Origin of the sequence: Geobacillus sp. CX412 (assembly GCF_027942335.1) — a bacterium.
Taxonomy (GTDB): domain Bacteria; phylum Bacillota; class Bacilli; order Bacillales; family Anoxybacillaceae; genus Parageobacillus_B; species Parageobacillus_B toebii.
This window is the reverse complement of record NZ_CP103461.1, coordinates 1,326,442-1,383,370: the sequence shown is the minus strand read 5'-3', so window position 1 is coordinate 1,383,370 and position 56,929 is coordinate 1,326,442. Positions and strand designations below refer to the sequence as shown.

The window sequence follows — 56,929 nt, the reverse complement described above, 5'->3', positions numbered from 1 at the left end:
AAGAAGTATTATTCGAATTGGTATAGATAAGAAGGGAGGAAGATACAATGAGCGAACGCGATTATTACTTTGACAATGCAAAATGCGCACTGATGCTTCTCGTCGTGTTCGGTCATTTTCTCCGCCCGTATATCGATAATGTGCTCTGGGTGCATAGCTTATATATTTGGATTTTCTTTTTCCACATGCCGGCGTTTATCTTTATCTCAGGTTATTTTGCTAAAAAATTTCATGAACAAGGATATTTAAAAAAGATAACAAAAAAATTATTGCTTCCCTACCTTATTTTTCAACTGTTGTATTCGGTTTACTATTACTTTTTATATCAAAAAGATTCCATTGAATTCGATTTGCTCACTCCCCAATGGAGTCTATGGTTTTTAATTAGCTTATTTAGTTGGAATTTGTTATTATGGATCTTTGCCAAAATCCCAAAACACGTTTCACTATTGCTTGCCCTTCTTTTGGGAGTAGGAGCAGGCATGATCGAAGCAGAGAAATGGCTAAGTATATCGCGTACGTTTACGTTTTTCCCATTCTTTTTATTAGGATTTTTCCTTCAAAAAAAGAATATTGAACGATTATTTACATGGCGCGTACGTTTATTTTCACTATTTGCACTAGTCGGGATGTTTATCATGATTCATTTCGGTTTTCCTGATTTGCCGCAAGAATGGCTATACGGTTCCAAATCATACGATACGCTCGGCGTACCAGAGGAAAAAGGAGTTTTCGTGCGCCTGGTTATTTATGGCGCAAGCACTCTGATGATGGTCAGTTTTCTCTCGCTTATTCCAAACCGTCGTTTTTCTTTCTCGGTGTTAGGCGCAAGAACATTTTATATTTATATTTTGCACGGGTTTATTTTAAAATACTTGCATGAAACAAAACTTCCAGATTTTATTATGAGCATTCACGGTTACCCGCTATTACTAGGATTGTCCGTCATCGTTGTGCTTGTTCTTGGAAGCAAACCGATTGTACGCATTATGCGCCCACTTTTGGAATGGCAATTTCCGAAAAAGAAACAGGCTGTTTCTTAAATGGCAAAAAAGAAGGTGCCCCCAACACATTGATATGATCCCCTTATAGTAGACAGAAAAAATAAAGCCAATTAATCTGTCTACTATGGAGGGGATTTTCTATGGGGAAAATACGAAAAACATATGATGCAAAGTTTAAAAAGAAGGCTGTGGATTTATATTGGAAAGAGGGCATGGGATACAAAACGGTGTCTAAAGAATTAGGGATTGATGAATCCATGGTACGTCGACGGGTGAAACGCTATGAACAGGAAGGAATGAAAGGGCTAGAGGAAAAACGAGGAAAGGCAAAAGGACCAGGCAAAGGAAGACCAAGAACTCGCCCAGAAGATCCTGAAACGAAAATCAAGCGCCTTGAGGCGGAAGTAAAGATGCTAAAAAAGCTCTTAAAGAGGTGAAAGGGGGAATGGAAGCAGTACCAGCTCATAAGAAGTTCGCGATCATTCAAGAAATGGCCGGGTGTTATGGTTCGATTCAACCATTATGTGAGATAGCAGGCGTGTCTCGAAGCGGATATTATAAGTGGGTAAAACGACAGGAACGCCCTTCTCAGAAGCAATTGGAAGACGAGCAGCTAAAGGAAAAAATCAAAGAGTGTCATGAAGAAGTGAAAGGAATCTATGGGTATCGGAGAGTCAAAGTTTGGCTGAAACGGAAATACAAACTGGATATCAACCATAAACGAGTACAAAGGCTGATGAGGGAGATGGGAATCCGGGCGGTGATTCGGAAGAAACGACCTTATTTCGGAAAGAAAGAGCCTTATGTGATTTCGGATAACTATCTAAACCGAGATTTCCACACGTCCAAGCCAAATGAGAAGTGGGTTACAGATATTACCTATTTAATTTTTAATGGGCAAAAGCTCTATTTTTGCCGAGAAGCCCCCCACCTCTAAGCGAAGCGTAGGTGGGGGATGAAATCGGCATTTTTTGTTTTTTGATCATCGTGATAGTTGAAAAATGTTCTTCTTTTGTCATAAAATATAAATAAATATACCGAACTTATGTTCTGTTATAGGTGAAGAAAAGATGAAAAAAGCGTATTTTTCAAGAAGATTGTATAAATCAAAAATGGATATTCTTCATGTGACGGAAACATCTTATGCATTAGAGTTATTCCATCGCGCAAAGCGTTTCGCTTTTCAGACACTGGTCCGGGAAAAGCGATGGGGACGAAAATTACATCAAGAAAGTCTGCATATCGTTGTGAAGAAAAAATACGGAATGAATGACTATTTTGTCAACAGTGCAGTCCGAGAAGCAAATGCTCTTTTCTCCTCTCGAATGGAATTAAATAAAATGTACATTCAACAGACAGAAGAAAAAATAAAAGATGTGAAGAAAAAACTGAAAACAGAACGAACCAAACTGACAACATTACGCAAAATCAAAGAAAATTGCATCAAAGGAAACTTACGGTTTCCAAAAAATACAAACTTTGTTTTGCAGAAGAGCGGAATCATCTCTCTTGAAGTAAAGAACAGATCTTTGATTTGGATGAATTCCTATTTGTTTGAACATCGTTATTTAGATGTGAAAATGAAACGGACGAAAGCAAAAATCGGCTGTTTAAAACATCGTTTAGATCGATTAGAACAAAAGAAAATGAAATTAAAAGAACACATCCCAAGTGCCGTGTTCGGAGGAAAGAAGTTGTTTAAACAGCAATTTACGAAAGAAGAGTTTATCAAGGATCACGAAGCTTGGAGAAAGCTCTTGTTTTGGAAAAATTGGATACTACTTTATCCAAAGTGGGAAATAAATACGGCAACAAAAAAGCAAATCGGATGAAGAGTATGTTCGCCTATCGAAAAATGATACAAGCAATCAAAAGCCGCGCCGACAAAATGGGAGTTGCTGTTATAGAAGTAAATCCAGCCTACACTTCGATCTCTGGAAAGCTAAAGTATATGCGTAAATTCGGTATCTCCATCCACCAAGCCGCTGCATTTACGATCGGCCGTCGAGGATTGGGATATAAAGAAAAAGCGCCAAAGGTGCTTAAAAAGTATGTCCCGAAAGAGGTTTCTCATCATTGGAAGCATTGGTCTATTTTAGATAAGAAGTTTTCTGTTCGTACACATACATTGTATCATCTTTTCAATGTGAATCAGCCGCATCAAGGGATAGATGTATTTCATCCATCGTTGTTAGAAGAAGAAAAACATCAATTAATAAAAGCTTTAGCTTCATAACCATTCACTCTTGATCGTGAAGTTTTAGAATAAAAGAACGCATTGTACCAGTATCTTACTCTCGTCACCGGAGCAGATGGCGATTCTAGGAGCTGGGTGCATTGCAATGCGTTCTTCGGATGCCATACGAATGGAAGATGGTGTACCTTCTATATGTACTTTCACAGGCATATAGCTGGTCGTCCCAAAAGGATACTTCGGACATCTTGTATGGCTACTCCTCTCGTTGAACGGAGGGGGTTCTTGGGACCTTTGAGCAACTACGGCCAAAGGAAACAAGAATCCCCCACTTCCACCGGCTTTAGCCGGTAAGTGGGGGTAGTTCAATCGTTGTTGAACACCGTTTGAACGAGTTGTTTTGCTGCCAGAAACGGAGATGCAGCCGAAGCAATCGCGCTAATGACGGAAACACCGTCCGCTCCGGCGTTCATCACTTCACCAGCATTTTCCGCGGTAATGCCTCCAATGGCCACAAGCGGAATATCGACTCCTTGACCACGAAGAAAGCGAATAATCTCAGGGCCTTGCGCTTTCTTCGCATCCTCTTTCGATTTCGTTGGATAAATTGGTCCAACTCCGATATAATCGGCACCAGCAGCGATCGCCGCTTGCGCTTCTTTCAAATTATGTGCCGACACTCCAAGAATTTTATCGCCGATTTTTTCGCGGACGATGCGCGCATCTTCATCATCCTGCCCGATATGCACACCATCGGCATCAAGAGCTAACGCTAGTTCGACATCGTCATTGACGATAAACGGTATGCCGCGCTTTTTGCAAATATTTTGCAGCTGTCTGGCGAACTCGTATTTTTGTTCACCGACAAGCGCACCGCTCCCTTTTTCGCGAAATTGAAACAGCGTAATTCCGCCATCAATCGCTTCTGTTAATACTTCTAATGGCTGTTTTTTACAATTTGTACTTCCCATAATAAAATATACTTTCAATCGTTCTCTCATTACTTCGCTTGCAATTCGGGCCACTTTCCACTCACCTACCGCGCTTGTTTCTCCCGGTACGCCCAATGATTTGTCGGGCCGTGACCGTGGCCGATGCCTAATTCATGACTAATGGCGGCTTGAATAAACGATTTCGCTGTCTGCACTGCTTCTTGCACTGTTTTTCCTTTTGCGAGCTCTGCCGTTATCGCCGCGGCAAACGTGCATCCTGTTCCATGCGTATGTTTTGTATCGATTCGCTTGCTTGTGAAATAGAAAAATTCACTTCCGTCATATAATACATCGACCGTTTCTTCTCCATCATCGTCGTGGCCGCCTTTGATCACGACGTATTTCACTCCTAGTTCATGCAGACGTTTCGCCGCCTCCTTACGGTCCTCAATCGTTCGAATCGTAAGGCCGGTTAATGCTTCTGCTTCTGGAATGTTCGGGGTAACCACCATCGAAAGCGGAAGCAAATGCGTTTTTAATGCGCTGACCGCCTCTTCTTGCAATAGCGGAGCACCGCCTTTGGCAATCATGACCGGATCGACGACGAGGCGTTCCCACCCGAATTGTTTCACTTTCGAAGCAACCACTTCAATAATTTCCGCACTAAACAGCATCCCGGTTTTTACAGCATCCGCTCCTAAATCGGTTCCGACGGATTCAATTTGTTGCGCGACCGCTTCCGGCGACAATGGGTATACTCCTTGCACGCCGAGTGTATTTTGCGCCGTTACCGCTGTTAATGCGGACATCCCAAATACACGCAATTCTTGAAATGTCTTTAAATCCGCTTGAATCCCAGCACCGCCGCCGCTGTCCGAACCGGCAATCGTTAACGCTTTATATACCATGATTTTCTCTCCCTTCATTCTCCTCGTTCAATGCGACCGTATCGGCTAATCTCATCCGCTCCTACGCGGAAAAGCGCGTCCAAAAAGGCGATTTGAAAGCTGCCCGGTCCTTCGTCTCCTGCATTTTTCGCAGCGATTTCCGCGGCAACTCCATAGATGACAAGCGCCGCCGCCGCCGCTTTTAACACATCCCGCTCTACAGCCGCAAATGCGCCAATAACAGATGTCAATAAGCAGCCAGTTCCGGTCACTTTCGTTAACAACGGATGCCCGTTACGAATGATATACGTCGTATTTCCATCTGTTACAACATCCTCTTTTCCTGTAATGGCGACTACTGTTTTCAGCTGCTTGGCCGCTTTTTTCGCAAGCGATACGACATCCCCGCTGCCTTCTCCCGCATCGACGCCTTTAATGGTCCACGATTCGCCGATAGTATTCGCGATTTCCGCCGCATTGCCGCGAATGACAGACAGTTGGACCGCGCTCGCAATGTTTCGCGCCGTCTCCGTGCGATACGGCGTCGCCCCGGCGCCAACCGGATCGAAAATAACAGGAACGCCAGCTTCGTTTGCCGCTTTTCCGGCAATGATCATCGCTTCCACTTCTGTTGGATTTAATGTTCCGATATTTAAGACGAGCGCCCCCGCAATTTTTGCCATATCCGCAACTTCCTCTTTCGCATACGCCATGACCGGTGAAGCACCTAACGCAAGCAGGCCGTTTGCCGTAAAATTCGTTACGACCACATTCGTAATGTTATGTACAAGCGGATTGGCTTGTCTAACCATTTGCAATGCGTTTATCGCTTCCTGGTTGTTCATTTCCCATCCTCTCCTTTTTTGCGAATAAAAAAACACTTTGCGCGCAAGCAAAGTGTATACGAATCCCACAGTCACTTTCCCTGCGCTGGCATTACCCCAACAGGTTCGAACGGTCAACGGCGGAATTAGCCGTACTCTCAGCCTGCTTCCGCAAGCTCCCGCAAAACAATATATAGTTTTTCACAAAAGAGTCTACTCCTTCTTTTCACATATTGCAAGTAAAAATATCACATTATGAACGGTGTTTTGAAATTTCCGGCATCGTTGATCCTTCACTTAGTGAAGAAGATTGGTGCCACGGCTGCGGCATCGGCAAATTAAATAAATCAAGATCGACAATGTATCGGGGGCGCCGTTTTGTTTCTTTATAAATTTTCCCAATATATTCTCCGATCAACCCAAACGCAATAAGCTGCAAGCCGCCGAGAAACCAAATGGATGTAATGAGCGATGTCCAGCCTGTTTGCGTATGGCCGGTAAATTTTAAAAGAAGAAAATATACTCCAAACAATAAGCTGACGAAAAAGGAAACAAATCCAATGAGCGAAATAATGCGAATCGGCGTAATGCTAAACGAAGTGATCCCATCAAGGGCAAACGCGATCATTTTTTTGAGCGGATATTTCGTTTTTCCTGCAAACCGCTCTTTCCGATCATAATAGATGGTTGTGGAGCGAAACCCTAGCAGCGGCACAATTCCGCGCAAAAATAAATTCACTTCCTCGAACCGTTCGAGTTCCTCTACCGCCCGCCGGCTCATTAACCGATAATCGGCATGGTTATAAACGAGATCGACTCCCATTGCTCTCATCAGTTTATAAAACCATTGAGCAGTATGGCGTTTAAAAAACGTATCCGTATCGCGCTTATTGCGCACCCCATACACAATTTCATATCCTTCATGAAACTTTTGGACAAAATCGCGAATGACGGAAATATCATCTTGCAAATCTGCATCGATCGAAACGATGCAATCAGAACGCGTTTTCGCAGCAAACAGCCCCGCTAACAGCGCGTTTTGATGCCCCGCATTGCGCGCAAGTTTCACCCCTTTTACTTCCGGATAACGCAAGCTTGCTTTATAAATAATGTCCCATGTCGCATCACCGCTTCCGTCATCGACAAATAATAACGTGCTTTCAGGAGAAACAAGGCGCTCGGCAATCAGCTCCTCCCGCAGATTGCGGAGCTGGCGAATCGTTTCCGGCAATACTTCCTCTTCGTTATAACACGGCACAACAATCGTAAGCATTGGTTCGTTCATGTTAACCCCTCCTTACGGTATCACCTTGTACAAATAAATCGTCCATGCCGATTCTTTGGAATGAAACACTTTTTCAAGCGTCAGCTGATTTTGTTTTGCGTTTTCAATCGGCAATGCCGAGAAAATATAACGGCCGCCCATTTCGCGAAATACATTCGTATTTAGCTGTAAATGTTTAATCGTTCGTTTTGAATTCTTGTTAAACATATAATGTTTTCCTAACTCGTCGACAAAAATATAGCAACGTCCGCCCCATTCGTCGAAGTATTCGCGCAGCTTTTTGTTTTTCGCCAGCTCTTTTGCGATAATTTGGCGAAACTTATGTTTATATGACAGGGGATAAAAATTGTTATACGTATCTAATGTGTAAAATCCGTTATATTGCGCGATTGCCGGGTGAATGCCGATGCTGGCGACACGATATTTGTGAACCGGCAGTCCGATGTGCTCTTTTATTTCTTGGAATTGCTTTTCCGCATAAAACTCGCGAAACGACGGCTTATTGCGATGCGCAATTTCCTCGTTAAAAGCGGTGAGAACGACTAACTGAGCGGCAATCGCTGCAAAACATGCCTTTTTCCACGAATGGCCTTGCTGCCATAAAATTTTAAGGGAAATGGCAAACAGCACGTAAATGACCATCGGCCGCAAAAAGTGATAGCGGGCAAAATTAAATTTATCCAGAAGATCAAAACGTTCTGTTAACGGGACCCAGCCTTTATAAAACCAAAACGCGTACCACGTCGACAGCGCAAAATTCAATACGTGTAAAAATACAAATAGCTTTTCCCGCTTCCATAACTTTTTCTTCCAAACGATATACAACGCCACCAACGTCACCGGCAAAATAATCAGTCCGTGTACCGTCATCACATGCGTATGGCCGAGAATATAGTTTTTAAAAATTAGACGTATGACACGCCAAAGCGGCAAGCGGGCATGAAAATACTCATCACGGCTTGTCGGTTCATCAGAAAATAACAGCGAATGAACAAGGCGTTAATCCATCGCCAAATAAATGGCCGTCATGTACACAATGGCAAAGAAAAAGCGCCAATTCCATCCTTTCCCGCGAATGACGTCGACAAGCCACCATATTCCCATCGCACTAAGGAAAAAGAAGAAACCGAGCACGAGACTCGAATAAAACGGCAATAGCGTAAGCACAAGATAGTTTACCCATGAACGCTCGCCAGCGCGGATGTTCAGAAGCGCCCACAGCGCAAGCGGCATTCCAAGCGTGCTAAGCATCCCTGATGGCCAAAACGGTGTCAGCGCAAAAGCAAGCGACGCTCCAATGCGAATCCATACCCATTTTTCATCTGGAACAACATATTTCCTTAACAGCAAGTACATCCCGATAAACGCAAACACGCGAGTAATCGCCTGACTAAGTCCATATGCGTAAATGGATGGAAATAGCGCGTGAAGCCAAACGATTCCGCTAAATTCCGTACCGAACGCATTTCGAGGCAACCCGTTAATAATTTGCGGGATGACCGCATGAACCGAACCAAATAACTCTCCGCTTTTTGTGACGACTTTATACCATGCAATATTGGAATCTAAATTATCATGCACACGCATATGCGCATCTTCGCCAAGCAGAAAATACGGCGATACAAACAAGGCGATTGCAAGGAATGAGAAAAACAGGAGTTGCTTTTCTATTGTCGGCACCTCATCCCCCTCCATTTTTAAAATGTCTTCCTTTATTTTCTAACGGAAAAGGAAAAATATGCATCTTTTCTATCATAGAAAAAAGACCGCTCCAAAAAGCAGCTTTTGCTTTTTGGAAGCGGCCTTATGTTGCTGATTATGCAAACACTTTCATGTTTTTGCCCCTTTTTCTAATTTTTGATACTCTTCTTCTTGCAATTTCCGCCACAATAATTTTCCGCTTGATGTCATCGGCAGCGACGAACGGAATTCGACGATGCGCGGATATTTATAGGCGGCCATTTGCGTTTTCGCCCATTCGATAATTTCTTCTTCTGTGATTTTGCCGACGTACTCATCTTGAAGCACAATAAATGCTTTCACCGTTTCTCCTCGGCGCGGATCAGGAACACCAATGACGCACGCTTGTTGCACGGCCGGATGCTTATAGAGCAACGATTCAACTTCGGTCGGCCATACCTTATACCCAGACGCATTGATCATCCGCTTGACGCGGTCGACAATGAAGAAATATCCGTCTTCGTCCATCCGCCCAATGTCGCCGGTGCGGAAAAACCGTTTTCCATCGATTTCAATAAACGCTTCTTCCGTTTCTTTTTCACGGCGATAATATCCCTTAAACACTTGTGGGCCGTGCACGACGATTTCCCCGATTTCCCCGACGCCAAGCTCTTTTCTGGTCTCCAGGTCAATGATGCGGGCGTCGACGTCAAACGATGGAATGCCCAAGCATTGCAATTTCGGACGATCCGGCGGGTTGAAATGGGTATGCGAAATCGTTTCGGAAAGCCCATATCCTTCCATATATTGCACTCCTGTCAGCTTAAACAATTTTTCTCCGACCGCTTCTGGAAGCGGCGCGCCCCCGCCAGCGATGCTAGCAAGAGAAGAAATATCATATTTTGACAATGACGGATTGGCCAAAAAGTCAATAAGCATCGTGCTAATATTGACCCAATGTGTACAGCGATGCATTTCAATCAAACGCGCGGCACTATCGCGATTCCAACGGGTCAACAGCACCATCGCCGCGCCCGCAAAAATTGGAAGATGCATGCTGTGGACCATTCCGGTAACGTGAAAGAGCGGCAAGGTGACGAGGCAAACCGTATCACTTGTCACGTTTGCCCAATGATAGGCGCTGACAATGTTGGCGTTTACCGTCCGGTGCGAATGAACGCACCCTTTTGGCACCCCCGTTGTTCCCGATGTATACGGCAGCACAGCAATATCATCGACATGGCCTTGATATGGGTTCGGCGCAAGATTTGCTTCTAAACAATTGACCCAATAGCATACATGTCCGCGGTCATACGATTGCCGCGGCAGTGCGACTTCATCTGGCAGCGCGATTGGCGTAGATTCGGAAATATAGTCCGAATAAGCGGCGACGATGAATGTTCAGACGGGTGTAGATAATAGCGGTTCACTTTAGCAAACAGTTCCTGCCCGATAATGCCACTTTCGTTTCGCAGTCTTGAATATAGAACGAAAGCTCTTCGGTTGTATTCATCGGATTAATCGGAACAACAATCGCTTCGGCACGTAAAATCGCATAGTAGGAAATGATAAATTGCGGGGAATTTTGCATGTATAAAAGCACTCTGTCGCCTGGCTGGACGGAAAGTTTTTGTTGCAGGTAGCCGGCAAGCGCGTTGACTTGCTCCCATAATTGTTTGTAAGAGTAAGAGGCGCCGTAGTAGTGGATAGCGGTTTTTTGAGGGTAGCGCTTGCTGTCGTTTCTAAATGATCGACGATCGTCGTTTCCGGAACAGTCAGCGTTTTGCTCAACCGTTTTGGCCAATACGGAAAATGGCGATTATTCATTCGCCTCTCCCCCCTCAACAACAAATTTAGAAAGCGTTTACAAAAAATACGCTTCTGTTATTCTTCCTATTACTCCTTGTTATACATTATCTATTGACCAACCAGTTAGTATGTATATGTTTTCTTTTATCATACTACGCTCTACTGATAATTTCAATAATTTTCGAATGAATATTATTTGAAATAAATTCCCCGCCGCCCGCTCCCCGTAAAAGCTATTCTAACCAAGGCGCCAAAATAAAAGGACATCGCAATGCCGGCATTATAGGAAGCGGCGCAGGACAGGGACGCATTCCGACATCGAAGCGACAATGATATCGGCATCGCCGTGCTTAGCCAGTCTATACACATCGATAAAAATGGTGCGGCAGCCAAGCTGGCGTGCCGGGAGGATATCATTTTCCAAATTGTCGCCGATGCTAAATAAGCGGTCAAGATCGATTTTCACCTGCCCGGGGTAGATCGTTTTTACTTCGGCAGCGCCAGCTTATCGCCATTCTAGCGGTACGCTTCGCTAACGATGCCGTTTTGCAAAAACAAAATAAGATCTTTCTCCGCGTCATACACGCTGCCGATGCGAAGCGGATGGCGGCCGGAAAGAACCGCGCGGTAATCTTCCCAAAAACGATGTTGATCTTCTTTGCGCAGCCGCTTGGCGACCTGCGCGGCGTAATATTCAAAATGATGGGTTTCTTCATACAATGTACCGTCTAAATCAAAGACAATCGCTTTTACGTTTCTGTTGTTCATGCTGCTTCCCCTTTCTTGATCGCTGCGGCCGCTTCATATGTTTGTTTTCCAGCCGCAAGCGTGCGGCAACCTGATCGCGGCACGCCGATCAGGTGCCGTCTGAATGGCGAAAAACGGGATTTTGCTCATTGGATCTTCTTCTTTGCTGGATGATATCTTTCTTTATTTTCTAATCTGGAAAGGTAAATTATTTATTCATCAGTGAATTTTTGGCCATTGATTCGTTTTATGGAGGAATCCACACTTTGGAACAATCTATAAATCCGTAGCTGCCTTATTTAAGCCCGATATCTATCTCTCCTATGATCATTAATGCCTGAATGGATAAAAGGAGTTGATAATGAATCATAGGATTTCGCAGTTCTTGTTGAAGGATGCTTTCAATTTTGCTCACCCTGTACCGCAATCCGCTGATGGACAACGCCAAGTCTGTTGCTGTCTGTTCTAAGTTGCCGCCGTTGATTAAAAAGATATACAACGTACGAATAAGCTCTACGTTTTTTGGATCATCCAAGTTTAAGTTTCCAAGGCAAGCTTTGGCCATTTTTTTCACTTCTTGTTCATTATTTTCATTAATAAGAGCACCAACGACTCCTAAAGATTCGAATGAAATGATTTGTTGGTGTTTTGATGCGACTCTGACGGATATAAGCGCTTCTTTATAAGCGTCCCCAGCATGCGATACATTGTTTGCTTTGGAACTGATCCCTCCGTAAAATGTAACAGAAGAAAATTGAGACGATAGCAAATCAACAAGTTTTGCCAGCCATGTTTGTATTCCTTCTTTTTCGACTTGATCTTCTGTAATTAACAGAATAAGATGTTTTGCACGCTTGCCAATCAGCATGTTTTGTTTTTGATCATTCCCATAGGCGGTGAGAAAACTTAAAATTTCTTTTTGCATTTCTAACTCTTTCGATAAATCATCTTCTTGAAACCGGCAATCCAGCACACAGATATAAAAAGGCTTGGATAAATCCACACCTATTAAACTAGCCTTCATGATTAAGTCGTGATAGTTGCTTTGTTGTCTCGTATTAATGATTTCCTCCAAAAAGAACCCTTTGATCCGTTCATATGATTCAAGTTTCGTTTTTTCGTTGAGCAAACATACCGAACTGACAGAGGCCAACCGCTCCAAAATCATGGGAGAAATCGAGGCGTTGAATTGGTTCAAGTCGTGATAAACAAACGAACAATATCCTACTATTTTATTTTGCAAAAAAATTGGTGTCATTAAGCGATAATGATAGCGCAGATGAAGAAGATGGGTCGATGTTACAATGGCTTGGGGCTTGCAAAAAGGATTTTTTTCTAAATAGTCAATGAGTTCGTTTTTATATTGTTCTAATTCATTGGAAGTGATTCCAGCATAGGCCATCGGATGAAGGTGCAAGTTCTCGATCAAAACTGGAATATTCATCGATTGAAACATTTGACAAACAACGGAGTCTAAATTGTTTCCTTTAATGACTTCCTCGGTGAGCTTCTTATGAATAGCTGTTACAAATTTCAAATTATTTCGTTCTTCCAACAGTTTTTCATATGTTGCAGCCAGTTCTTCTACGATTGGGGACTCATCAAGATACCGCAGCTCTTGTTCCGCTTCTTTTCCCCATTGGTCCACCGTTTTGCCGATCCAATGGCATGCTTCTTTTCCCATCCCCTCACATGTCATTTCTTTGAAAATAGTTTTTTCTCCGGCAATTTCCGAAACAAAACCGCTTGCATATCCGGAAAGAGTAAAGCAAACCGGGATGGATGATGTTCCAAAATGGCGTACGTGTTCTTCTGCTTCATAGGAATGAGACCAATATCCTTCCATTGTAACTTGGCGTTTTCCATTTTCGCTTTTGACTTCCAAAAAAGTACATCTCGCTTTCACATGGCCTTTCATCGTGTGCAGCTTTGGTCCATATTGGATGTACTCCTCCATCGAACAGTTTGCATGATTTAACAGTTCTTTCGCGTCTTGTCTTCCTAGATTCCATCCATACCGAAACAAAAAGCCTTTCATTCGCTCAAAACCCATATCGCGAATTAAATCCCTGCGCAATAATCCGAGCGCATCTGCTGCCACTATAATCGAGCGGGACTCCCCCATATAAATGTAACCGTTATCAAATTTCAATTCAAATTGATCCAGTACCGATTTTGGTTTGTTCATACATGATCACCTTAATATTCAATGAGTTCCCCAATTAAGTGACTGAGCGGATACGTTTTACAGGCTAAGACATATCCTTGCCGCCGTTCCTCATCGGAAAGAGCTCCTTTGGAACACAATCCAATTTTGTATTCTCCTTCTTTAATTTTGACTTTGCACATCCCGCATCCTCCATTTGCACACCCATAAGGAATTTTTACTTGCTGAGATTTCGCCGCTTTTAATAAATCCATATTCTCTCCACAAGAAAATACTTTTCCACCTATATTAATTTGATATATCATTGGCTGTTCCTCCTTTGAATTTAAGCATGCGCTCGGCAGCACATTATGCGCCATGCTTTGAAGATTTTTCAGACTTCGAAGGAGAACTTGTTTTTATTGGCAGGCGAAATGAAACACTCTAAAAAGTGAAAAGATATAGTGAAAAAGAAGCCGCCGGATTGTATCGTTGATGAACATAACGTCATCCGGCGGCATATGAATTATTTCAAAGCAATACAAATATTTTTTGCTTCTGTGAAAAATTCTAAGCTATGTCTTCCTCCTTCACGACCAATGCCGCTTTTCTTGAAACCGCCGAATGGAGCTCTCAAGTCACGCACGAACCAGCAATTGACCCAAATGGTACCGGCACGAACTTGATGGGAAATACGGTGGGCGCGCTGCAAATTCTCAGTCCAAATCACTCCGTTTAATCCATATTGCGTGTTATTGGCGATTTGCACAGCTTCTTCTTCTGTATCAAAAGGAATTAGCGTAACGACAGGCCCGAATATTTCTTCTTGGCAAATACGAGCTTCTGGATTTTCATGTACATAAACCGTTGGCTCCAAATAGTACCCATTTTTCAAATAGTCCGGCAGGTTAGAAGGACGCTTTCCTCCTGTAATCAAGGTAGCATTTTCTTGTTTAGCAATTTCTAAATAGCTTGTCACCTTTTTATAATGTTCTTCGCTGACAAGAGGACCCATATTTGTCCGTGGATCTTGCGGATCTCCTACAACTAATTCTTCCGCTGCTTTTTTGAAGCGAGTGACAAACTCATCAAAAATCGAGCGTTGTACAAGAATTCGGGAGCCGGCAAGGCAAACTTGCCCTGAGTTTAAGAATGCCGCTTGAATGGAAACAGGAATCGCTTTGTTAAGATCGGCGTCTTCAAAAATAATATTTGCTGCTTTTCCTCCCAACTCAAACGACACTCTTTTTAGCGTATCGGCGCCTGTTTTCATAATTGCTTTTCCCGTTGTTGTTTCTCCCGTAAACGAAATTAAGTCTACTTCCGGATGGGCAGTCAAAAACTCGCCAGTTGAATTCGGACCAAACCCATGGACGACATTGACCACTCCATCTGGAATGCCAGCTTCTTTCGCAATTTCACCGAGAAGTGAAACCGTTAATGGAGTGGCTTCCGCCGGTTTAATGACTGCCGTATTTCCCGCGGCCAAGCACGGTCCTAATTTCCATGTTGTGAGCATAAACGGAAGATTCCATGGTGTGATTAAAGCGGCTACACCGACAGGTTCGTAACGGGTATAGTTCAAGTATTCTTCTTCCATCGGGTATACTTCGCCGCCTAATTGTTCGACAAAATCTGCGAAAAACTTCAAATTATGAGCCGATCTCGGAATTTCTTTTTCAAACGCTACAGAATATGGCTTCCCGACATCCGTTGCTTCAAGGCGTGCAAGTTCTTCTCTTCTTTCCATTATAATTTCTGCCATTCTTCGAATTTTTTCGCACCGCTCTTTGACGGTCATCGTCCGCCATGGCCCTTCTTCAAACGCTCTTCTTGCCGCTTTGCACGCCCGATCGACATCTTCTTTTGTCGCTTCATGTACTTTCGCAATGACTTCCTGTGTTGCAGGGTTTTTCACTTCAAATAACGAATTGCTGCTTGAAGTTACATATTCCCCATCAATAAATAATTTAATTTCTCGTACTTTTGTATCTACCGATTTCATCACTTCATTCACTCCTTTTCATGTTCTCTTCGTTTTTTCACGGATTCTCCAGCAATTCCCCAATGTTCCAAAGGCATTTCCTGAATCATTACTCGAACACTTTCTTTCGGCGCATCCAACACTTTGCACACCGTCTCCGTCAGCTCGTAGATGAGTGCCTCTTTTTTTTCAAGAGAACGCCCTTCTAATAAATAAACTTGAATGAAAGGCATATCTATTTACTCTCCTTTCCAAAGGTGAAAGAGGCTTCAACCGAACCAAAACGGTCCAAGCTCATCGAGAATACGTCTCCTTCTTTTATTTCCACCGCGCCGGTTAACGCCCCGCTTAGAACGACTTCTCCCGGTTTCACCGATTGATCGTAACGGGAAAGTTTGTTCACCATCCAGGCAATGGCCCTTGCCGGATGTCCCATCACGCTTGCGCCGGCGCTCGTAGAAACAATGGCCCCGTTCTTTTTAAAAACCATACCAATTAAGCTTAAATCTTCCCATCATATTTCGTAAAACGTTCTCCTAAAATGAAGCGGGAAGAAGAAGAATTATCGGCAATAACATCCGCTAAAGTAAAAGAAAAATTTTGATAACGGCTGTCAATAATTTCAAGAGCCGGCGCGATGTAGGCCGTCTTTTGCAAAACTTCCGCCACGGTGACGCCCGGTCCTTTTAGTTCTTCTTTAAAAATAAAGGCAATCTCTGGTTCAATTTTCGGGTGTATTAATGTTTTCAAAGAAATGGAGCCATCGCTTTTCAGCTGCATATTCTCCAACAAAACTCCGTAAGTCGGCTCGTGGACCCCCATCATTTCCTGTTTGGCTTTACTTGTCAATCCTAATTTCCAGCCAACAATTTTCGTCCCTTCGTCTCGGCATTTTCGTTCAATTAACCGGTTTTGTACTTCGTAAGCAAGATGAACATCCAATTCGGGATAACGATCCACCAGTTTAGGAATCGCCTTACCATGCTTTTCGGCAAGGAACAATTCATCGACAATGGAATCGATAACTTCCGTTTTTAACATCCAATCACCTCCTTAACTAATGGTTTCTACGGTTTTTTTCTTTGCCAGCTGGGCGGCGATATCGTAAATGAAATCTTCTTGTCCCCCGACGGCTTTTCTCTTGCCTAGTTCTACTAAAATATCCCGTTCATCAACGCCGAATTTCTTGGCTGCATCTTGTGTGTGAAGAAGAAAGCTGGAATAAACCCCCGAATATCCCATAATCAGGCTTGAACCAGTGATTTCTTGAGGCCGTGGCATAAATTTGGCCACCACTTCATTGGCGACATCCATAATCGGATATAACTTTACACCTGTTTCATATCCGAGACGTTCAAACACAGCAACCATCACTTCTGTTTGTGTATTGCCGCTTCCTGCCCCTAAACAGCGCAGGCTGCCGTCAATATAAGTGGCTCCTGCTTCCACCGCGGCAATAGAGTTCGCCATCGCTAGAGATAGGTTGTTATGGCCATGGAAGCCGATCTCGCATGATAACGCCTCCCTTAATGCGGACACTCGTTCCTTCACTTCATGTGGAAGCAATGCGCCTGCCGAATCTGTCACATACACAATTTCCGCTCCGTAACTTTCAAACAATTTTGCTTGTTCGACCAGCTTTTCCACTGGAGCCATATGTGCCATCATTAAAAATCCTACTGTTTTTAATCCGAGCTTTCTTCCAAGCTCAATGTGCTGTTTCGCAACGTCCGCTTCCGTTACATGGGTTGCCACCCGCACCATTTTCGCTCCCGCTTTTACTGCTTCTTCTAAATCTTCCTTTACACCGATTCCTGGAAGAAGAAGAACAGAAATTTTAGCGTTTTTGCAGACTTCAGCAGCCGCTGCAATCAGTTCCATCTCATTCACTTTGGAAAAACCATATTGCAACGAAGAGCCGCCTAATCCATCGCCATGGGAGACTTCAAAATATTCAATTCCTGCTTTGTCTAATCCTTTTGCCACTTCTTTTACTTGTTCAATGGTGAAAGCATGTTTCATCGCATGACTTCCATCCCGCAACGTTACATCGACTAAATGAATTTTGGATGGTGTTGCCATAATCCCCTCTCCTTTCGTTTCGACTATGAAACTACCGAATTTTTCATTTTTGCCAATTCTTCTCCTACTTTTACTGCAGACGCGGTCATAATATCGAGATTTCCAGAATACGGAGGAAAATAATCACCTGCTCCTTCTACTTCGAGAAATACCGATATTCTTTTTCCGTCAAACATCGGTTCGCTCCGCAAACGGTAACCAGGCACATACGTTTGAACTTCCTTGATCATCGATTCGATGGAACGAACGATCTCTTCTTCTTTTCCATTTTCTTCCACAAGTGCATGAATCGTGTTTCTCATAATAATCGGCGGTTCAGCAGGATTTAAAATGATAATCGCCTTTCCTTTCTTGGCTCCTCCCACTTTTTCAATGGCTCTCGCCGTCGTCCGGGTGAATTCATCGATGTTTGCTCTTGTACCTGGACCAGCGCTCTTGCTCGCAACCGTTGCTACGATTTCCGCATATTCCACTGGTACAACCCGATGAATAGCGTGAACAATTGGAATCGTTGCCTGACCGCCGCAAGTGACCATATTAACATCAGGAGCATCCAGTTCCTCTTTTAAGTTGACCGGCGGCACGACAAAAGGACCGATGGCGGCAGGGGTTAAATCAACAATTTTTTTATTTAGTTTTGTTAATACTTCATGATGTTTATAGTGAGCTTTCGCTGTCGTTGCATCAAAAAGAATATCCGCCAAGTCAGGATTTTTTAAAAACCCCTCTATTCCGTTATCAATCACCGTAACTCCCCGATCTTTTGCTCTTTTTAATCCGTCCGAATGAGGATCAATCCCGATCATAACACTCATTTCCAAATATTTGCTTCTTTCTATTTTGTACATTAAGTCCGTGCCGATATTGCCGGATCCAATAATCCCTGCTTTTAATTTCATGCTCATTCCCCTTCCCATGTAACGTGTTTTTATTTTCCAACTTGCAAGCGGCATTCCCGCTATGTGCAGCGAATTTTTATATGAAGGAAACAGATACTTCACCCATATGAGCAAATTTTACGGTAAATGCATCCCCGCGAGATACAGGCACAGCGGCGGTCAATGCTCCTGATAAAATGATTTCCCCTTTATGTAAAGAAATATGATAACGGCTAAGAGCATTGGCGAGCCAGATGACGGCATGGATCGGATTTCCCATGACAGCCGCTCCGGCAGCGGTATCGATCAATTGACCATTTCGATAAGCAGCCATACCGATATGAGAAAGATCGACGTTTTCGATCGGCGTCGGTTTTCCCCCGATAATGGCTCTGGCAGAAGAACCGTTATCGGCAACCGTATCTTCAAAACGAATCTTCCAATCTCTGATTCTACTGTCGATAATTTCAATGGCTGGGGCCACATATTCCGTCGCATGGATCACATCCATCATCGTGACATTGGGACCCTTTAAATCTTTCTTTAAAATGAAGGCGATCTCAAATTCTACTTTTGGCTGGATGAACTCATCAAGAAAAACATTTTCTCCATCCAACACAATCATATCGTCAAGAAGATGGCCATAATCCGGTTCCGATACTTGAAGCAAATTTTGCATTGCCTTGCTCGTCAAACCGATTTTCTTGCCAACGATGGTTCGTCCGTTTTCCAACTTATATTCCACTTGCTTCAATTGGATTTGATAAGCCTCATCTGCCGTCAAATGAGGAAAAAGATTGGTAAGCGGGTCAATAGGTTTTTTCTTCTTTTCCGCTTCCAATAATAAAGCGGCGATTTCTGTAATGTTCATCATTTCCCTCCTCAAAAACGAAACTGTCGCCTTGTACTTGGCTTATTCGCGATGCAACTTAGCATTGTAAGCACAAGCGGTGCAGCCAAAGAATGAATCGTAACTCCTAATTTTGACATAAATATAAAAATATTCTTAAATTTTATCCTTGAAAAAGCTTAAAAGCAAAGAATGAAAGCTATCTCTGTGCTCTACTTGCGTCCAATGGCTGCACTGTCCGTAAATCATCATTTTCACCCGCGGAAGATGTTGGGCAAGATAATAACTTGTTTCGACAGGGACGATCGGATCATTCAGACCGTGAACGAGTAAAACTTGTTGTTGAATGCGGCGCAGCGTGGCGCTTGGCAGAACGAGATCATCCACAATCTGCTGGCGAGGTGGAGGAAACATTGCTTCATATGAACGCCGCACTGCAGGATTCATCGCAGCCTCAAAGCGCATTTTGCTAATGTTGTCAAGCTGGTCTTCGATAAAACTTTCATCATAAGCAAACCAGCGAATCATTTGCGCCATTGCCTCTTTAGAAGGATCCTCATAAAATCCCCAAATGCGGTCAAGCTCTCGAGTCAATCGAAACGGAGCACCAGCCGGGCCCATCAACACAACGCGGTCAATTCGTTCAGGTGCCTCGGCCAATAAGTGAAGAGCAATAGCCCCGCCTAAAGAATTTCCTACCAAATGGGTGCGTTTGATCTCCAATGAATCAAGAAGAAGTTTTATTTGGTCTACCCATAGCCTCATCCAAGACCGTATGCCTTTCGGAGGTGAAGACGGATGTTCCGACATTCCGAAACCGATTAAGTCTGGCGCTATACAATCAAACTCTTTTTCGCTGAAAAAAGGGAGCGCATATTGCCAATTAGACCAAGCGGTTGCTCCCGGGCCGGATCCATGGATAAAAAGAATCGCTTCACTGCTCCCGATACCGGCACGATAAAAATATGTCTCATAGGCTCCGGTTTTGATACGGGTACTCGTCACTTCCTGCAAACCAAACTACCTCCTATCGAACGCTGACAGCGAATTTTTGAAACCGCACTGTTATCATTCAGTGATAGCGATGACCATTCCCATTCCTTCCTGAGCATTGTTAGTTCAAAAAGGGGCCAGTGGACACAAGCCCCTTTATCGCATCACATCTTCTTTTTTTTACGTTAATGCTTTAGAGAATGATTCAACCAGTTCTCTTCGGTGATAGAAGATGCCTGCGCCAATCTTATCTTCCGTCCATGTAATGGTCGGGAAGTCAGCATAGCTCATATAACCGCTTGCGAATGCCTCGTTTCTATTTCCAGATGGGTCAAAGAAGTAAACGGTTTGACCGCGTGTGATTCCATGTCGGGTCGGTGTAATTTCGACTTGAACATCATTTTTTGTTAAAATATCCGCTGCTTTTAATACTTCATACCAGTTATCTACATAAAATCCTGCGTGGTGGAATTTGCCATCCGGTCCTTTCACGAAAGCAACGTCATGGGCTTTATTAGTCGCTGACAAAAAGCTGCCTACTAAATCTTCCCCATCTACAGTAATGATTCTCTCCGTTTGTTTAAAACCGAGCACTTCCGTAAAGAAACGTGTTGCCGTTTTCAAATCATCGCCCGTTAAAAGAGCGTGATCCAAGCGATGTGGAGCAATTCCTTTTAACCCATCCGGCCATGGATGAGGGTTGAGAGTTCCTGTCTTTGTCCCCACTTGTTCGATGTCAGTATATAATTCCATGTAATGACCTGTAGGAATCTGGAAACGAATCGCTTCTCCTTCTGCTAATCTAGCACCTTTGGAAATCCGAGAAATTGTGCATCCAAATTGTTCAATTTTATATTCTAATTTTTCCAACTCGTAAATATCTTTTACCTTAAATGCCATATGATCCATTCCAGCCGTATCGGCTTTTTGTAAAATGATGCTGTGATGGTCGTATTCGTCCCAAGCTTTTAAATATACTCGATTTTCCTCGCGTCCTGTCACTTCAAGTCCAATGACATCTGTATAATATTTAACAGATTCCTCCAAATCTAGCACACGAAGTTCCAATCGACCTAATCTTAAAATTGCACCCATTTCAATCCTCCCTTTCTTTCAACATTTTTATGAAAAGAACACAATAACCAACGCTTTCCATTAAACCGTTTCCAATAAAGATAACGCTGCTTCGCAACACATCCGGTCTTCTTCTTCTGAACCGCCGCTGACTCCAATTCCTCCGGCTAAATCTTTTCCGTCATAAATCGGGTAACCGCCTCCGAAAATGACAAGCTTTTCTGTATGGACAATCCCAAGGCGCAAACTCGGCTCATCTTTGATCATGTCATACCATTGATGGGTCGGAATCCCGAAAGCTGCTGCCGTATAAGCTTTATTTTGCGCAATTTGTATGCTTAAAAGAGGAGCCCCGTCCATACGGCAAAAAGCTTTCAAGTTTCCTCCTTGGTCCACAATGGCGATGTTCACTTTAATTCCAAGTTCCGTAGCCTTTTGTACTGCTTTATCAATCATTTTTTGCGCTAAGTCACTGCTGATGCTTTTTTGCTTCAGGAATGCCAACGTTGCTCCCTCCTTCTATATCAACATCGCTATCCATGCACGGATACTAAATTTTTTGTTTGCTTTTCTTCTATTTCTGGGATGAAATGGATGTTTCTAGAAATCCATTTCACTTTCACTCGAAAAATATTCCATACAGAAGGGATGGGTGGACCAAGCCAATAGATTTTTTTCTGCTCTGTTACAAGCACGCGTCCATCGAACCATCCTTTTCCTCTATCAATCGCCACATCGTAGCATCCTTTTGGCGGAATCATATAGTACCGATCCAAAATCAACTCGTCTTTTCCATCTGTACGTATCATTTTTCCTTTTGTTTCGTAAAATTCTCCCAAGTAGTCAGGAAGTTCTTCCATCAATCCTAATTGAATCTTGTTTCTAATAAGCGTGGAACTAATTTTTTCATCATTTCGTTCCACATTTTCTACTTTAGTGACAGTGATAGAGTATCCGCTGTCTTCTTCCATCGTGTCTAAACTTCCTTTTCCTTTTCGACCGTACGTAAAGTCATATCCAGCTACTGCATGTTTGATTTGCAGAGGAACTAAATATTTCCAGACAAATTCTTTCGGTTCAAGTCTTGCAAATTCAGGTGTAAATCGTATTAAATAAAAGTAGTCAACCCCTAAGCGAGAAAACTTTTTCGCTTTTTCGGCAGGCGGGAGCAAATAATGGACACGTTCTCCCGTTTTGCCGATAATTTCTTTTGGATGCGGAAAAAAGCTAATTACCGCTGTTTTTAACCCCTTTTTGTCCGCCAATTTTTTCGCGGTCTGAATAACTTTTTGATGTCCGAGATGAACGCCGTCAAAAAACCCTAGTGCAGCTACGGCAGGGCAAGAGGCAATAAGATGCAGATCATTTTTATGATCAATGGTGATCGTTTTCAATAGAATGCCTCCTCTTTTTAGCTCGACGTTTCCACTTTTTCGTTTTGGGCAAGCTGATGATATTTTCCGCTAAAAAACAGAAGCGGATCTTGCTCTGTAATTTTTATATCTGTCACTTCCCCAATGAAAAGGGTATGATCGCCTGCTTGAACTTCGTTAACAACTTGGCAGGAAATTTGTGCAAGAGCATCTTTAATGACCGGCAGTCCCCCCAGCTCTTCGAATTGCACATCTACTGGTTTTTCCAGCTGTCCGGCAAAATTCATCGAAAGCACTTTTTGATCCTGTGACAAAATGTTAACTGCATATTTTTTCGATTGTTGAATTTTTTCCAGCATTTTCGCTTTTTCTCCAATGGAAACCAACACAAGTTTCGGATTTAAGGAAACGGACATAAAGGCGTTTGCTGTCATTCCATGGACAGCCCCATTAAGCTCCGTCGTAATTACCGTAACCCCTGTTGCAAATTTCCCCATCGCATTACGAAATAAGCGATCGTCCATGTTTACAACCTCCTTTGCTGTTATTTCTGAATAAGTTCTTTTTGCGGAGACACCCAGGTATCATTGACCCAACCATGAAGGTCATAATCATCCAAAGCGGAATCGACAAACGCTTTAAATCGTTCGGAATCTCCAGTTACATCGGCAATTTTTAACGTCTCTAGACGGATGTTTTCATGGTTGCCCGCATAGTTGATTTCATAAAGTTCATGGCGTCCGCCAAATTCCGTTCCGATCGCATCCCAAATCATTTTCATCAATTTCACCCGTTCTTCTGCACCAATGCCTGAACCGCGGTAATAACGATCCAAATACGGACGCAATTCCGGATTTAAGAAGTCGTTGGCGCTTGAAGGCAATTGAATGAGTCCCCCCGCTACGACTTGTTCAAAAATTTGTTTGACGCGCGGCCATACCATCGGAGCGAGCACCCGGTAAGCAGCACCGTACTGAAGATTCGGAAGCGCGACATCATTTCTCATTTCACAATTTGCTGCCATTGCTGTAGAAAGCGCCCAGAACATATTGCGGAAGGCTACGACCTCGCCGATGTTCGCCTGAACACCCCGAAATTGTTTCGTACCTGCTGCCTCCGTCGCTTTCATTAATAAGCCAACCATAAAGTCAAGCTTGACGGCAAAACGTGTACACCCTTGGAATGTAAAGCGGTTAGCGAATCCCGTTTCGACAAAAAATCCGTTTACCACTTTTACATTTTTATAGGCAAGAACGTTTTCCCAAGGAATAAATACATTGTCTAATACAATTACTGCATCGTTTTCATCAAAACGGCTGGAAAGCGGATAATCAAATGGAGAACCTAACGTTTTTGCAATTTGTTCATACGATTGGCGGCTGATCATTTTTACACCAGGCGCATTCATCGGTACAAAGAAGATGAGTGCATGGCTTTGATCACCGTCTCCTAAATCTTGGGCTCCATAGTTGGAAACGAAGTTGTAATGAGTTAGCGCTGCTGCCGTTCCCACCATTTTGGCACCGCTTACAATGATGCCGTCATCCCTCTCTTTTACAGCGCGGACAAATACATCTTTATTTTCATGAAGAGGCTTGGAACGGTCGACTTGCGGATTAATAATCGTATGGTTAATAAACGGAATTTCTTTTGTCGTTTTTTTGTACCAATTTCGCGCGTTGTCCTCAAAACCTTCGTAATAATCAGCAAACGCTTTCAAATGCGCTGTGAAAGAGGCTTTATAATCAGGAGTGCGCCCCATAAAGCCATAGCTCAGCTTGGCCCATTGTGCAATCGCATCTCTTGCTTCTAAAAGATCTTGAGCATTTTTAGGCTCTTTGAAAAATTTGTGAGTTCGATAACCTTCTTCAGTAGTGGTCGTTAAAATTTTTCCCATCTGTTCATCATGAAGAGCATCGTACATTCTAGCAATCGAACGAGCAGCATTTTCATAGGCAGGGTGTTTTGTTACATCATCAATCTTTTCTCCATTTAAATAAACAACCCGATGATCCCTTAAACTTTCCAAATACTCCTTTCCATTCATCATATCTTCCATCACCTTCCTAAATGAAAATTAAATTAACTACTATTTTCACTACGCTTATATGATATACTTAGTTAGAATTTTCAGACAACGACAATATTTGTCTAAAAATTCTGCAAAAATAAACAAATGTTGTTGAAAACGATAACAAAAAAAGACTGTCTCTTTGTCAAACGCCAGCGCTAGGTAGACATCAAAAAGCTGGCTATTTGAGTGCGAGACAGTCTTCCCTTCATCATATATATTTTTGTTCAACACATCGTTTTGAACTTCTATGCTTTGTTCACCATTTCCACCCATACCGAACCAATCTCTGAAAACTGATGTATAATCACATCCGCCCCGCGCAGCTCTTCATCGTTGGCAAATCCAAACCGGCATCCAATCGACCAAATCCCATTATCCTTCGCCGCTTGAATATCGGAACGCCGGTCTCCGACCATCACCGCTTTTTCAATCCCGTAATCATTCAACAGCTGTTTGACTAACGCAGACTTCGACATCAGAGAAAACCGATCGAGGCTGTAAAAATCGATAAAATAGCGCTCGAGCAAAAAGGCGGTCCGAATCGCGGCGAGATAGCGCTGACGCCCGTTGCTTGCGACAAAAAGCGGAATTCCTTGATCAGCGAGGGCCGCAAGCGTCGTGAGCACGTCTGGGTATAACCGCCCGTTTCCATGCTCGATTTCATCAATGATATCATCCAAAAACCATGCGGCTGCTCGGTCGCGCACCGCTTCACTCGCTTCCGGTATCAATTGGCGCCATACTTCTGAAACTGGGACGCCAAGAATCCGCAAATATTCCTTGACTGGGGTGTCCCCTTGCCACAGCCCTTCGCGGCGCAGCCGATCAAACGTCTTATGCAGGGCTGGAACAAGAACGGTTTCCGTTTGAAACAGCGTGCCATCCATATCGAAAATGACGGCAAAAGGGATTTTGCTCATTGGGTTTCCTCCTTTTGAAACAGCAACAACATCGAATCCATCACCGGCTCATAGCCGATTTCCATATAAATTTTATTCGAAGTCGGGTTGTCTAAATCGGTATAAAGGGAAGCGGTTTTATATCCCGAATCTAATAGCTGCTGCGTCAGTGCCGCCACACAATCAGAAGCGTATCCATTTTTTCGTTTTTCCGGCGGCTTATACACCCAGCCGATCTACACCTAGCGGCAAATTGTTTTCCGCTCTACCAAACCTGTTCAAATATGATTGAATATGATCCTTTGAACAGATTTGGCTCGAAAGGTATCCCCCTTTCAATTTAATTTCTCTGCTCCTAAATCATAGGAAGCAGTGCATGTGGTACGGCTTGCGCCTTCCACATGGTCCGAGCCAGACAAATACACTTTTTTTAAACGAATTGGATATTGGATTGGAATACATTCCATTTCATGAAATGGGTGATGTGGGAAAGATTCTTCAATATCATGCTATTTGGTTGCAACATGTTTGCTTTTTTGGCGATATTCATGGCAGAGTTAATATCTCTTCCAATTTCATTTTTACAATTTGGACAAGTAAACATCCGGATCGAAGGGTCTTTTTTCTCTTTGTGGCCACAAACACAACAAGTTTTGGTCGTATCTTTTTCATGGATGACTTTGCATTCTTTTCCGCTTCGTTTCATCACCCAAGATAAAACGTGTCGAAATCGACCGATGACTTCTTGGTTTAACATGCTTCGGTGCATGTTATCGTATTTAGCGGTTTCTAAACTTGGAGAATAATCTCCAATCACAACGACATCGTAATGTTTCGCCATCCAGTTAGCAATCGCATACAAGGCAGACTTAATCTGTTCTCGTCTGCGGTGGTAAACTCTATCCAATGCTTGATTCAATCTTTCCCATCTTTTTGATGGAAGGGAATACGTGTTTCCGTATTGCGTTTTTACTTGTTTTTCTTTTCTTTGGCATTTGTCTCGTTTCGATTTCATTTTATCAATTTGACGATCCCAATATTTCATCATAGCCAGTTTTGCAAATTCAAACGTTTCTCCACGAAAATCAACTGCCGTAAAAAAGTTTTTATGATTCGGATCAATGGAAATCCATTTTTCTTGATTCTCTTTTGGCTTTATATCGTTTCGCTCAATGCAAAAAATTGCATAAAACCGATTCCCCTGTTGTTTGCACAAACGGAAATTTTTGATTTTGTCGTCTTTTTGAAGGCTCAAACTTTCTTTCAATGTTCCGGTGACATACAATTGTTTATTGTCTTTATTTTTCCCTAGTGTAATTTGTAAGGTTTTGGAATCTAAAAATTTAACCCCTTTGTTTGGTTCATCGTAATACAAAGAAAACCATTTTTTCTTCCAAGAGCGAAATTTGGGAGGTTGATTGTTTTGCTTAAACACTCTAGAGTAGGCATCTTTTAATCGTAATGCCGTATTTTTCAGTGGCGAGGAATGAACGGTTTTTAAAAAAGGATAAATTTTTTTCCATTTTGGAACTTGATCCCGTAAGTTTCTTCCTTTTAAATATTCGTTTTTATTTCCATTTTTATAATCTTCTTTCACCATTTCCAAAAGATGATTGTAAAGCCAGTTGCAAATTTTCGATTGACCATCTAAAACAGCTTCATCTTCTTTGGAAAAAATAATTTCCATTTTACGGTTGAAGATCAATGGTATCACCTTCAAAAATCACTTTTTTAAAATTTTCTTCGGCATGTTTTATTTACCTTCTTTTTCTACTTTCTTCACATAGGAATAGAAATTCCTAAAAAACCAACAGCTTCTTAGATGGATCCATACATTTTTACCATCTCGTCTTTCATGTGATAATAAAAAAACTTATTAAAAACAATACGTTTTGATAAGAGTTAATCAAAATTTTTTTAACTGTTATTTAACCCCTTCATGTTGCTCAAGAAACGTCAGCACATCCCGTTTGAACAGAGAAAAATCGCTATATCGCCGCAATTCAAGCATCGTTTTCCCCTCCCTCCATGTATCTATTTGAATTTTCAAAAATATTATCATAGTATTATAGCTATAGAAACAAAAGGAACGCTGATGACGAGCATCCATCAACTTTCCGCTCTCATTATATGGGCGGTGGCAATGTATCTGATCATAAATTTATGGAAAAATTAATCTCTCCCTACTTACATTAGTTGAAGTAGGGGACTCCTTCCCTTTTAGTTTATCGAACAGATGTCCACCCCTTCTTTTCGCAAAGCTTCATATAAACGTTTGGCAAACAGCACCGCTTTCTTACCGTCCCCGTGAATGCAAATCGTCTCCGCTTCAATCGGAACATCGATGCCTTGCAAAGAGCGGACGCGTTTTTCTTTCACCATGGCAAGCACCTGAAGAACCGCTTCCTGTTCATCGACAATCAACGCGCGCGGGTCGCTTCTTGGTGTCAATGAACCATCTTGTTGGTACGTTCGATCGGCAAATACCTCACTTGCCGTCCGCAATCCGATTTTCTTTCCGGCGCGAATCAGCTCGCTTCCAGCAAGTCCGTACAGAATTAAGGTTGGATCGACATCGTACACCGCTTTGGCGATCGCCTCCGCCAGCGCTGCGTCTTTCGCCGCCATGTTATAAAGCGCGCCGTGCGGCTTGACGTGCGTCATCGTCCCTCCTTCCGCTTTCACAAACGCAGCGAGCGCCCCGATTTGATAAACAACATACGCATACACTTCCTCTGGAGTGACCGCGATGTTGCGCCGGCCAAATCCAAGCAAGTCCGGAAACCCCGGATGCGCGCCGATCGCGACTTTTTGCTCTAATGCCATCTGCACCGTTTTCCGCATCACAAGCGGATCGCCGGCATGAAAGCCGCAAGCGACATTGACCGATGTGACATACTTCAAAATCTCTTTTTCCTCGCCGAGGCGATATATTCCAAAGCTTTCGCCAAAATCGCAATTCAAATCAACGCGCATAGCCGATTTCCCTCCATTTTTGACGAATGATCAATTTCCACTTTTTGATTTCCTGCTCCCGTTCGATATATAACCGCTGCGCTTCTTGCCACGATATTTTTTGAAATTGAATGAGATCGCCTGGACGCGCCTGCGCCAAAATCGGAAGGTCTACGCTAATTACTTGAGCGATGCGCGGATATCCACCTGTCGGCTGGCAATCGGCCATCAATACAATCGGCTGGCCGGAAGCAGGCACTTGCACCGTTCCAAACGCGACCGCTTCCGAAATCATTTCTTGATTCGTCTTGCGCTCAAGAGCTTGTCCTTGCAAGCGATAGCCCATGCGGTCTGATTGCGTCGTCACTTCATACGTGGAAGAAAAAAATCGCTCTAGGCTTTGCTCGGTAAACATGTTATATTCCGGGCCTTTCACGACACGTATCATTTTTCTTTTCCCTTTTATGTAATTTCTCGCAGAAAACGCAATCCCCCAACGAATAGGATTTTTTGGAATCGTTATCGTCTTGGATCTCAGGGACAATACATCCCCCGGCTGCAGCGCTCTTCCATGAAAACCGCCGATGTGCGCTTGTACATGGGTAGAACGGCTGTTCATCACAATCGGAATGTTAAGCCCGCCCGCAAACGCGATATATGCGCGATAGCCGCCTTGACACGCCCCGATCGATAACACATCATCGCGTCGGATGACAAGCGGCTTCCACATCGATATTGGTTTGCCGTTTAATGCACAGCGAAACACGCCGCCGCAAATTGCAACGAGCGCATCCGTTTCAAAGCGAAGCGTCGGGCCGTTCATCGTAATTTCTAATGTCGCCTCATTCGCGTCATTTTCGACAAGCAAATTCGCAATCCGGCTCGCAAATGAATCCATCACTCCTCCAACGGATACACCGGCTTTTTGATATCCGAAGCGTCCTCCGTCCTGCACGGTTGTGAAAAATCCGCTATGTATTACTTGAATCGTGCTCATTCTCCCACATCCTATACTGTTCTTCGGTAATTGGACGAAATTGTACGATATCTCCCGCACGAAGCAAGCTTGGTTCCGGATCATACGGCCGGAATAAGGCAAGCGGCGTTCTTCCGATAATTTGCCATCCGCCCGGAGTCGCCAGCGGATAAATCCCTGTCTGGCTGCCGGCAATGCCGACCGAACCGGCTGGCACAAGCGTTCTTGGCGTGGCGCGGCGCGGTGTCGCGATTTTAGGCGACAGTCCTCCCAAATAGGCAAAACCTGGAGCGAAACCAATCATATAAACGCGATAACGCCCTTGCGTATGAATGGCAATGACCTCGTCTTCCGTCATCCCGTGAAAGCGGGCGACCTCTTCTAAATCCGGACCAAACTCTCCACCGTAACAGACGGGAATGACAACGGTTCGTGATGGCGGCGCTTTCACCTGTTCAACCCGCTCAAGCTCTGTTCGCAGCCACTCGCATACTTCCTCACAGCTTCCAACGACAAGCGGATCGTAATACACCGTCACCGATGAAAACGTTGGGACAATATCAAAAATCCCGTCTTTGTTCTGTTGTTCCAAAAAAGCAGCGACACGATGAACGTAGTCATTCACCGCTTCATCTACTTTCGTTGAAAAACGAATCGTCACCGCATATTCACTTAATGGAAACATCGTATAATCCATTGCCATCCCTTCCTTGAAAAAACAATGCTGGGCGGCCTGCTTTCGCTTTTCGGCCGCTTCCGGTGAAAACCGATGCTCCCGAACCAGCGTACTGAATCCCGCCACTACATTGAAAATCGGCACCGCCATTGCGGCCGACTAGCTGACCGTATATTGCCGCCTTCGTTCTTGTTCGATCATATCCCGCTGAAGGCAACTATTTTATTTATCATGCTTCCCCTTGTTTTAAATGAAACGTATATTCATTATAATAACAATAAACGAAATTTTCTATCTATTTGTAATCAAAAAACCCTGCCGATATCATCCCGCACAGTTCGTCCTTTATAAAACTTTCGCTCTTTCTCTAACGGTTTTTCTTTCGCAGTAATAAGGTCAGGAACGATTTTGATGACAACAGTCGCGCTTCCTGCCGATGAGCGATAAGATGATACATGCTTCTCGGAAAGCGGTCGGTCAAAATAGCCCGGCACATATTTGCCAAGCAACTGGTCGAGCGCTTGCGTCGCCTCCTTTAGATCAGAAACGATCTCCGCTGTTCCAAATATCATCACACTCATATAAGCGGTGCTCGTTTTTGCTGGAACGGGATGCACCATTGTCCCGATATGCTCGCTGACGGTAAAACAAACGCGCGGATTGCGCCGGATTATATCGATTTTTCTCCCTTCTTCCGCTCCATGCACGTAGATGCAGCCGTTCCACCATACGAAATTAAGCGGTACGACATATGGATCACCACCGTCTGCCAAACCTAAAAATCCGGTCAACGCTTCCTGCAAAAACCGGTTGATTTTTTGTTCATCTTTGCATTCCAACATATCCCTTCTCATCTATTTTCCCCCTTCCTAGTTTATAATGGAATCATAGAAAAAAACTGACCTTATGAACAGGGACAGAATTAAATAAAAAAGAAGGGTCAGAGGAGGAAAACGCAGTGGAATTGCAGCCCATTCTCGATCCAACAAACGGCACACCGCTTTACATGCAGCTGTATACGTACATAAAAGAGGAAATCACAAACGGCCATCTCCAAAAAGGAAGCAAGCTCCCATCGATTCGCGTGCTTTCCCAACACCTAGGCATCAGCAAAAATACCGTCGAAACCGCCTACCAGTAGCTTCTTGCCGAAGGATATATTGAAAGCAAACCTCGCGTAGGATTTATGGTGCAAGAACTAGAAGAACCTCTCGCACCGCAGGTTTCCCAAATCGATGTTCTGCCGGAGGCTCCGAAAAGCACGCCAATTCGCTACAATTTTCGCTACGGTCATATTGACCTTGACCATTTTCCGATGAAAACATGGCGAAAATGTCTTCTCGCGGCGATCGATGCGGAGCGAAGCGAATTATTATGGTATGGCGACCGCCAAGGAGATATCGGCTTGCGCAAAGAAATCCAACGCTACTTGTATCACGCGCGCGGCATTCGCTGTTCGGCCGAACAAATTATTATCGGCTCTGGCACGCCGCAACTGATTGGCGTCTTATGCCAGCTGTTTGACCTTCGGCACGATGCGGTCGCTTTAGAAAACCCTTGTTATAATGTCATTCGCACCATGTTTCAAAACCACCATTTTTCCATTATCCCGATCGATCTGGAAGAAGATGGTCTGAATATCGACCAGCTGCAAACAACCAACGCGAAAGTCGTTTATGTCACTCCTTCGCATCAATTGCCGCTTGGGATGGTGCTGCCGATCGGCAAGCGGCAAAAGCTCCTGAAATGGGCGCAGCAAGCAAACGGATTTATTATCGAAGACGATTATGACAGCGAATTCCGCTACGGAAGCAAACCGATCCCTGCGTTAAAAGCGCTCGATACAGAAGACCGCGTCGTTTATATCGGCACGTTTTCAAAAGTGTTCACCCCTGCCATCCGCACAAGTTATATGGTGCTGCCGAACATTTGCTAGAGCGGTTTCATGAACGCTGCTCCAATTACCATCAGACCGTCGCTACGGTCGTCCAAAAAGCGCTCGCTCACTTTATGCGTGAAGGCCATTTTGAACGCCATGTCCGCCGCATGCGCACCATCTACGCAAAAAAGCGGCAGGCGCTTATCGAAGCGATTCGCGAATACTTCGGTGATCAAGCAACGATCATCGGCGACAAAGCGGGGCTTCATCTTCTTGTAAAAATAAAAGGCAAGGACACCATCGAACTTGTGCAAAAAGCAGAACAAGCGGGCATTCTCGTCTATTCGGCAGCGAAATATTGGTTTGGAAACAATGGAACGCCGCCTCCGTATCTTTTGCTAGGCTTTGGAGGAATGAGCGAGGCGGACATCCGAGCTGGAATTCGCGAACTAAAACGAGTATGGGAGATTTGAACTACTCCCAAAAAGAAAAACGATGCGCTTCTATACTCTAGCGCATCGCTTCTTTACGCAGAAACCATATGCCGATAGCGAATAAAATCGCGCCCGCCCATCGATACATACGAATCGCTTCGGATAAGATAATATGATAAGTATCCGTGTCTGCATGTCCCCTGCTTTTGCGAAGCCAATGATTGGCGTATGCTTCACCAAGGTCCACGCTTTTCCAAAGCAAAAAAGCGCCGATTCCAACCATTGCAATGTCCAGCCACCATTTCCAATTTTTCAATCCATATCCCCCTATTGTTTTTCCTGCACATACGAAAGCACCGCTGGAATTGCTTCAATCAAATCGCCAGCAAGCACGTCCCATTGTGAATGGCCGCGTTCTACAAGCATATCGGCGGCTTTTCCATGAACCCAGACGGCGTTGCTAATGGCTTCTTGCGCAGAATGATGCTGCAGGAGAAACGCGGAAACGATCCCTGTCAACACATCGCCGCTTCCGCCTTTTGCCAAGGCGGGATTCCCGGTTGTGTTGACGTATTGCGAGCCGTCTGGCGTTGTCACAATCGTAAATGGCCCTTTCAACACGACATAGATGCCGTACTCGGTTGCCAGCCGTTTTGAAACGCCAAACCGATCGCTTTCGACTTCATTGATAGACAGATCAAGCATGCGCGCCATTTCCCCGGGATGCGGGGTGACCACTGTTGCCGCTTTTCGTTCACGAATTAGCGCGGCGTACTCGTTCCAGAAAAAGAGGGCGTCGGCATCGATAACAATCGGCACTTCCTGCTGCACGATGGAGGAAACAAGGTCGCGAATGCCGTCCGTACGGCCAAGCCCCGGGCCAATCGCGATCGCGTCGATATCGAGCGCCGATACATCCACGGCGCCGGAAAACGCTCCGTCTCGCGCCGGGCACGGATAGTACATCGCTTCCGGAACGCAATTGGCGACAACGGAATAAATGTCATCCGGCACCGCCATTGTCAATAATCCCGCACCGCTTCGCAGCGCCGCTTTGGCCGTTAACGTAATCGCACCTGTCATCGGACGGGAGCCACCAACAACCAACAACTTTCCATGCGTTCCTTTATGGGACGACCGGTTTCGTTTTGGCAATGTCCGTATGACATCGTCCTTTTTCCAGACGAAGCGAGGAGCAGCATTCCGCTTCACGGCAATCGGTGGAATGCCGATATCGACAAGGAGCAGTTCGCCGTAATAGTCTGCTGTAGGGAACGTATACGCCCCTAGTTTTGGACATTGAATCGTAATCGTGACATCAGCGCGAACGGCAGTTTCGACCTCTCCTCCGTCCGCTGGAGTTCCACTCGGAATATCAACGGCATAGACGATTGCGTTAGAACGATTGACAAGTTCGATAATCTCTTTGTACGGAGAACGGACGGCCCCCTGAATGCCGATCCCAAGAAGCGCATCAATGATTACATCATAATGACGAACCTGTTCGGCAAAGTATTGTTCATTTCCGATATATTCTTTGATGTCATATCCCGAACGCTCATAAGTAGTTAGCGCTGTCTTTGCTGCACCTTTGATCTTTTCTTTCGGCGGAATAAGCCATAAATCCACGTTATAACCACAGCTTTTCAACATTCTTGCAACAACAAATCCGTCACCGCCGTTATTGCCTGTTCCCGCTAGCACCGCCACAAGCGCCGAATGCGGAATGCGTTCGCGCAGCACATGAAACAGCGCCTGCCCGGCATTTTCCATCAAGGAATCGGCGCTGATGCCGATTTGTTCAATTGTATCACGGTCGATTTCGTACATTTCTGCGGCTGTAACGATATGCATCGTGCTCACCTCATCTATAAATATGTATTTATTAACTTGTTCTCCATGAAAGAGAAAAACACCTGTAAAAATGTTTTCATAGATGCTGGAAAGAAAACCGCAGCAATGATGCAAACATACCGTCTGATTGCGGCGTGTTTGTTTTCGCAATTTTAAATCCTCTATCTCTTTGGCATTTCAGAATATCTTCCTTATATTATATAAAAGAGTTATAGTAAAAATATAGCAATACACGAAACAAAAGAGGCGAGAAACATTGACGTACATCCAAAAAGGCACCACCGAATACATAAAAGCAAGTTTGGCACTATTTTTCGGGGGATTTGTCACCTTTGCGATTTTATACACGACGCAGCCGCTGTTGCCGATTTTCTCAAAAGAGTTTCATGTTTCTGCGGCGTCCGCCAGCTTAACGGTTTCCGCGTCTACCGGAACGTTGGCGGTAATGATGCTCATAGCGGCCAGTTTATCCGACCGCATCGGCAAAAAGAATGTGATGATGATGTCCATGCTGTTGACATCGATATTAGCGATGGCCATGGCGTTTAGCCCTAATTTTCTTTCCCTTGTCCTTGCACGCACGTTTCTTGGCATGACGGCCGCGGGCATCCCGTCACTGGCCATGGCTTACGTCGCTGAGGAATTTCATCCGGCTGGGATTGGAAAAGTGATGGGTCTCTATATTAGTGGAACGAGCATCGGCGGTATGGCTGGACGTATTGTAACAGGCGTGCTGACCGATTTGTTTTCGTGGCGGACGGCGCTATTTTCCATTGGAGCAATTTCTCTTCTATTAAGCATGATTTTTGCTTTCATTCTCCCAACGCCTCGACATTCAATAAAAAAACCGCTCAATGGCAAAACCGCACTGCAGGCGTATGCCGTTCATTTGCGCAATAAACCGCTAATGGCTCTCATTGCACTTGGCTTTTTATTTATGGGCGGATTTGTGACGCTGTATAACTATATCGGCTTTTTATTGAGCGAACCGCCATATTCGTTCAGCCAGTCCGTTCTCGGGTTCCTTTTTATCGTATACATATTTGGCAGTTTCAGTTCGGTTTATATGGGAAGAAAAGCCGATTTACACGGCCATGCGCTGGTGTTAAGCATTTCGGTGGCATTGACCGTGCTTGGTGCGGTCGTTACACTCGTTCCGTCTATCATTGTCAACATCATCGGGCTTTCGTTATTTACCTTTGGCTTTTTCGGCTGCCATTCCATCGCGAGCGCCTGGATTGGCGAGCGTGCAAACGTAAATAAAGCGCAAGCCTCTTCTCTTTATCTCTTATTCTATTATTTAGGCTCCAGCCTCGCTGGCACAGCCGGCGGCTATTTTTGGACCCATTTTCATTGGCTTGGCGTCATCACATTTATCGTGGCTTTATTGCTATTAAGTTTTCCACTTATTGGCTATGCTCAAAAGCAGCTCGAGTAATTCCCACGATTACCACATAAGAGAGAGGAGACGCAATTTCCTTCTCTCTTTTCTTGATTAGGACTTTCCTAAAACGCGATGAAAATAGATTTTCAGATTAGCGGCTGTTTCGGCAAGCCGCTGCTTCGCTCCTGTATCGAACTGCGACTCGCTCCATGTAAATCCGTCCCCGATAAATCGAGGAATAACATGCATATGATAATGCCCCAAATCGTTAAACACACCGCCATTTTGGCAAATGGTAATGCCGTCCGCCCCATACCGTTGTTTTAGCACGTTTGCACATAATTGCGATGTTTTCATCACATGCAGCGACAGCTCCTCATCCATTTCCTCCAATTCCCGAATATGTTGCTTAGGTAAAATAAGCATATGCCCTTCGTTGAATGGATCAATATCGAGCACACAAGTGACTAGCTCATCATCATATATGATATATGTTGGTTCTAATCCATGCGCAATCCGGCATCCTAAACAATCCACCATTATCCCCTCTTTACTAGCGTGATGACGCCCCTGACAAGGAAGTGCACGACAAACTGGCCAAGTGTATACACAATCGCTGTAAACACCATAGCTACATTTCTCGTAACAGGCTTAAACCAATGCAGATCATTCGGGATCGCAAGCGACGCAAGGCACAATGTCAAAACCGCAGCGATTCCGTTCATCAGGAAAAACGTTTTCCAGTTCGCTTGTGTGGATAGGCCTCCTACAATGATAATAGCGACACATAATACAATCACAGGAGATGCAGACGAACGCATCGAAATATATTGATTATAGTCGAAAAAATGAAAGAGAAATGGGACAGGGATCCATGACAGTGCCAAATATACCGTTTTATATGAAAGCTTTTTTTATAAAGCTGATACAGTGGATGCAGAATGAAGAACATTCCTGATGCAATACAAAGGTAGGAAAGCGGGCATGTCTTTAACGAGATGAGAAAAACATTGATGGGGTAAATATCGCTGCAATATTCCACATCTTTCGGAGTAAAAATAAATTTTGGTCGGCAATCCGTCTGGGATTCATAGGCAATTTTGCTGGCAAGAAAGAATGAATACACATACGTCACTAAAAAGACAGGAAGGCTGAACCCCCAAATCCACCATCCGTACTTCAAAACCACCATCCCTTTTATACCAAATTTCCCTTTTAGTGTAATTTTACACTATTTGCTCTTATAATATGAGGATTTTCCCTCGATTGTCAACATTTTTTGCAAAAAAAGAGAGAGGGCAGTCCTATTTTATTGTGTCTGTTTGTGCCAAGCTAATTCTCTTACAAATGCGTCATTCAACAATCGCGCTTGTCATCAATCATCATCGAGAAACCGCGCGCGGATGTCGGGAGTGGGCATCAGGCAATGATCGCGCTTTCCGAACCATTCATACCGATGCTTGGCGACAAAATCATATACATAATCGCGCAGCGGCTTCGGAACAAGCCAAAATATATAAAACAGTTTCCAAACGCCGGCAAGCCGCCGGCAAATGCGGAGAGCGGCACTTGATTTCATATAATAGCGGCCATCTTCGAGCAACACGAGACTGTCCACCTCGGGAACACCAAACTTTTCCCGCAGCGCCGCTCCTGTTTCACTTTGCAAAGAAGCAAAGCGAAATACGGCATGTGGATCACGCACGATAATAAACTGCACGCTTGCATTGCACAGCGAGCAAATGTCATCAAACAATACAATCGGATTCATGTTTCTCCCCCATTTACTGGCTTTATGCAATCAGCGACATCGTTTTTCGGAGAATTAACGATCGTTGACACTTCATACATTTTCATCTCTTCGGCAGGATACGGCTGCAATAGCGATTTGATATAATCAGTATCCTCTAACTTCGTGTCTAGCCATGCGTCATGCCACTCTTGCGGTAAAATCGCGGGCATGCGATCATGAATCGTACCTACCAATTCGTTCGCTTTTGTTGTAATAATCGTACACGTATACAGCGTTTCACCATGTTTGTCCCATGTTTCCCACAAACCTGCAAACGCAAATGGCTGCTCGTTTTGCAATGTAAAGCGATATGGAATTTTTTTCTCTCCTTCTTTTTTCCATTCATAAAATCCGTCCGCTAAAATCAAACAGCGCCGCCGCTTGAGCGCACGGCGAAAGCTCGCTTTTTCATCAACGGTTTCCGCCCTGGCGTTGATCATCTTCCAGCCGATTTTCGGATCGTTCGCCCAAGACGGCACGAGCCCCCACTTCATCATCTTCCCAATTCGCACTCCATCCTCTTCCATAACGGTTAGCACCTGTTGGCTTGGAGCAATGTTAAAACGAGGAGCGATGTTTTCGCTATAGCCAAAACCAAAAAGCGATTGCAATTGCTCGATTCCAACTGTTAATGAAAATCGTCCACACATGAAAAATCTCCTCCTATCCTTAGACGGATAAAAAAGGAATTTCCTTCATATAAGTAGAATTATAATCTAAAAAAGGAGTTATATGCATGGAACTCGTTGCACTTGGGTACTTTGGTGTTGTGATGCTTTTGTTGCGAGGGGCAACATCGACGCAAAGACGATGGATTGGCGGCACGTTTGCTGTTTTGGTCGCTATATTTATTATCGGTTCGTTATGGATTCGCTATCAAACTGGCTTTTTCCACCTCAGCCGCTTGGAATGGCGAAACGCTGGTGGTTCAATTTCGTTAGGAAAATGGGCTGTTCCGTCATATCTCATGTTCGCCCTTTCTTTGCTTCTACTTATTTTGTTTCGCTTTATCCAGAAAACAATGACATCACCTTCTGAAGCGCGAGTATGGCTGTTTGTTTTCGCCTTCTTCTTTACGCTCATTTACATCGCCGCAGTTTACATCATGTTATTTTTTGTCGCTTTCTTCTTTTTCCCGTTTGCACCGTAGTGTTTTATGTTGATATGAAAGGGATTCAGTATAATGTTTACTTTTTTCAAAACGGCGGAATGGACACAAGCAATTCTTTCATTTAAAACAGTTCCTTATTTCATTTTAGCCTCTGTTGCTATAACGATTCTACAAAAGATATAAAAACCGGAGACATTTTTCGATGGCTGAAAAATGTCTCCAGTTCATCACCACCAAATCGTTATTTCCGCAGCTCTTCCTCTAAATTCTCGTTTAATAAAAAAACAATCACTCGCTCCCCGGTACGGGTGCTGATGTCGGTGTGCATGCTGATGATGTCTTTTCCGGTAATTTCTGAAATCATTTTTTTTAGCTGGTCGCTGCCCGATTCAATTAAATCCGCGCGAATGCGCTTGATTGACAATAATCCATCCTTCGTGCTTGCTAAGTTTTTTTCCGCCGGCGTTAAAATTCCTTTTAATTGAATGAGAATAATGTTACGAACGATATCGGTCTTAACAGCAACGGACCCCCGTCCTAAATATTCTTTTTCCCATTGCGTAAGCGCGCGGCTAATTTGATCTTCCATTTCTCCTTTTGATACTGGCATGTCTTAGTTCCCCCTTTTCCATAAAAAAACGGCATGCCCACTATTTTTAGTGAAACATCCCGATCGGCTATAACCAAACTGCACTGTCATTCTAGCAATTTGGCTATCTATCAATGAACGGCATAATTTATTCACTATTATAATCATCCATATATTTTTCATGTCAAGAAAAAATTTTATTCAACTTATTTTACTTACCGTTGAATCGTATATTGTGCACCGCTTGTTGGCCGGAGAAAAGCGCGAATCCCATTTGGATGATACGGCATCCGTTGTTCTGCTGTTTCGATGTCCACCCATTGAACGTCTATGATGTTTTCATCCTTACTTATTACCACAGGCGCATGAACAATCGTTCCACGAAACGTAATAAAAAAGACATGATTACCGTCCATAAACGCTTCATTAAGGGCAATGATATCATGAACATCCACGTCATATCCCGTTTCCTCTTTTACCTCGCGAATCGCCGCTTCCCGCAACGTTTCTCCTTTCTCCACTCCCCCGCCAGGAAGCGACCATGTTCCTCGTTTGTTGTACACCATTAATACCTTTTGTTCCACTTCATCGTATAGAAGCACATACACCACATCAACTCGCTTCATTGTCGTTCTCCTTCCGCAATTGCTGCAAAAATGCCAATACTTTCTCCGCATATTCACCGGATACATTCAAAACTTTTTATCAGTGCCGAAAGCCGCCATTTCCACGTCCGTCTGCGCGGTTCTAGCTGTAGTTCCATTCCTCTTCCCGCCTTATTATATTTTAAGAATAGTAAAAATTCAACCTGCAAATAAATCCCCGCTCCACCATATTGGCTAAGCGAGGAACATTGTATTCATTTTCTATATCTCATTGTCAGTCGATCTCTCGTAACAGATGCGCTACTATTCCAACAGCTCCCTAAGCTCGGCAACATACTCATTGGATCCGGTGACAATTAGGCGATCTCCCTTATGCAGCTTTGTATCCCCATGTGGGACAATCGATTCATTTTCACGGAAGATCCGTACGATAATGCAATCTCCCATAAACGGAAAGCGGCGAAGCGGGATTCCATCATATTCATTGTTATTCATCGTAATTTCATGCAATGTCGCATCCTTGTTTATAAACATCCGCGCCACTCTTGGTGATTCGATGAACGCTTGCAGCATCGCCGTTGTCGATAATAAGGCGGACATGATTTCGATTCCTTCTGCTTTCAGCCGTTCGACCTGCTTCGGTGTTTCCGCCAAAGCAATCACCCGCTCGATTCCACGTTCTTTCGCGGCTAATGCGACACTTGCGTTAATCTCTTCGTTTCCTGTCAGCGCAACTAAAATATCCGCCGTAAACGCTCCGTGTTTTTCAAGCGTTTCTAGCGAATAGTCTTCGATATCGACAATCGGAAAAACGTGATCGGAAACAGGCAGCTCTATTTTTTCTTGCCGAATATGATATAGCGTTACATCGTAGCGCTGTTTGTTTAATACCTTTGCGACTGACAGCGTAAATTGGTTGGTGCCAACAAACGAAATGTTTATTTTTTCCTCATTATCATCCGGCTTTGCATACAGCTTTTTGAAGACAATAGGTGAAACGATACTGGATATAACAGCCACTAAAATCAGCGCGCCTTTCATATTCTCGTCGATAACGTTAATACGCTCTGCGATCGTTGCTGCCGCGATGACAAGCGACAACGTAGACACAAGCAAAAATCCCGACGCGACTGTTGTTTTCGTATCATACCAAATTTTTAAAATTGAAACAGGTATCAGTTTCGAAACAACGAGCGCAAGCAGTAAAAGTGGAAGAAGCGTTAAAATTTTCGGCTCTGCCAACAATGCGCGTAAGTCTAAATTCACCCCAACCATCACGAAAAAGATAGGAATGAAAAACCCATATCCAAATGAATCTAATTTATGCACTAAATCTTTATTCGGCGATAATAGCGAAACGAGCACGCCTGCTAAAAACGCTCCTAAAATATTTTCCGCTCCAAACGTTTCCGATAAAGCGACGAGCACAATGATGAGCGTAAATACCGCACGTGTGCCGATTTGTACTGTTCCTTTTGCCATTGTTTCAACAAATGAACGTTTTTTGAAATATTTACCAACAAAATAAAAAAGAACACCGAATGCAAACAATCCAAGAATCAGCCATGTACTTCCATGTTCTGGCTCATTCATGGAAACAAATACGGCCAACAAAATCATCGTCACCAAATCAGCAATGACCGCGACTAACAAAATCGTTTGCCCAATCGTCGTTTTCATTAAATTGGCATCTTTTAACGTTGGAACAACGACGCCGAGAGAAATCGTCGAAATAATCAATGTCATTAAAAACGCGTTATCCATAAATCCGGTTAAAACAAACAAATAAGAAAGTCCATACGATAAAACGAATATCGCCATAAAGATGATCGACGCGGCGACAAATGGATTCGGCTCCTTCTCTTTCTTGCTCGCTTTCGGTTTGCGCGCAAACACGGAAAAGTCAATCTCCAAGCCGCTTAAAAACATTAAAAACAAAAATCCTAATGTCGATAATGTTTCAATCCACATATCAGGTTTTACAATATCAAACCCTGTCTTACCAATCATAATACCTGCGATAATTTCCGCCACAACAACCGGGATCGCCTGCAGCCGTAAACGATGCAATAAAATTGGCGTCAAAAATGCGACGACTACTACAATTAATAAAGAAGTGATGGATGAATGTTCCGCCATGAAATTCCCCTTTCTAAAACTTCTTCTTTAGACTTTAGATATTATCCGATACGGGTGGATTTGGCAACTAAAAAATCTTGAGGTCGTAGATTTGCCTTGGTTCCCATCGATTGCACCGATCACTTTTCGATACCATGGTGCAATCACACCGCCTCTATATTGCAGTTCAACACGTTTTTTTGGATGAGAATCAATTCTTGTTAGTCAAACATGTTTCCATACGCGGCAATATAACTTGATGATAACAATAAAAAATAAAACAGAGCCATAATAAACAGCTCTGTTTTCAGACTGTTGACAAAAAGGGTTACAGACGAATGTCTGTAACCCTTTTTTACTTGCTGTCAATCTAAACGGAGGGCTTCCCTCCTTAACTGCTCGCGCTCGTATAAAAGCGAAGCGCAAAACGCCAAAAACGGCGTGACAGCCATAAAAAGACACCGGCGAGCACAACGGATATCAGCGCGGTAACAATGTTCCACTTTCCTAACAGCGACAATGCAGGCATGTTCGTGATCACTGCGGCAGGCAGTACATATGTCAGCACGATGCGCACCCAGCCGCGGTACATGCCGATCGGAAATCTTGCTGTTTCAAAAAACGAATCAAAAATAAACGATAAATCATCAATGCGGATGACCCAAAACGATGTCGTCATCAACATCATCCATAACGAATAAATTAACACAAATGAAGCAGCGATCGTCATGATAAAAACGGCCACATCCACTAGTGACGGAATATAATGCTTTTCTACTAATCCGTAGCCGATGACTCCAAGACCAAGCAAAACATCAATCAGCCGCCAAAACACTAAATGACGAAAGCTGACATAAAACATGCTGTCGACTGGTTTTGTTAAAATATAGTCCAACGTCCCTCTTCGGACATGTTCTAATAAGCGCGGCATATTCGGGCGAAGCGCAAAATCAATCAGCCCTCTGAGCGTATTAAAGACGCCAAGCAAGACAAGCACATCAGCATATGTCCAGCCCGCTAATTGATCAGTTTGGTAAAAAAAGATATTTACCGTTAAAATCGCAATCCCTATTCCAAAAAAGCTGGACAGCAAATTGCCGAGAAACTCGCTTCGATATTCCAGTTCTTCGACGAAACACGTTCGGAAAAATTCGCGAAAAATCCGCGCATATCTCCGCATTTTCACCCACCTACCGCTTGATTTTTCTTTAATCCCGCTTTCCATAACCATTGCACGGCAATAATAAACAAAACAACCCAAATGAACGCAATCCAAAAACCGTTCATTATTTCTTTTTGATTTATCGCTCCTGTAATAATGTCAATCGGAAAGCCAATCATATAGCGAAACGGCAAAAAGACGCTCCACTGCTGCAATAGAGGCGGCAACATCGACAACGGCGCAATCCGCCCTGACAAAAACAAAGAAATCACTTCGAGCAAACTATATACTGCCGTTACTTTCGTAATCCAAAAACCAAGCAGGCCGCAAGCATAACTGAGCAAAAAGCGAAGCGCCGCGCCAACTAGCACCGCCGTCAAAAACAGAAGCGCCTGTCCGCCTGTCATGTCAAAGCGAAGCGCGGGCACAAACAGCGCTGCCACCGTCCATATCGGCACTAATATGACGAGAAACAACACTTTATAAACGATGTTTTCCGCAATGGCCCAATGAATCGGATGGAGCGGGCGAATAATATAGTTGGAAAATGTCCCATCGCGAATCTCATGGTCGAGTTCCCAAACGTCCCACGCGCTCGTCATGCGTTCTACGAAAATAACGGCCATAAAATAAAAAATGAACGTGTCCGATTGGGACGGGTCGATATTCATCCAGACGACCATCGTAATGAGCGGCTGGACAATCGCTCCTGTCATCCAAACAATCGTTGCGAGGCGATAAGCTAACATTTCGACATATTTCATGCGCAGAAGGGCGATGTATTTACGAATCATGCATTCAATCCCTCCTGAAACGCCCGCGTAATTACTTCTTCCATCGGCGGGTCTTGAATGTTAATATCATGCACGTGGAAATGCTGCAAAAAGTGGGCCGACACCTCTGCTACTTTCTCCCTCGCCACCCGCAATGCCACATTTCCGTCTTCGATTTCCACAACCTCTCCGTAATCTTCCCAGCGCACGTCAGGAACCTTGGCAAAGCGAACTTCAAGCCGCTTGTATGGTGCGAGTTTCTCCGTCAGCACCGTCAGCTCCCCATCATAAATCAGCTTTCCGTAATTGATAATCATGACGCGGTCGCACAGTGCCGTCACATCCCCCATATAATGCGACGTCAGCAAAATCGTTGTTTCATGCTCGCGATTGTAATCAACGATAAAACGGCGCACCTTTTCCTGTGTATGGACATCGAGTCCAATGGTCGGCTCGTCTAAAAACAATACTTGCGGGCGATGCAGCAGCGCCGCCGCAAGTTCACAGCGCATCCGTTGCCCGAGCGACAAATTGCGGGTCGGTTTGTCTAGCAGCGGCTCTAACTCCAACAATTCCACTAATTCGTCTAATGTTTGCCGAAATGTTCGATCGTCAATCTCATAAATCGCTTTGTTCACCAAAAATGTTTCCATCGGCGGGATATCCCAAATAAGCTGGCTTTTTTGCCCCATCACTAAACTCATCATCTTTTTAAATTCCGCTTTTTGTTCAAATGGCACAAAGCCGCCAACCGTAATTTCTCCCGATGTAGGGTGAAGGAGTCCCGCAAGCATTTTCATCGTCGTCGTCTTTCCCGCCCCATTCGGACCTAGAAACCCAACAATCTCTCCTTTTTGAATCGTAAACGAAATATCTTTGACCGCTTCTACAATCCGATATTTGCGGTTCCACAAGCTGCGGACCGACTCAAGCCAGCCCGCTTGCCGGACATGCACGCGAAATGATTTATGTAAATGCTTAACGTGAATCATCGTTTTTTCCTCCAACTGATGCCAAGAAAGTTTTGTCCTTACATTATTTTTATATATATTAAGCAATTAGAAATACGCAAACAAAAAAGCAGGCTTCGTTTTGAAGCCTGCCTTTAACGTGCAGAACGCGCCAATACATATAAAAAATATGGCGCCCCAATGATGGCGACAACGATGCCTGCATGAATTTCCGATGGCTGCAAAATTGCTCGTCCGACCGTATCCGCCCCCAGCAGCAAACAAGCGCCAAGCAATGCGGACGCCGGCAGTACATAGACATGATGTACGCCGATTAATCTTCGTGCCAAATGTGGGGCAATTAACCCGATAAAACCGATGCCTCCGCTGATAGATACGGAAGCGGCCGCTAATGCGACAGCTGCCGCCAATAATTGAATTTGTTCTTTTGCCACTGAAACGCCGAGTCCTGTTGCGGTGGCTTCGTCAAATGATAACGCGTCAAGCACGCGCGCTTTGTAATAAACGAAGGCAAACAACACGAGAATCCACGGCAAAAGCGCCCATACATATTCCCATGCCGCTCCCCAAATGCTTCCCGTCAGCCAAACTGCCGCAAATTGATACAGTTCCCTGCTGAGCCGAAGCGACAGCACCGTCATGAGCGCACTTAATCCAGCGGCGACCGCCACTCCTGTTAAAACGAGACGTCCGGGAAGCAGCCCTTCTTGTTTTTCATAGGACAAGCCAAACACAAGCGCCGCCGCCAACGCACCTCCAATAAAAGCAAGAAAAGGAAGAAATAATGCAGGGGCATCCGTACCCGTTGGGAACAACGAAAGATATAATACGACCATTACACCCGCTCCGGTCGAAATGCCTAAAAGACCAGGGTCGGCAAGCGGATTGCGCGATATCGTCTGTATAATGCATCCGGACAGCGCCAGCCCAGCCCCTGCTAGTATCGCAATCAACATGCGGGGAAGACGAAATTCAAATAAAATTAACTCCTGCTTCGCTGTCCCCATGCCAGCAAGCGTTTTTGCCACTTCTAATGGAGACATTTTGCTTGCTCCGGTATTCAGACTGATGATAACCAACAAAAGCAAAAGAAAAAAAAGGGCAGTAATAACAATAGCGCGGCGTTTCATGCAAATTCCCCCTTCCGCTTGCGGGAGACATAAAGGAAAAACGGCACACCAATTAAAGCGAACAACACGCCAATCGGCGTTTCATATGGCGGATGAATCATTCTAGCACCGATGTCCGCCCAAAGCATCAACAAACTGCCGAGCACCGCGGAACATGGAATAACCAAACGATAATCGACGCCAACAAAAAAGCGGGCCAGATGCGGAACGACAAGACCGACAAACCCGATTGGGCCGACTGCGGACACTGCGCCGCCGGCAAGCACAAGCACGATCATCGCTCCCATTAGTTTGACGATCTTTGTTTTCTGACCTAATCCGGTCGCAACTTCCTCCCCGAAACTCAATATAGTAATGGACCGAGACAATAATAATGCCGCGACTAAGGCCGCAACAATCCACGGCGCCAAAAGCTTCAGCTGGCTCCACTTCACCCCGGCGACACCGCCGGCATACCAAAACGCCAATTCTTGACTAAGCTGAAAATGAATGGCGATTCCTTCACTAAGCGAGGTAAACAATGCGCTTACCGCCGCGCCCGCCAACACGAGGCGAATCGGAGTAACGCCGCCTCTTGAGAGCGCACTGACTCCATACACCATCCCGGCTGCCGCCGCCGCTCCGAAAAACGACCATATGATGAGTGATTGATAAGAAAGTCCAGGAAAAAACGCAAAACAAATCGCTACCATCAATGTCGAACCGGCATTCAATCCTAACAACCCCGCATCAGCAAGCGGATTTCTCGTCATTCCTTGCATGATGGCGCCCGCCACCGCAAAACTAGCTCCGACAAGCACATCCGCAAGGGAACGAGGAAGGCGCAAATCGCGGATAATTGCATGGGCGGTTTGCCGCGAATCGTAATGAAAAACTGCGTCCCATACTGTCGTTAAACGGATATCCGCCGCACCGACCGAAATGGACAGGGCGATGCTAAAAAGAATGGCGCTTAGTCCAACGACTAGCACCAATATTGCCGCCCACGAACGCGATGATCGTTTTATATGTTTCTCTATTTCCATCTTTCCTCTCCTTACCATCATTCCACCCTACTTTTGATTTGCAGAAAGCAATGTATCGACAACAAGGTCGAGCTGATGTTCAAGTGAAATGGCATCAGAAAACCAAATGTCTTCGATCTTCATTTCGTAAACATGATGGTTTTTCACCGCATTTAAGTTTTTCCAAATCGCGCTGTTTTTCAGCTCTTTTTCCGCCTGTTCGGTTCCGTCCATTTTATATACCGTCCAAAACATGTGATCAGCGGCATAGTCAGGCAACGCCTCTAGCGAAATCAATTTCCATTGCGGACCTTGAATCACTTCTTGTTTAATTTTTTCTGGCGGTGTCAGCTGCAGAGCGTTATAAATAATTTGACCAGCATGGCCAAAATTGTCGCCGATGGCGTAAAAATCTTTTCCTTGCAGTTTATAAATGCCAACGGTCTCATTTTCGCCGATGACGCCTTTAATTTTTTCACGGGCAGCTGCCGCCTTCTTATCAAATTGTTGAATCCATTGCTCCGCTTCCTTTTGCTTGCCAAAAAGCTCGCCAAATACCCGCATTTCTTCTTGGATGTTTTTATAATGGCCAAAAGGAATGAAAACAGTCGGAGCGATTTTCGATAGCTGTTTGTATTGGTCTTCTAAATATACAATAATTAAATCTGGATTTAATTCAACAACTTTTTCTAGGGAAATCGGATTGCCAACGTTTTCAATCCCTTTTGCTTGTTCTTTTATGTACGGATTCTCCATAACTGCCTGCGTGACGCCAACTGGTTTCACCCCAAGCGCCAGCGCGTTTCCTAAAAATTCATATGGCATTACCACCCGTTTTGGATGTGCGGGAATTTTGACTTTTTTCCCGTTCGCCATCGTAAATGTTTTCGTTGCACTTTCTTCTGTCTTCGGTTCCTTTTCCGATGCTGTATTGTCTTTCTGATTCCCGCAAGCGCTCATCATTGCGAGAACGAGAACCAGGATCAGCATGAATACGATACTTCTTTTTCTCGTCAACATCTCGTTGTCCCCCTCTAAAGATAATGAAAATCACATCCAATAAAAATGATAATCATTTTCGTTATAACTGTCAACCAACAACATGAACTAGCATTCTATTTACGCAATCCAGAACTCTTAAACTACTTTTCCAACCAAACAGAAGGGGCTGGTCCAAAACTCTTTGGCTCAGCCCTTTGCGAAATACGATTAATGATTAGATAAACTATCCTGTTTACTGTTTGCTAACTGCTTTGATAATTCAATAAAAAACTGTAGCGCCTCCGGATTCGCCATCGATCCAGGATTGACCGCTTTTTCGAGCGGGAATCCGAGCAGCAGCTTGCGAATTGGAATTTCCATTTTCTTTCCGTTTAATGTTTTTGGAATTTGCTCGACTTGGTAAATTTCATCTGGGACAAAGCGCGGCGATACTTTTTGGCGAATTTCGTTTTTGATTTTCTCCTTTAGTTCCTCATCTAATGACGCTCCTGGCTGAAGCACGACAAACAACGGCATAAACGATTTTCTTCCCATCAGTTCTAAATCGATGATCAAACTTTCGAGCACTTCATCGAGTGATTCGACAGCGCGGTAAATTTCACTCGTTCCCATGCGGACGCCGGCGCGATTAATCGTCGAATCAGAACGCCCGTAAATGACGCAGCCGCCTTCTTCGTCGATTTTAATCCAATCCCCGTGCTTCCAAATTCCTGGATACGTATCGAAATAGCTGTCCAAATATCGCTCGTAATTTGGATCATTCCAGAAAAACAGCGGCATCGATGGCATTGGGTCGGTAATGACTAGCTCTCCCACTTCATTAATTAAACGATTTCCATTTTCATCAAATGCCTGTACGTTTGCCCCTAACGAACGGCATTGGATGATCCCCGCACGAACCGGCAAGATTGGCGAACCGGCAACGAAAGCGGTGCATACGTCCGTCCCGCCGCTGCACGAAACTAGGCAAATATCGTCTTTCACGTTTTCGTATACCCAAGCAAATCCTTCCGTCGTCAGCGGCGAACCTGTTGAAAGAACCGCTTGCAAATCGGAAAAATCGTATAATTCTTTTGGTTTAATGCCAAGCTTCATACAAACGTTAATAAACGCTGCGCTTGTTCCGAAATGGGTAATGCGCGCCTTTTCCGCCAGCTCCCATAACACGTTTCCATCCGGATACGTCGGACTCCCGTCATAAAGCACGACCGACGCTCCGACTAACAATCCGCCGATGAGAAAATTCCACATCATCCATCCTGTTGTCGTAAACCAGAAAAATGTGCTTTCCTTTGTCAAATTTTCTTCAATCAAGAGCGATTTTAAATGTTCGAGCAAAATGCCGCCATGCCCTTGAACGATTGGCTTCGGCAAGCCTGTTGTACCGGAGGAATACAAAATCCAAAGCGGATGGTCAAACGGAACGTATTCGTAAGTAAGTTCCGCTTTTTCCCGAATGATATCATCCCATAATAAAACGGAATCATCCGGTGCTTGTACGTCTTCCCGCAAATATGGAAGCAAAATCGTTTTTTTGAGCGACGGCAATTTTTCCCGCAATTCGTCGACAATCGGACGTTTATCAAACTCTTTGCCGCCATATTGGCATCCTTCAATCGCAAAAAGCACAACCGGTTCAATTTGCTGGAATCGGTCAATGACGCTGCTTGCGCCAAAATCCGGGGAACAGCTCGACCAAATCGCCCCAATGCTGGCGCACGCTAAGAAAGCGATGACGGTTTCCGGAATGTTTGGCATATATGCCACCACTCGGTCTCCCGGTTTGACTCCGATTTTTTTGAGCGCGTTTGCGACTGCCGCCGTTTTTTCTTTCAGCTCTTTCCAAGCCACTTCACGATAAGGCACGCGCTCGGAACGGAAAAGAAGCGCTGGGCGATCGGATCGCTCGTTTCGAAATACGTGCTCCGCATAATTTAACCTCGCACCTGGAAACCATTTCGCTCTCGGCATTTTCCGCTCTTCTAAAACGCAACGGTAAGGAGTCGCCGATTTCACCTCGCAATACTCCCACACCGATTCCCAAAATTCTTCTAGCTGTTCAACGGACCAATTCCATAATTGTCGATGTGTTTCAAATGACAGACCCTTTTTTTCCTTTAACCAATTCATATAGCGCTTAATATTCGATCGTTGAATATGTTCCTCTGTCGGCATCCATAATACCGTCCCATCCGTAATCGCTTTCATATTCATCTGCGAAAAAACGCAGAATTCACCCCTCTCCCACCTATTTTTCGATTGAAAATTTAGACTATTTATATAATATCATCTTTTCCTATTATTGAGAATACAAAAGCGGAAAACGAACTTTGTGAAGATAATGAAGAAATTCGTCGTAAAACCAAAAAACAAAATGATTGACAAAACAAAGAAGGCGGAATAAGATAAAAAATAAAATTTGGTTTGGTGCAAAATTATAACCTTAACGCAATTTATTGATAAGGAGGAAACTATTATGCCTTCAGTAAAATTGCAGCGTTTATCCGAGGCAGAAGAAGGAGAACGTTTCCGTATTGTGAAGCTTGACATACAAGATGGAACAATGAAACGAAGATTGCTTGACTTAGGATTTGTCCCAGGATGCGAAATAAGTGTTCTGCAAAAAAGCCCACTGGGAGACCCAACCGCATATCGTGTCAGCAACACAACGATTGCATTGCGGAAAGAAGAAAGTGACCATATTTATGGGGAGAGGATACGCGATGTCCACAAATGAATATACAATCGCACTTGCGGGAAATCCGAACACAGGAAAAAGCACATTGTTTAACGTTTTGACCGGATTGCGACAGCATACCGGAAATTGGCCGGGAAAAACGGTCGTTCATGCGGAAGGATTTTTTACGTACAATAACAACCGCTATAAAATGATCGATTTGCCTGGAACCTATTCGCTTTATTCGAATTCGGCGGATGAAGAAGTGGCGCGAGATTTTATTATTTTTGAAAAACCCGATGTTACGATAGTGGTACTCGATGCTACCGCTTTGGAACGAAATTTAAATCTTGCTTTGCAAGTGTTGGAGATGACAAGCAGCGTCATCGTCTGTGTGAACCTAATGGACGAAGCGAAAAAGAAAGGAATCCGCATCGATACCGAGAAACTAGCGGCAACATTAGGAGTGCCGGTCGTTCCGATTTCCGCGCGCAATAAAGAAGGAATCGACACGTTATTAAAGACAATCGATTTGATGGTGCGCGGAAAAATCAAAACAAACCCGATTGCCGTCCGGTACAGTCCAGAAATTGAACAATGCATCGAAAAGCTCATTCCACGCGTGAAAGAGGTTATTGGCGATGCGTACCCTGCCCGCTGGGTCGCGCTTCGATTGCTTGACGGAGATATGTCTTTGCTTCAGGCTCTCCAACAACAACCGCTTCCATCCGTAAAGGAGGTGTCTATATATGCATGCCACGATACCGCAAAGTCCGTTTGAAGAGCTGATGAATGAAGCGCGAGCACTGGCGCCTGCGGATACGCGCGAACAAATCGTATCGGCTATTTTTCGCACCTCCCAAGCGATTTGCAATGAAACGGTTACCTATACGAATCAAGCAAAACAATACGAAACGGAAAAGCTAGACCGCATTTTTACTTCAAAATTATGGGGATTTCCGATCATGCTTGCGATGCTTGCGGTCGTTATTTATATCACGATTGCCGGCGCGAATATTCCATCTGGCATGCTGGCAAGCTTTTTCGGATGGCTTGAAGGATATCTTACCCTTTTCTTTCAAGCACTGCACGCCCCTGACTGGCTGCACGGGTTGCTTGTGTTAGGGTTATATCGAGGCACTGCTTGGGTCGTCAGCGTGATGCTTCCGCCGATGGCGATTTTCTTTCCAATTTTTGCATTGCTAGAAAACTATGGATATCTCCCGCGTGTCGCTTTCAATATGGATCGCTTGTTTAAAAAAGCGGGAGCGCACGGAAAACAATCGCTCACGATGGCGATGGGATTCGGATGCAACGCCGCGGCTATTATGTCAACGCGCATCATTGAGTCGCCGCGCGAACGAATGCTGGCGATTTTGACGAACAACTTCGTCCCTTGCAACGGACGGTGGCCGACATTGATCTTGCTGTCTTCCTTATTTATGGCGGCAGGCTACACTGGCGGATGGAAAACATTCGTCACCGCTAGTGTCGTTGTCGCGATGGTGCTGTTTGGCATCGTCGTTACGCTTACCGTCTCATGGGTGCTATCGAAAACGGCGCTCCGCGGCATCCCCACCCATTACACATTAGAGCTCCCTCCGTATCGGCGCCCGAAAATATGGGATACCATTGTTCGCGCCACATTAGACAAATCCATTTATGTGCTAAAGCGAGCCATTGTGGTTGCCGCTCCAGCTGGAGTATTAACATGGATACTAGGAAACATTCATATCGGGGATACGACCGTCCTCGCCTATATCGCTGATTGGCTCGATCCTTTTGCTAGAGCACTTGGGCTTGATGGCTATATTTTAATGGCGTTTATTTTAGGATTGCCCGCCAATGAAATCGTCCTGCCGATTTTATTAATGGGGTATTTATCGACTGGTTCCTTGACGGAAGTCGATGGTCTGCACTCACTCAAACAAATTTTCGTCGACCACGGCTGGACATGGCTGACCGCGCTCAATATGATGCTGTTTTCCTTGCTTCATTATCCGTGTGGCACCACGCTCGTTAATATTTACAAAGAAACGAAAAGCAAAAAATGGACGTTTGTCGCTTTTGCGCTTCCGACAAGCATCGCTATTGCTGTCACGTTTTTCACCGCGCAACTTGCCAAATGGTTTGGCTTTGTATGAAAAATCCCCGTTTCCTTGTTTAGAGGGAACGGGGATTTTTGTGTGTGATTGTAACTTTATGGTTTTCTATTAATCAAGTTAGTTTACCCATCGTCCTGTCAAATTTCCCCTCGCCGTTAAATACGATAATCGCTTCCATTCAATCAGTTTCCGACGTAATAACTACATAAAATATGTAAATACTCGTGGGTTAGATGATGAATTATGTATTTTCCACACGTCGTGATCGCATAGAAAATGCAGAAAACGTTTGAACGTAACAAAATTTTCAGCTAAATCTGTCCAGATTGGATCAAGTAAACGCCCACCTTTTTTGCTGACCTCAATATATTTCTTTGCCGTCGAGGCCAATGAACGAAATTTACCATTCAAAAGCAATTTAATTACAGAAAATAGGCCGTTTTGTTTCCAATCGGTCATTTTAAACGCTGAAGAAGCCATTAATTGTTTAAGAGAAAGAATCATTTTTTCCATATAATCTTCCATCGTGCCTAATAAATGAACCAATTCGGAAACAAATATATTGCTTATTCCTGAGGAAACTACTCTTCCAATTACATTTTGCTGGATAAAAAATGTCTTTTCGCTGCATTTAACCATACACCCGCTCCTTTTCGAAAACAAAGGAGCGGGATATGGTCAATCATACTTCCCTTACTTCTTCCAAATGCGACACATCACCTTCAGTAATCAATTCAAACTTCCCATCGTTTACCCGCACGGTCGTAACGCTGGTTCCATACATATACGGAGGAGCCCAAAGCTCTTTTAACGGCGTGTTTTTGAAACGAGCGATAACCGTCTTTAACACCACCCCATGCGTAACAATTAAAATGTTTCCTTCAGGGTGGCGTTTGATGATTCGCTCAATGGCGGCAAACGCTCGGTTTTGGACATCGATGAACCGCTCGCCGCGCCGTGGTGTGTATAAATGCGGATGATTCCAAAAGTGGTCGAACATAATAGGATCCAATTCTTTGATTTCCTCATGGGTCTTTCCTTCCCAGTCGCCAAGGTGAATCTCCCGCAGCTGTTCTTCGGTATAAATCGGAATCAGCCGCTCGCCGCGAATCAGCTGGGCGGTTTCGAGCGCTCGTCCGCTTGTGCTGGCGTAAATCGCGGTCAAATCGACTGCTTCCAGCCGTTTTCCAAGCCGCATTGCGTCTTGCCGCCCCTTTTCCGTAAGCGGCGAATCTTGCCACCCTTGCATCCGCTTTTCAACGTTCCATCGTGTTTCTCCATGTCTTGTTAAATATAACGTTGCCATTCTCGTTCCCCCATTCCTGTTGTCTCTTATTGTTCCACCGCCGGCTCCAGTTTTTGTTTTTTCACTATCAAATACTCACTCATACTAGTTCTCCTTCTCCTAAATACATCGTTCCCATTTCGATATATTTCTTCTACTCCTTGTTCGTTTTGCGCACACGGTATGCTTTCGCATTGGTTTTAGAGCTGGCAGCTAAATTTTTGGATTTTCTTTTTTGCTTGTCTCCAAATATACCAATCTAACAGCGGATTTTCCAGCTTCATAGAAAATCTGCCGCCTCCAAGCGCGATGATTTTCCTCATATCAGTTCAGCCACTTTACGAGTTTGGTCATCCATATCCCTTCTGGCATCCTCATTTGTTCGACTTCGCGGAAACCGTGACGTTCATATAGACGAAGCGCAGGTATATTCGCGCTTCCTGTCATAACGATGATTTCGTTCGCATTCCGTTCTTGATGACAGACAAACTCAATCAAGGAGCTGGCGATCCCTTGCCGGAAAAAGCCGGGATCCACCATCAAGCGGCAAATGTGCACGGTCTTTTCTGCCCGCTCATAGGAAATCGCTCCTGCCAGCTGTTTTTGCTTCATATATCCATAAAACCGTTCACCGCACTGCTGCAACGTTGCGACTGTATCTTGCAATGGCGGAAGGTCGGGAAATCCGATCAGCCGCGCCTCGACAGCGTAAGAACGCAATTGAAGGCGCAGCACCGCTTCCGCCCATTCGTCTGCCTCTATGTTTATTTCCTGAATCATGCCTTCCTTTCCTTTCTATTTCATCATGCGCCATCCATTTTTACTTCTCGATGATCGCTTTGTTTTCCTTTTTGCTTCACGAAAAAAGACGATCTTGCCTGAGGGCATCAATCGTCTTCGTTATCGTCTATCAGTAATTTCGTCCATCGCTTCTTGCAGAAATTGATATCCTTTTTGTTCCCGCCCATCTTTCCGTATCGTCCATTCTTGTTTTTCCAATGCCAGCTCACCGCGTTCATTTTTGACAAATGGCATATGAAGGACAATCATTTTATCATCTTTGTTGATCGTATAGCCGATGTAATACTTGTTTCCTGCGCCTTCTTCTTCGAAAATGCCGACTTGGTCCAAATGATAAACATCCATCAACGGCTGCAGCGTGTCAATAAACTCATGGATAATCACGCTTCTTGGCGCAAATTCCATCTTTCTCCCTCCTCTCATCGACGGAGTACGTATAATCGTCCGTTAATAGCAAACGAGATGGCGCCGGTTTCTTCGGAGACGACGATTACAAGCGCATCACTTCGCTCTGTTAACCCAATTGCGGCGCGATGGCGGGTACCTAATTTCCGCTTCGGTGTCACATGCTCGGCAAGCGGCAAAATATTGCCTGCCGATACAATTTCGTCATAACGGATTAACGCTCCCCCATCATGAAGCGGATTGCCTGGATAAAAAATCGTTTCTAACAACGTATGTGAAACCTTTGCCCCAATAGGAACACCATGATGCAATAAATGATCCAGCGAATCCTTTCGCTCAATAACGATGAGAGCACCATGACGGCGTTCCGCCAAATGTTTTGCCGCAAGGGACAAATCGTCATAATGCGGCGTATATTCCGCTAAATAAGAATGCAAATAAAAAGAAGCGGCCGCTGTTTGTACATCCAAGATATGCTTTTGCAATGTTTCTAAACGCGACAATATACAGCACTCATCCATCATTAACGATTGGCGGATTGCTTCCGCCTCCTCCGTAATGTCGCGCAGTGAACGAATTATTTGCTCTTTCATCGGTTGATTAAGCGGTAAAAACTCTTGAATCATGGAACTCCCCCATCGCCGTTTGTTACTATTAGTGTGCGACATTTATAATGAAAAACGGACGGAAATAATAGGAAATCCCTTCTAATGTATTCATTAGAAGGGATGAGAATCAAATACCATATACTCTTCTAGCCATTTTTGCAACTTCTCGGCTTCTAACGACTTGCTAAAGTAAAACCCTTGGGCAAAGTCGCAATCCATCTGTTGGAGAAGCGCTACTTGATGATACGTCTCGACGCCTTCCGCCAATACTTGAATATCCAAGCTTTTCGCTAAATGAATAATCGTATCGACAATCGTTGCATCTTTCGAGTTCTCCGCAATTCCTTGAATAAAGCTGCGGTCAATTTTTAATAAAGACACCGGCAGATTCCGAATGTACGCCAACGAAGAAAATCCTGTGCCGAAATCATCAATGGCTACTTGCACGCCGATATTTTTTAACTGAGTTAAAATATGCTTGCCCGTTTCAAAGTTTTCCATCAAGCCGCTTTCTGTCACTTCCAAAATTAAATGCTCTGGCGCAAAATGCGTATCCCGTAAAATATGGACAATATGCTGAACCAATTCCGTTCGATTTAATAAAAACGGCGATAAGTTGACAGCTAATTTCAGCCCAGGGAATTGCGTCTGCCATTCTTTCACTTGGCGGCACGAATGTTCAAGCACCCATAACGTAATTTCAAAAATGAATCCGCTCTGTTCGGCAAGTGGAATAAAGTCGAGCGGTGGAATTTCTCCAAGCGATGGGTGGCGCCAACGCAACAGTGTTTCCACTCCCATCGTTGCACCGCTGTCAAGCTTAATTTTCGGCTGGTAGCATAAATAAAATTGCTCACGCAAAATCGCAAACGGCAAATCTTGTTCAATGATCGCTTTCCGATTTTGCGTCGGACGATA

At 44.3% G+C, this 56,929-nt stretch carries 61 protein-coding genes and 5 pseudogenes (1 of these 66 cut by a window edge); 12 read left to right on the top strand and 54 right to left on the bottom strand.

Translation table 11 applies throughout. The features are described 5' to 3' along the window. The first annotated feature begins 47 nt into the window (after window positions 1-47). From NXM86_RS07315 to NXM86_RS07300, 4 genes and pseudogenes are all read left to right on the top strand, one after another. Window positions 48-1,043: an acyltransferase family protein gene (locus NXM86_RS07315; RefSeq protein WP_062756041.1), complete on the top strand. Its 996-nt coding sequence runs from the start codon at window positions 48-50 to the stop codon at window positions 1,041-1,043. A gap of 101 nt (window positions 1,044-1,144) precedes the next feature. Beyond that, window positions 1,145-1,441, top strand: a complete 297-nt coding sequence (locus tag NXM86_RS07310) for a transposase (RefSeq protein ID WP_081188856.1) — start codon at window positions 1,145-1,147, stop codon at window positions 1,439-1,441. Window positions 1,442-1,449: 8 nt separating this feature from the next. Then, window positions 1,450-1,941, top strand: a complete 492-nt coding sequence (locus NXM86_RS07305; protein ID WP_081188857.1) for an IS3 family transposase — start codon at window positions 1,450-1,452, stop codon at window positions 1,939-1,941. A gap of 133 nt (window positions 1,942-2,074) precedes the next feature. Next, window positions 2,075-3,240, top strand: a pseudogene (locus NXM86_RS07300) (IS200/IS605 family accessory protein TnpB-related protein). 323 nt (window positions 3,241-3,563) lie between these two features. Here the strand turns inward: NXM86_RS07300 and thiE are convergent. The 30 genes and pseudogenes from thiE to NXM86_RS07150 all read right to left on the bottom strand — a co-directional run bounded on the left by thiE (window position 3,564) and on the right by NXM86_RS07150 (window position 31,176). After that, on the bottom strand, window positions 3,564-4,223 hold the full coding sequence (thiE, locus tag NXM86_RS07295; protein ID WP_081188859.1) for a thiamine phosphate synthase: 660 nt from the start codon (window positions 4,221-4,223) through the stop codon (window positions 3,564-3,566). Between the two features lie 11 nt (window positions 4,224-4,234). Next, window positions 4,235-5,038 (bottom strand): bifunctional hydroxymethylpyrimidine kinase/phosphomethylpyrimidine kinase, encoded by an 804-nt coding sequence (gene thiD / locus NXM86_RS07290; protein WP_015864107.1) that lies wholly within the window; start codon window positions 5,036-5,038, stop codon window positions 4,235-4,237. Between the two features lie 14 nt (window positions 5,039-5,052). Further along, window positions 5,053-5,862: a hydroxyethylthiazole kinase gene (gene thiM / locus NXM86_RS07285; protein ID WP_081188913.1), complete on the bottom strand. Its 810-nt coding sequence runs from the start codon at window positions 5,860-5,862 to the stop codon at window positions 5,053-5,055. A 232-nt stretch (window positions 5,863-6,094) separates the two neighbouring features. After that, entirely contained in the window at window positions 6,095-7,126 is a 1,032-nt protein-coding gene (locus tag NXM86_RS07280) for a glycosyltransferase family 2 protein (RefSeq protein ID WP_081188860.1), read from the bottom strand. Window positions 7,127-7,138: 12 nt separating this feature from the next. Then, window positions 7,139-8,806, bottom strand: a pseudogene (locus NXM86_RS07275) (DUF6044 family protein). A gap of 150 nt (window positions 8,807-8,956) precedes the next feature. Then, window positions 8,957-10,633: pseudogene (locus NXM86_RS07270) on the bottom strand (long-chain fatty acid--CoA ligase). 262 nt (window positions 10,634-10,895) lie between these two features. Continuing rightward, window positions 10,896-11,081 (bottom strand): HAD hydrolase-like protein, encoded by a 186-nt coding sequence (locus tag NXM86_RS07265; RefSeq protein ID WP_318281992.1) that lies wholly within the window; start codon window positions 11,079-11,081, stop codon window positions 10,896-10,898. 50 nt (window positions 11,082-11,131) lie between these two features. After that, a complete protein-coding gene (locus tag NXM86_RS07260) occupies window positions 11,132-11,383 on the bottom strand; it encodes a hypothetical protein (RefSeq protein ID WP_498958819.1) in 252 nt (83 codons plus the stop codon). Window positions 11,384-11,657: 274 nt separating this feature from the next. Beyond that, window positions 11,658-13,550 (bottom strand): XylR N-terminal domain-containing protein, encoded by a 1,893-nt coding sequence (locus tag NXM86_RS07255; RefSeq protein WP_498958818.1) that lies wholly within the window; start codon window positions 13,548-13,550, stop codon window positions 11,658-11,660. 11 nt (window positions 13,551-13,561) lie between these two features. Further along, window positions 13,562-13,834 carry a 2Fe-2S iron-sulfur cluster-binding protein gene (locus NXM86_RS07250; protein WP_081188865.1) on the bottom strand — a complete coding sequence of 91 codons (273 nt, stop codon included), beginning with the start codon at window positions 13,832-13,834 and terminating at the stop codon, window positions 13,562-13,564. Between the two features lie 200 nt (window positions 13,835-14,034). Beyond that, on the bottom strand, window positions 14,035-15,513 hold the full coding sequence (locus NXM86_RS07245) for an aldehyde dehydrogenase (protein ID WP_081188866.1): 1,479 nt from the start codon (window positions 15,511-15,513) through the stop codon (window positions 14,035-14,037). An 8-nt stretch (window positions 15,514-15,521) separates the two neighbouring features. Further along, complete coding sequence (locus tag NXM86_RS07240) at window positions 15,522-15,725, bottom strand: 4-oxalocrotonate tautomerase (RefSeq protein WP_081188867.1); 204 nt, start codon at window positions 15,723-15,725, stop codon at window positions 15,522-15,524. Between the two features lie 2 nt (window positions 15,726-15,727). Beyond that, window positions 15,728-16,533 (bottom strand): annotated as a pseudogene (locus NXM86_RS07235) (2-keto-4-pentenoate hydratase). Window positions 16,534-16,545: 12 nt separating this feature from the next. Beyond that, window positions 16,546-17,574, bottom strand: coding sequence for a 4-hydroxy-2-oxovalerate aldolase (gene dmpG / locus NXM86_RS07230; protein WP_498958817.1), 1,029 nt, complete (start codon window positions 17,572-17,574; stop codon window positions 16,546-16,548). 23 nt (window positions 17,575-17,597) lie between these two features. Then, the gene (locus NXM86_RS07225; RefSeq protein ID WP_081188870.1) at window positions 17,598-18,473 is read right to left on the bottom strand and encodes an acetaldehyde dehydrogenase (acetylating); all 876 of its coding nucleotides are present in this window, start codon (window positions 18,471-18,473) and stop codon (window positions 17,598-17,600) included. Between the two features lie 76 nt (window positions 18,474-18,549). Then, the gene (locus NXM86_RS07220) at window positions 18,550-19,323 is read right to left on the bottom strand and encodes a 2-keto-4-pentenoate hydratase (protein ID WP_081188871.1); all 774 of its coding nucleotides are present in this window, start codon (window positions 19,321-19,323) and stop codon (window positions 18,550-18,552) included. A gap of 135 nt (window positions 19,324-19,458) precedes the next feature. Next, on the bottom strand, window positions 19,459-20,307 hold the full coding sequence (locus tag NXM86_RS07215; protein WP_223812243.1) for an alpha/beta fold hydrolase: 849 nt from the start codon (window positions 20,305-20,307) through the stop codon (window positions 19,459-19,461). 168 nt (window positions 20,308-20,475) lie between these two features. Continuing rightward, the gene (locus tag NXM86_RS07210) at window positions 20,476-21,390 is read right to left on the bottom strand and encodes a catechol 2,3-dioxygenase (protein WP_171699295.1); all 915 of its coding nucleotides are present in this window, start codon (window positions 21,388-21,390) and stop codon (window positions 20,476-20,478) included. A 60-nt stretch (window positions 21,391-21,450) separates the two neighbouring features. Then, window positions 21,451-21,873, bottom strand: coding sequence for a GlcG/HbpS family heme-binding protein (locus NXM86_RS07205; protein ID WP_171699294.1), 423 nt, complete (start codon window positions 21,871-21,873; stop codon window positions 21,451-21,453). A 29-nt stretch (window positions 21,874-21,902) separates the two neighbouring features. After that, window positions 21,903-22,763: an FAD synthetase family protein gene (locus NXM86_RS07200; protein WP_171699293.1), complete on the bottom strand. Its 861-nt coding sequence runs from the start codon at window positions 22,761-22,763 to the stop codon at window positions 21,903-21,905. A 17-nt stretch (window positions 22,764-22,780) separates the two neighbouring features. Beyond that, window positions 22,781-23,266 (bottom strand): flavin reductase family protein, encoded by a 486-nt coding sequence (locus NXM86_RS07195; protein WP_081188875.1) that lies wholly within the window; start codon window positions 23,264-23,266, stop codon window positions 22,781-22,783. 20 nt (window positions 23,267-23,286) lie between these two features. Continuing rightward, entirely contained in the window at window positions 23,287-24,792 is a 1,506-nt protein-coding gene (locus NXM86_RS07190) for a 4-hydroxyphenylacetate 3-hydroxylase family protein (RefSeq protein WP_498958815.1), read from the bottom strand. 269 nt (window positions 24,793-25,061) lie between these two features. Continuing rightward, the gene (locus NXM86_RS07185; RefSeq protein ID WP_498958814.1) at window positions 25,062-25,736 is read right to left on the bottom strand and encodes an HAD-IA family hydrolase; all 675 of its coding nucleotides are present in this window, start codon (window positions 25,734-25,736) and stop codon (window positions 25,062-25,064) included. After that, a pseudogene (locus NXM86_RS07180) lies at window positions 25,733-25,951 on the bottom strand (GNAT family N-acetyltransferase); the annotation flags it as partial. The gene NXM86_RS07185 and the pseudogene NXM86_RS07180, both read right to left, overlap by 4 nt. A 194-nt stretch (window positions 25,952-26,145) precedes the next feature. Next, window positions 26,146-27,420 carry an RNA-guided endonuclease InsQ/TnpB family protein gene (locus NXM86_RS07175; RefSeq protein WP_498958813.1) on the bottom strand — a complete coding sequence of 425 codons (1,275 nt, stop codon included), beginning with the start codon at window positions 27,418-27,420 and terminating at the stop codon, window positions 26,146-26,148. Between the two features lie 515 nt (window positions 27,421-27,935). Further along, window positions 27,936-28,691, bottom strand: a complete 756-nt coding sequence (locus NXM86_RS07170; RefSeq protein WP_498958812.1) for a LamB/YcsF family protein — start codon at window positions 28,689-28,691, stop codon at window positions 27,936-27,938. Beyond that, complete coding sequence (locus NXM86_RS07165; protein WP_498958811.1) at window positions 28,681-29,667, bottom strand: 5-oxoprolinase subunit C family protein; 987 nt, start codon at window positions 29,665-29,667, stop codon at window positions 28,681-28,683. Before NXM86_RS07165 ends, NXM86_RS07170 begins: the two co-directional genes overlap by 11 nt. Then, window positions 29,642-30,343 (bottom strand): 5-oxoprolinase subunit PxpB, encoded by a 702-nt coding sequence (pxpB, locus tag NXM86_RS07160; protein ID WP_498958810.1) that lies wholly within the window; start codon window positions 30,341-30,343, stop codon window positions 29,642-29,644. The genes NXM86_RS07165 and pxpB overlap by 26 nt, the downstream gene beginning before the upstream one ends. Then, window positions 30,315-30,539: a hypothetical protein gene (locus NXM86_RS07155; protein ID WP_041269687.1), complete on the bottom strand. Its 225-nt coding sequence runs from the start codon at window positions 30,537-30,539 to the stop codon at window positions 30,315-30,317. Before NXM86_RS07155 ends, pxpB begins: the two co-directional genes overlap by 29 nt. Before the next feature lie 88 nt (window positions 30,540-30,627). Further along, complete coding sequence (locus NXM86_RS07150) at window positions 30,628-31,176, bottom strand: pyridoxamine 5'-phosphate oxidase family protein (protein WP_081188882.1); 549 nt, start codon at window positions 31,174-31,176, stop codon at window positions 30,628-30,630. A 104-nt stretch (window positions 31,177-31,280) separates the two neighbouring features. On the opposite strand from NXM86_RS07150, the gene NXM86_RS07145 reads away from it, so the two are divergent. From NXM86_RS07145 to NXM86_RS07135, 3 genes are read left to right on the top strand one after another with little or no spacing between them, the layout of a single operon-like run. Continuing rightward, on the top strand, window positions 31,281-31,463 hold the full coding sequence (locus NXM86_RS07145; RefSeq protein ID WP_498958809.1) for a GntR family transcriptional regulator: 183 nt from the start codon (window positions 31,281-31,283) through the stop codon (window positions 31,461-31,463). A 45-nt stretch (window positions 31,464-31,508) separates the two neighbouring features. Continuing rightward, complete coding sequence (locus NXM86_RS07140) at window positions 31,509-32,258, top strand: aminotransferase-like domain-containing protein (RefSeq protein WP_498958807.1); 750 nt, start codon at window positions 31,509-31,511, stop codon at window positions 32,256-32,258. Continuing rightward, window positions 32,252-32,674 (top strand): hypothetical protein, encoded by a 423-nt coding sequence (locus NXM86_RS07135; protein WP_498958806.1) that lies wholly within the window; start codon window positions 32,252-32,254, stop codon window positions 32,672-32,674. The genes NXM86_RS07140 and NXM86_RS07135 overlap by 7 nt, the downstream gene beginning before the upstream one ends. A 37-nt stretch (window positions 32,675-32,711) precedes the next feature. Here the strand turns inward: NXM86_RS07135 and NXM86_RS07130 are convergent, their stop codons facing one another. Both NXM86_RS07130 and NXM86_RS07125 read right to left on the bottom strand, forming a co-directional pair. Continuing rightward, window positions 32,712-32,951, bottom strand: a complete 240-nt coding sequence (locus NXM86_RS07130) for a hypothetical protein (protein WP_245842411.1) — start codon at window positions 32,949-32,951, stop codon at window positions 32,712-32,714. Window positions 32,952-32,962: 11 nt separating this feature from the next. After that, window positions 32,963-34,489: an NAD(P)H-hydrate dehydratase gene (locus NXM86_RS07125; protein WP_498959007.1), complete on the bottom strand. Its 1,527-nt coding sequence runs from the start codon at window positions 34,487-34,489 to the stop codon at window positions 32,963-32,965. 256 nt (window positions 34,490-34,745) lie between these two features. Here NXM86_RS07125 and NXM86_RS07120 point away from each other — a divergent pair, with 256 nt between their 5' ends. Continuing rightward, complete coding sequence (locus NXM86_RS07120; RefSeq protein ID WP_081188884.1) at window positions 34,746-35,927, top strand: MFS transporter; 1,182 nt, start codon at window positions 34,746-34,748, stop codon at window positions 35,925-35,927. Between the two features lie 57 nt (window positions 35,928-35,984). On the opposite strand, the gene NXM86_RS07115 is transcribed toward NXM86_RS07120, so the two are convergent. The 5 genes from NXM86_RS07115 to NXM86_RS07095 all read right to left on the bottom strand — a co-directional run bounded on the left by NXM86_RS07115 (window position 35,985) and on the right by NXM86_RS07095 (window position 38,315). Next, a complete protein-coding gene (locus tag NXM86_RS07115) occupies window positions 35,985-36,413 on the bottom strand; it encodes an HIT family protein (RefSeq protein WP_081188885.1) in 429 nt (142 codons plus the stop codon). Further along, on the bottom strand, window positions 36,413-36,760 hold the full coding sequence (locus NXM86_RS07110) for a hypothetical protein (RefSeq protein ID WP_143420554.1): 348 nt from the start codon (window positions 36,758-36,760) through the stop codon (window positions 36,413-36,415). The genes NXM86_RS07115 and NXM86_RS07110 overlap by 1 nt, the downstream gene beginning before the upstream one ends. After that, entirely contained in the window at window positions 36,670-37,065 is a 396-nt protein-coding gene (locus NXM86_RS07105) for a DUF4306 domain-containing protein (protein WP_498958804.1), read from the bottom strand. The genes NXM86_RS07110 and NXM86_RS07105 overlap by 91 nt, the downstream gene beginning before the upstream one ends. A gap of 183 nt (window positions 37,066-37,248) precedes the next feature. Further along, complete coding sequence (locus NXM86_RS07100; RefSeq protein WP_015864123.1) at window positions 37,249-37,644, bottom strand: thiol-disulfide oxidoreductase DCC family protein; 396 nt, start codon at window positions 37,642-37,644, stop codon at window positions 37,249-37,251. After that, the gene (locus NXM86_RS07095; RefSeq protein WP_375216492.1) at window positions 37,641-38,315 is read right to left on the bottom strand and encodes an SOS response-associated peptidase; all 675 of its coding nucleotides are present in this window, start codon (window positions 38,313-38,315) and stop codon (window positions 37,641-37,643) included. Before NXM86_RS07095 ends, NXM86_RS07100 begins: the two co-directional genes overlap by 4 nt. A gap of 86 nt (window positions 38,316-38,401) precedes the next feature. Between NXM86_RS07095 and NXM86_RS07090 the strand changes: the two genes are divergently transcribed. Beyond that, a complete protein-coding gene (locus NXM86_RS07090) occupies window positions 38,402-38,815 on the top strand; it encodes a hypothetical protein (protein WP_062755256.1) in 414 nt (137 codons plus the stop codon). A gap of 202 nt (window positions 38,816-39,017) precedes the next feature. On the opposite strand, the gene NXM86_RS07085 is transcribed toward NXM86_RS07090, so the two are convergent. From NXM86_RS07085 to NXM86_RS07040, 10 genes are all read right to left on the bottom strand, one after another. Next, window positions 39,018-39,386, bottom strand: coding sequence for a Na-translocating system protein MpsC family protein (locus NXM86_RS07085; RefSeq protein WP_015864126.1), 369 nt, complete (start codon window positions 39,384-39,386; stop codon window positions 39,018-39,020). Between the two features lie 194 nt (window positions 39,387-39,580). Then, a complete protein-coding gene (locus tag NXM86_RS07080; protein WP_328268480.1) occupies window positions 39,581-39,991 on the bottom strand; it encodes an NUDIX hydrolase in 411 nt (136 codons plus the stop codon). 282 nt (window positions 39,992-40,273) lie between these two features. Continuing rightward, window positions 40,274-42,109: a monovalent cation:proton antiporter family protein gene (locus NXM86_RS07075; RefSeq protein WP_062755252.1), complete on the bottom strand. Its 1,836-nt coding sequence runs from the start codon at window positions 42,107-42,109 to the stop codon at window positions 40,274-40,276. 370 nt (window positions 42,110-42,479) lie between these two features. Next, window positions 42,480-43,268: an ABC transporter permease gene (locus tag NXM86_RS07070; protein ID WP_062677943.1), complete on the bottom strand. Its 789-nt coding sequence runs from the start codon at window positions 43,266-43,268 to the stop codon at window positions 42,480-42,482. Window positions 43,269-43,270: 2 nt separating this feature from the next. Further along, window positions 43,271-44,044, bottom strand: coding sequence for an ABC transporter permease (locus NXM86_RS07065; protein ID WP_081188893.1), 774 nt, complete (start codon window positions 44,042-44,044; stop codon window positions 43,271-43,273). Continuing rightward, window positions 44,041-45,015, bottom strand: a complete 975-nt coding sequence (locus NXM86_RS07060) for an ABC transporter ATP-binding protein (RefSeq protein ID WP_171698917.1) — start codon at window positions 45,013-45,015, stop codon at window positions 44,041-44,043. The genes NXM86_RS07065 and NXM86_RS07060 overlap by 4 nt, the downstream gene beginning before the upstream one ends. 113 nt (window positions 45,016-45,128) lie before the next feature. After that, window positions 45,129-46,124 carry a FecCD family ABC transporter permease gene (locus tag NXM86_RS07055; protein WP_081188895.1) on the bottom strand — a complete coding sequence of 332 codons (996 nt, stop codon included), beginning with the start codon at window positions 46,122-46,124 and terminating at the stop codon, window positions 45,129-45,131. Then, the gene (locus NXM86_RS07050; protein WP_041269689.1) at window positions 46,121-47,149 is read right to left on the bottom strand and encodes a FecCD family ABC transporter permease; all 1,029 of its coding nucleotides are present in this window, start codon (window positions 47,147-47,149) and stop codon (window positions 46,121-46,123) included. The genes NXM86_RS07055 and NXM86_RS07050 overlap by 4 nt, the downstream gene beginning before the upstream one ends. A 27-nt stretch (window positions 47,150-47,176) precedes the next feature. Continuing rightward, window positions 47,177-48,148, bottom strand: coding sequence for an iron-hydroxamate ABC transporter substrate-binding protein (locus NXM86_RS07045; protein WP_328267993.1), 972 nt, complete (start codon window positions 48,146-48,148; stop codon window positions 47,177-47,179). Window positions 48,149-48,337: 189 nt separating this feature from the next. Then, on the bottom strand, window positions 48,338-50,338 hold the full coding sequence (locus tag NXM86_RS07040; protein ID WP_498958801.1) for an acetoacetate--CoA ligase: 2,001 nt from the start codon (window positions 50,336-50,338) through the stop codon (window positions 48,338-48,340). A 268-nt stretch (window positions 50,339-50,606) separates the two neighbouring features. Here NXM86_RS07040 and NXM86_RS07035 point away from each other — a divergent pair, with 268 nt between their 5' ends. Genes NXM86_RS07035 through NXM86_RS07025 form a run of 3 tightly spaced genes read left to right on the top strand, consistent with a single transcriptional unit; the run spans window position 50,607 to window position 52,951 of the window. Continuing rightward, complete coding sequence (locus tag NXM86_RS07035; RefSeq protein ID WP_062677947.1) at window positions 50,607-50,867, top strand: FeoA family protein; 261 nt, start codon at window positions 50,607-50,609, stop codon at window positions 50,865-50,867. After that, complete coding sequence (locus NXM86_RS07030) at window positions 50,854-51,588, top strand: FeoB small GTPase domain-containing protein (RefSeq protein ID WP_081188896.1); 735 nt, start codon at window positions 50,854-50,856, stop codon at window positions 51,586-51,588. The genes NXM86_RS07035 and NXM86_RS07030 overlap by 14 nt, the downstream gene beginning before the upstream one ends. A gap of 7 nt (window positions 51,589-51,595) precedes the next feature. After that, window positions 51,596-52,951, top strand: a complete 1,356-nt coding sequence (locus NXM86_RS07025) for a nucleoside recognition domain-containing protein (RefSeq protein WP_498959005.1) — start codon at window positions 51,596-51,598, stop codon at window positions 52,949-52,951. Between the two features lie 162 nt (window positions 52,952-53,113). On the opposite strand, the gene NXM86_RS07020 is transcribed toward NXM86_RS07025, so the two are convergent. The 7 genes from NXM86_RS07020 to NXM86_RS06990 form a co-directional block, all read right to left on the bottom strand. Next, on the bottom strand, window positions 53,114-53,551 hold the full coding sequence (locus NXM86_RS07020; RefSeq protein ID WP_498958800.1) for a hypothetical protein: 438 nt from the start codon (window positions 53,549-53,551) through the stop codon (window positions 53,114-53,116). 43 nt (window positions 53,552-53,594) lie between these two features. Continuing rightward, on the bottom strand, window positions 53,595-54,218 hold the full coding sequence (locus NXM86_RS07015) for a histidine phosphatase family protein (protein WP_089097778.1): 624 nt from the start codon (window positions 54,216-54,218) through the stop codon (window positions 53,595-53,597). 179 nt (window positions 54,219-54,397) lie between these two features. Next, window positions 54,398-54,520, bottom strand: a complete 123-nt coding sequence (locus NXM86_RS07010; protein WP_375781771.1) for a hypothetical protein — start codon at window positions 54,518-54,520, stop codon at window positions 54,398-54,400. A gap of 1 nt (window position 54,521) precedes the next feature. Further along, window positions 54,522-54,977 carry a GNAT family N-acetyltransferase gene (locus tag NXM86_RS07005; RefSeq protein ID WP_089097779.1) on the bottom strand — a complete coding sequence of 152 codons (456 nt, stop codon included), beginning with the start codon at window positions 54,975-54,977 and terminating at the stop codon, window positions 54,522-54,524. Between the two features lie 120 nt (window positions 54,978-55,097). Continuing rightward, window positions 55,098-55,403 carry a DUF5634 family protein gene (locus tag NXM86_RS07000; protein WP_089097780.1) on the bottom strand — a complete coding sequence of 102 codons (306 nt, stop codon included), beginning with the start codon at window positions 55,401-55,403 and terminating at the stop codon, window positions 55,098-55,100. 14 nt (window positions 55,404-55,417) lie between these two features. Next, window positions 55,418-56,029, bottom strand: a complete 612-nt coding sequence (cdaS, locus tag NXM86_RS06995) for a sporulation-specific diadenylate cyclase CdaS (RefSeq protein WP_062755188.1) — start codon at window positions 56,027-56,029, stop codon at window positions 55,418-55,420. Between the two features lie 93 nt (window positions 56,030-56,122). Then, window positions 56,123-56,929, bottom strand: the 3' end of a protein-coding gene (locus NXM86_RS06990; protein ID WP_089097782.1) for an EAL domain-containing protein. The gene runs 1,224 nt beyond the window's last position; the window shows 807 of its 2,031 coding nt (coding positions 1,225-2,031); the start codon falls outside the window, past its right edge; its stop codon occupies window positions 56,123-56,125.

Bases quoted from the DNA above. Each gene is read 5' to 3' on its own strand.
- NXM86_RS07315 (WP_062756041.1), top strand. From the start codon at position 48: ATGAGCGAACGCGATTATTACTTTGACAATGCAAAATGCGCACTGATG.
- NXM86_RS07310 (WP_081188856.1), top strand. From the start codon at position 1,145: ATGGGGAAAATACGAAAAACATATGATGCAAAGTTTAAAAAGAAGGCT.
- NXM86_RS07305 (WP_081188857.1), top strand. From the start codon at position 1,450: ATGGAAGCAGTACCAGCTCATAAGAAGTTCGCGATCATTCAAGAAATG.
- thiD (WP_015864107.1), bottom strand. From the start codon at position 5,038: ATGGTATATAAAGCGTTAACGATTGCCGGTTCGGACAGCGGCGGCGGT.
- thiM (WP_081188913.1), bottom strand. From the start codon at position 5,862: ATGAACAACCAGGAAGCGATAAACGCATTGCAAATGGTTAGACAAGCC.
- NXM86_RS07280 (WP_081188860.1), bottom strand. From the start codon at position 7,126: ATGAACGAACCAATGCTTACGATTGTTGTGCCGTGTTATAACGAAGAG.
- NXM86_RS07260 (WP_498958819.1), bottom strand. From the start codon at position 11,383: ATGAACAACAGAAACGTAAAAGCGATTGTCTTTGATTTAGACGGTACA.
- NXM86_RS07255 (WP_498958818.1), bottom strand. From the start codon at position 13,550: ATGAACAAACCAAAATCGGTACTGGATCAATTTGAATTGAAATTTGAT.
- NXM86_RS07250 (WP_081188865.1), bottom strand. From the start codon at position 13,834: ATGATATATCAAATTAATATAGGTGGAAAAGTATTTTCTTGTGGAGAG.
- NXM86_RS07245 (WP_081188866.1), bottom strand. From the start codon at position 15,513: ATGAAATCGGTAGATACAAAAGTACGAGAAATTAAATTATTTATTGAT.
- NXM86_RS07240 (WP_081188867.1), bottom strand. From the start codon at position 15,725: ATGCCTTTCATTCAAGTTTATTTATTAGAAGGGCGTTCTCTTGAAAAA.
- dmpG (WP_498958817.1), bottom strand. From the start codon at position 17,574: ATGGCAACACCATCCAAAATTCATTTAGTCGATGTAACGTTGCGGGAT.
- NXM86_RS07225 (WP_081188870.1), bottom strand. From the start codon at position 18,473: ATGAAATTAAAAGCAGGGATTATTGGATCCGGCAATATCGGCACGGAC.
- NXM86_RS07220 (WP_081188871.1), bottom strand. From the start codon at position 19,323: ATGAACATTACAGAAATCGCCGCTTTATTATTGGAAGCGGAAAAGAAG.
- NXM86_RS07210 (WP_171699295.1), bottom strand. From the start codon at position 21,390: ATGGGTGCAATTTTAAGATTAGGTCGATTGGAACTTCGTGTGCTAGAT.
- NXM86_RS07195 (WP_081188875.1), bottom strand. From the start codon at position 23,266: ATGGACGATCGCTTATTTCGTAATGCGATGGGGAAATTTGCAACAGGG.
- NXM86_RS07190 (WP_498958815.1), bottom strand. From the start codon at position 24,792: ATGATGAATGGAAAGGAGTATTTGGAAAGTTTAAGGGATCATCGGGTT.
- NXM86_RS07185 (WP_498958814.1), bottom strand. From the start codon at position 25,736: ATGAGCAAAATCCCTTTTGCCGTCATTTTCGATATGGATGGCACGCTG.
- NXM86_RS07170 (WP_498958812.1), bottom strand. From the start codon at position 28,691: ATGCGCGTTGATTTGAATTGCGATTTTGGCGAAAGCTTTGGAATATAT.
- NXM86_RS07165 (WP_498958811.1), bottom strand. From the start codon at position 29,667: ATGAGCACGATTCAAGTAATACATAGCGGATTTTTCACAACCGTGCAG.
- pxpB (WP_498958810.1), bottom strand. From the start codon at position 30,343: ATGGATTATACGATGTTTCCATTAAGTGAATATGCGGTGACGATTCGT.
- NXM86_RS07150 (WP_081188882.1), bottom strand. From the start codon at position 31,176: ATGAGAAGGGATATGTTGGAATGCAAAGATGAACAAAAAATCAACCGG.
- NXM86_RS07140 (WP_498958807.1), top strand. From the start codon at position 31,509: ATGGTGCAAGAACTAGAAGAACCTCTCGCACCGCAGGTTTCCCAAATC.
- NXM86_RS07125 (WP_498959007.1), bottom strand. From the start codon at position 34,489: ATGCATATCGTTACAGCCGCAGAAATGTACGAAATCGACCGTGATACA.
- NXM86_RS07115 (WP_081188885.1), bottom strand. From the start codon at position 36,413: ATGGTGGATTGTTTAGGATGCCGGATTGCGCATGGATTAGAACCAACA.
- NXM86_RS07105 (WP_498958804.1), bottom strand. From the start codon at position 37,065: ATGGTGGTTTTGAAGTACGGATGGTGGATTTGGGGGTTCAGCCTTCCT.
- NXM86_RS07100 (WP_015864123.1), bottom strand. From the start codon at position 37,644: ATGAATCCGATTGTATTGTTTGATGACATTTGCTCGCTGTGCAATGCA.
- NXM86_RS07095 (WP_375216492.1), bottom strand. From the start codon at position 38,315: ATGTGTGGACGATTTTCATTAACAGTTGGAATCGAGCAATTGCAATCG.
- NXM86_RS07090 (WP_062755256.1), top strand. From the start codon at position 38,402: ATGGAACTCGTTGCACTTGGGTACTTTGGTGTTGTGATGCTTTTGTTG.
- NXM86_RS07085 (WP_015864126.1), bottom strand. From the start codon at position 39,386: ATGCCAGTATCAAAAGGAGAAATGGAAGATCAAATTAGCCGCGCGCTT.
- NXM86_RS07080 (WP_328268480.1), bottom strand. From the start codon at position 39,991: ATGAAGCGAGTTGATGTGGTGTATGTGCTTCTATACGATGAAGTGGAA.
- NXM86_RS07075 (WP_062755252.1), bottom strand. From the start codon at position 42,109: ATGGCGGAACATTCATCCATCACTTCTTTATTAATTGTAGTAGTCGTC.
- NXM86_RS07070 (WP_062677943.1), bottom strand. From the start codon at position 43,268: ATGCGGAGATATGCGCGGATTTTTCGCGAATTTTTCCGAACGTGTTTC.
- NXM86_RS07065 (WP_081188893.1), bottom strand. From the start codon at position 44,044: ATGATTCGTAAATACATCGCCCTTCTGCGCATGAAATATGTCGAAATG.
- NXM86_RS07060 (WP_171698917.1), bottom strand. From the start codon at position 45,015: ATGATTCACGTTAAGCATTTACATAAATCATTTCGCGTGCATGTCCGG.
- NXM86_RS07055 (WP_081188895.1), bottom strand. From the start codon at position 46,124: ATGAAACGCCGCGCTATTGTTATTACTGCCCTTTTTTTTCTTTTGCTT.
- NXM86_RS07050 (WP_041269689.1), bottom strand. From the start codon at position 47,149: ATGGAAATAGAGAAACATATAAAACGATCATCGCGTTCGTGGGCGGCA.
- NXM86_RS07045 (WP_328267993.1), bottom strand. From the start codon at position 48,148: ATGTTGACGAGAAAAAGAAGTATCGTATTCATGCTGATCCTGGTTCTC.
- NXM86_RS07040 (WP_498958801.1), bottom strand. From the start codon at position 50,338: ATGAAAGCGATTACGGATGGGACGGTATTATGGATGCCGACAGAGGAA.
- NXM86_RS07035 (WP_062677947.1), top strand. From the start codon at position 50,607: ATGCCTTCAGTAAAATTGCAGCGTTTATCCGAGGCAGAAGAAGGAGAA.
- NXM86_RS07030 (WP_081188896.1), top strand. From the start codon at position 50,854: ATGTCCACAAATGAATATACAATCGCACTTGCGGGAAATCCGAACACA.
- NXM86_RS07025 (WP_498959005.1), top strand. From the start codon at position 51,596: ATGAATGAAGCGCGAGCACTGGCGCCTGCGGATACGCGCGAACAAATC.
- NXM86_RS07020 (WP_498958800.1), bottom strand. From the start codon at position 53,551: ATGGTTAAATGCAGCGAAAAGACATTTTTTATCCAGCAAAATGTAATT.
- NXM86_RS07015 (WP_089097778.1), bottom strand. From the start codon at position 54,218: ATGGCAACGTTATATTTAACAAGACATGGAGAAACACGATGGAACGTT.
- NXM86_RS07010 (WP_375781771.1), bottom strand. From the start codon at position 54,520: ATGAGGAAAATCATCGCGCTTGGAGGCGGCAGATTTTCTATGAAGCTG.
- NXM86_RS07005 (WP_089097779.1), bottom strand. From the start codon at position 54,977: ATGATTCAGGAAATAAACATAGAGGCAGACGAATGGGCGGAAGCGGTG.
- NXM86_RS07000 (WP_089097780.1), bottom strand. From the start codon at position 55,403: ATGGAATTTGCGCCAAGAAGCGTGATTATCCATGAGTTTATTGACACG.
- cdaS (WP_062755188.1), bottom strand. From the start codon at position 56,029: ATGATTCAAGAGTTTTTACCGCTTAATCAACCGATGAAAGAGCAAATA.